The organism is Kitasatospora sp. NPDC051170, assembly GCF_044455705.1.
Lineage (GTDB): Bacteria > Actinomycetota > Actinomycetes > Streptomycetales > Streptomycetaceae > Kitasatospora.
The window spans coordinates 1-57,671 of sequence record NZ_JBITFA010000006.1 but is presented as its reverse complement, the minus strand read 5'-3'; the positions used below and the strand labels follow the sequence as shown (position 1 = coordinate 57,671).

Annotated in this window: 48 protein-coding genes and 1 tRNA gene (1 of these 49 running past the window's edge); 33 read left to right on the top strand and 16 right to left on the bottom strand. The window is 73.4% G+C overall.

Features of this window, described 5'->3' with window-relative positions; genetic code table 11:
* Both ACIBCA_RS15120 and ACIBCA_RS15115 read left to right on the top strand, forming a co-directional pair.
* On the top strand, positions 1-306 hold the 3' portion of the coding sequence (locus ACIBCA_RS15120) for a MarP family serine protease (protein ID WP_396283324.1). The gene continues 879 nt to the left of window position 1, outside the view; only the last 306 of its 1,185 coding nucleotides appear in the window; its start codon lies off the left edge, out of view; the stop codon is at positions 304-306.
* Between the two features lie 200 nt (positions 307-506).
* The gene (locus tag ACIBCA_RS15115) at positions 507-1,208 is read left to right on the top strand and encodes a metal-dependent hydrolase (protein WP_396283323.1); all 702 of its coding nucleotides are present in this window, start codon (positions 507-509) and stop codon (positions 1,206-1,208) included.
* A gap of 86 nt (positions 1,209-1,294) precedes the next feature.
* Here the strand turns inward: ACIBCA_RS15115 and ACIBCA_RS15110 are convergent, their stop codons facing one another.
* From ACIBCA_RS15110 to nhaA, 4 genes are all read right to left on the bottom strand, one after another.
* The gene (locus ACIBCA_RS15110; protein WP_396283322.1) at positions 1,295-1,504 is read right to left on the bottom strand and encodes a hypothetical protein; all 210 of its coding nucleotides are present in this window, start codon (positions 1,502-1,504) and stop codon (positions 1,295-1,297) included.
* Positions 1,505-1,643: 139 nt separating this feature from the next.
* Positions 1,644-2,765 (bottom strand): alpha/beta fold hydrolase, encoded by a 1,122-nt coding sequence (locus ACIBCA_RS15105; protein ID WP_396283321.1) that lies wholly within the window; start codon positions 2,763-2,765, stop codon positions 1,644-1,646.
* A gap of 88 nt (positions 2,766-2,853) precedes the next feature.
* Complete coding sequence (locus tag ACIBCA_RS15100; RefSeq protein ID WP_396283320.1) at positions 2,854-3,330, bottom strand: phage holin family protein; 477 nt, start codon at positions 3,328-3,330, stop codon at positions 2,854-2,856.
* Positions 3,331-3,553: 223 nt separating this feature from the next.
* Positions 3,554-4,969 carry a Na+/H+ antiporter NhaA gene (gene nhaA / locus ACIBCA_RS15095; RefSeq protein WP_396283319.1) on the bottom strand — a complete coding sequence of 472 codons (1,416 nt, stop codon included), beginning with the start codon at positions 4,967-4,969 and terminating at the stop codon, positions 3,554-3,556.
* Positions 4,970-5,274: 305 nt separating this feature from the next.
* On the opposite strand from nhaA, the gene ACIBCA_RS15090 reads away from it, so the two are divergent.
* The gene (locus ACIBCA_RS15090; protein WP_396283318.1) at positions 5,275-6,507 is read left to right on the top strand and encodes a serine hydrolase domain-containing protein; all 1,233 of its coding nucleotides are present in this window, start codon (positions 5,275-5,277) and stop codon (positions 6,505-6,507) included.
* A gap of 127 nt (positions 6,508-6,634) precedes the next feature.
* Here ACIBCA_RS15090 and acs read toward each other — a convergent pair whose 3' ends face one another.
* The 3 genes from acs to ACIBCA_RS15075 form a co-directional block, all read right to left on the bottom strand.
* Positions 6,635-8,590 carry an acetate--CoA ligase gene (gene acs, locus ACIBCA_RS15085; RefSeq protein ID WP_396283317.1) on the bottom strand — a complete coding sequence of 652 codons (1,956 nt, stop codon included), beginning with the start codon at positions 8,588-8,590 and terminating at the stop codon, positions 6,635-6,637.
* Between the two features lie 199 nt (positions 8,591-8,789).
* Positions 8,790-11,162, bottom strand: a complete 2,373-nt coding sequence (locus ACIBCA_RS15080; RefSeq protein ID WP_396283316.1) for a SulP family inorganic anion transporter — start codon at positions 11,160-11,162, stop codon at positions 8,790-8,792.
* Between the two features lie 435 nt (positions 11,163-11,597).
* Positions 11,598-12,605, bottom strand: a complete 1,008-nt coding sequence (locus ACIBCA_RS15075; RefSeq protein ID WP_396283315.1) for an ATP-binding protein — start codon at positions 12,603-12,605, stop codon at positions 11,598-11,600.
* Between the two features lie 220 nt (positions 12,606-12,825).
* Between ACIBCA_RS15075 and ACIBCA_RS15070 the strand changes: the two genes are divergently transcribed.
* Positions 12,826-13,716, top strand: coding sequence for an oxidoreductase (locus tag ACIBCA_RS15070; protein ID WP_396283314.1), 891 nt, complete (start codon positions 12,826-12,828; stop codon positions 13,714-13,716).
* Between the two features lie 391 nt (positions 13,717-14,107).
* Here the strand turns inward: ACIBCA_RS15070 and ACIBCA_RS15065 are convergent, their stop codons facing one another.
* On the bottom strand, positions 14,108-15,007 hold the full coding sequence (locus tag ACIBCA_RS15065) for an HAD family hydrolase (RefSeq protein WP_396283313.1): 900 nt from the start codon (positions 15,005-15,007) through the stop codon (positions 14,108-14,110).
* A 749-nt stretch (positions 15,008-15,756) separates the two neighbouring features.
* On the opposite strand from ACIBCA_RS15065, the gene ssd reads away from it, so the two are divergent.
* The 7 genes from ssd to ACIBCA_RS15030 all read left to right on the top strand — a co-directional run bounded on the left by ssd (position 15,757) and on the right by ACIBCA_RS15030 (position 21,456).
* Positions 15,757-16,881: a septum site-determining protein Ssd gene (gene ssd, locus ACIBCA_RS15060; RefSeq protein WP_396283312.1), complete on the top strand. Its 1,125-nt coding sequence runs from the start codon at positions 15,757-15,759 to the stop codon at positions 16,879-16,881.
* Positions 16,881-18,230: a TadA family conjugal transfer-associated ATPase gene (locus ACIBCA_RS15055; protein ID WP_396283311.1), complete on the top strand. Its 1,350-nt coding sequence runs from the start codon at positions 16,881-16,883 to the stop codon at positions 18,228-18,230. The genes ssd and ACIBCA_RS15055 overlap by 1 nt, the downstream gene beginning before the upstream one ends.
* Before the next feature lie 470 nt (positions 18,231-18,700).
* The gene (locus ACIBCA_RS15050) at positions 18,701-19,513 is read left to right on the top strand and encodes a type II secretion system F family protein (protein ID WP_396283310.1); all 813 of its coding nucleotides are present in this window, start codon (positions 18,701-18,703) and stop codon (positions 19,511-19,513) included.
* A 233-nt stretch (positions 19,514-19,746) separates the two neighbouring features.
* On the top strand, positions 19,747-20,346 hold the full coding sequence (locus ACIBCA_RS15045; protein ID WP_396283309.1) for a type II secretion system F family protein: 600 nt from the start codon (positions 19,747-19,749) through the stop codon (positions 20,344-20,346).
* A 35-nt stretch (positions 20,347-20,381) separates the two neighbouring features.
* Positions 20,382-20,597 carry a DUF4244 domain-containing protein gene (locus ACIBCA_RS15040; RefSeq protein WP_396283308.1) on the top strand — a complete coding sequence of 72 codons (216 nt, stop codon included), beginning with the start codon at positions 20,382-20,384 and terminating at the stop codon, positions 20,595-20,597.
* Positions 20,587-20,964 (top strand): TadE family type IV pilus minor pilin, encoded by a 378-nt coding sequence (locus ACIBCA_RS15035; RefSeq protein WP_396283307.1) that lies wholly within the window; start codon positions 20,587-20,589, stop codon positions 20,962-20,964. The genes ACIBCA_RS15040 and ACIBCA_RS15035 overlap by 11 nt, the downstream gene beginning before the upstream one ends.
* A 27-nt stretch (positions 20,965-20,991) precedes the next feature.
* Complete coding sequence (locus ACIBCA_RS15030; RefSeq protein WP_396283306.1) at positions 20,992-21,456, top strand: Rv3654c family TadE-like protein; 465 nt, start codon at positions 20,992-20,994, stop codon at positions 21,454-21,456.
* Here ACIBCA_RS15030 and ACIBCA_RS15025 read toward each other — a convergent pair.
* The gene (locus ACIBCA_RS15025; protein ID WP_396283305.1) at positions 21,451-23,901 is read right to left on the bottom strand and encodes a DEAD/DEAH box helicase; all 2,451 of its coding nucleotides are present in this window, start codon (positions 23,899-23,901) and stop codon (positions 21,451-21,453) included. The genes ACIBCA_RS15030 and ACIBCA_RS15025 overlap by 6 nt on opposite strands.
* Positions 23,902-24,123: 222 nt before the next feature.
* Here ACIBCA_RS15025 and bldG point away from each other — a divergent pair, with 222 nt between their 5' ends.
* From bldG to ACIBCA_RS14975, 10 genes are all read left to right on the top strand, one after another.
* Positions 24,124-24,465, top strand: a complete 342-nt coding sequence (gene bldG / locus ACIBCA_RS15020; RefSeq protein WP_031076324.1) for an anti-sigma factor antagonist BldG — start codon at positions 24,124-24,126, stop codon at positions 24,463-24,465.
* 162 nt (positions 24,466-24,627) lie between these two features.
* Positions 24,628-25,047 (top strand): ATP-binding protein, encoded by a 420-nt coding sequence (locus ACIBCA_RS15015; RefSeq protein WP_396283304.1) that lies wholly within the window; start codon positions 24,628-24,630, stop codon positions 25,045-25,047.
* A gap of 144 nt (positions 25,048-25,191) precedes the next feature.
* On the top strand, positions 25,192-25,962 hold the full coding sequence (locus ACIBCA_RS15010; RefSeq protein ID WP_396283303.1) for a hypothetical protein: 771 nt from the start codon (positions 25,192-25,194) through the stop codon (positions 25,960-25,962).
* A gap of 412 nt (positions 25,963-26,374) precedes the next feature.
* A complete protein-coding gene (locus ACIBCA_RS15005; protein WP_396283302.1) occupies positions 26,375-27,946 on the top strand; it encodes a methyltransferase in 1,572 nt (523 codons plus the stop codon).
* A gap of 262 nt (positions 27,947-28,208) precedes the next feature.
* Positions 28,209-28,673: a DUF3592 domain-containing protein gene (locus ACIBCA_RS15000; protein WP_396283301.1), complete on the top strand. Its 465-nt coding sequence runs from the start codon at positions 28,209-28,211 to the stop codon at positions 28,671-28,673.
* A gap of 358 nt (positions 28,674-29,031) precedes the next feature.
* Complete coding sequence (gene topA, locus ACIBCA_RS14995; protein WP_396283300.1) at positions 29,032-31,899, top strand: type I DNA topoisomerase; 2,868 nt, start codon at positions 29,032-29,034, stop codon at positions 31,897-31,899.
* A gap of 149 nt (positions 31,900-32,048) precedes the next feature.
* Positions 32,049-35,594, top strand: coding sequence for a dTMP kinase (gene tmk / locus ACIBCA_RS14990; protein ID WP_396283299.1), 3,546 nt, complete (start codon positions 32,049-32,051; stop codon positions 35,592-35,594).
* A 184-nt stretch (positions 35,595-35,778) separates the two neighbouring features.
* The gene (locus ACIBCA_RS14985) at positions 35,779-36,990 is read left to right on the top strand and encodes a DNA polymerase III subunit delta' (protein ID WP_396283298.1); all 1,212 of its coding nucleotides are present in this window, start codon (positions 35,779-35,781) and stop codon (positions 36,988-36,990) included.
* Positions 36,991-37,227: 237 nt separating this feature from the next.
* Entirely contained in the window at positions 37,228-38,370 is a 1,143-nt protein-coding gene (locus ACIBCA_RS14980) for a hypothetical protein (RefSeq protein ID WP_396283297.1), read from the top strand.
* 124 nt (positions 38,371-38,494) lie between these two features.
* Positions 38,495-40,138, top strand: coding sequence for an alpha/beta hydrolase (locus ACIBCA_RS14975; RefSeq protein ID WP_396283296.1), 1,644 nt, complete (start codon positions 38,495-38,497; stop codon positions 40,136-40,138).
* Positions 40,139-40,151: 13 nt separating this feature from the next.
* On the opposite strand, the gene leuE is transcribed toward ACIBCA_RS14975, so the two are convergent.
* Positions 40,152-40,805, bottom strand: a complete 654-nt coding sequence (gene leuE, locus ACIBCA_RS14970; RefSeq protein WP_396283295.1) for a leucine efflux protein LeuE — start codon at positions 40,803-40,805, stop codon at positions 40,152-40,154.
* A 169-nt stretch (positions 40,806-40,974) separates the two neighbouring features.
* Between leuE and ACIBCA_RS14965 the strand changes: the two genes are divergently transcribed.
* Positions 40,975-41,048 (top strand) — tRNA-Thr (locus ACIBCA_RS14965).
* Between the two features lie 130 nt (positions 41,049-41,178).
* On the opposite strand, the gene ACIBCA_RS14960 is transcribed toward ACIBCA_RS14965, so the two are convergent.
* Together ACIBCA_RS14960 and ACIBCA_RS14955 are read right to left on the bottom strand one after the other, a co-directional pair.
* Positions 41,179-42,774, bottom strand: coding sequence for a tyrosine-type recombinase/integrase (locus ACIBCA_RS14960; RefSeq protein ID WP_396283294.1), 1,596 nt, complete (start codon positions 42,772-42,774; stop codon positions 41,179-41,181).
* A complete protein-coding gene (locus ACIBCA_RS14955; RefSeq protein ID WP_396283293.1) occupies positions 42,771-43,439 on the bottom strand; it encodes a helix-turn-helix domain-containing protein in 669 nt (222 codons plus the stop codon). Before ACIBCA_RS14955 ends, ACIBCA_RS14960 begins: the two co-directional genes overlap by 4 nt.
* Before the next feature lie 124 nt (positions 43,440-43,563).
* Between ACIBCA_RS14955 and ACIBCA_RS14950 the strand changes: the two genes are divergently transcribed.
* The 6 genes from ACIBCA_RS14950 to ACIBCA_RS14925 all read left to right on the top strand — a co-directional run bounded on the left by ACIBCA_RS14950 (position 43,564) and on the right by ACIBCA_RS14925 (position 51,172).
* Positions 43,564-43,791 carry a hypothetical protein gene (locus ACIBCA_RS14950; protein ID WP_396283292.1) on the top strand — a complete coding sequence of 76 codons (228 nt, stop codon included), beginning with the start codon at positions 43,564-43,566 and terminating at the stop codon, positions 43,789-43,791.
* Positions 43,792-44,093: 302 nt separating this feature from the next.
* Positions 44,094-45,422: a DUF3631 domain-containing protein gene (locus tag ACIBCA_RS14945; RefSeq protein ID WP_396283291.1), complete on the top strand. Its 1,329-nt coding sequence runs from the start codon at positions 44,094-44,096 to the stop codon at positions 45,420-45,422.
* A 479-nt stretch (positions 45,423-45,901) separates the two neighbouring features.
* The gene (locus ACIBCA_RS14940; RefSeq protein WP_396283290.1) at positions 45,902-46,702 is read left to right on the top strand and encodes a DUF2637 domain-containing protein; all 801 of its coding nucleotides are present in this window, start codon (positions 45,902-45,904) and stop codon (positions 46,700-46,702) included.
* A 247-nt stretch (positions 46,703-46,949) separates the two neighbouring features.
* A complete protein-coding gene (locus tag ACIBCA_RS14935) occupies positions 46,950-47,840 on the top strand; it encodes a hypothetical protein (protein ID WP_396283289.1) in 891 nt (296 codons plus the stop codon).
* Positions 47,830-49,581, top strand: a complete 1,752-nt coding sequence (locus ACIBCA_RS14930; protein WP_396283582.1) for a relaxase/mobilization nuclease domain-containing protein — start codon at positions 47,830-47,832, stop codon at positions 49,579-49,581. The genes ACIBCA_RS14935 and ACIBCA_RS14930 overlap by 11 nt, the downstream gene beginning before the upstream one ends.
* A gap of 643 nt (positions 49,582-50,224) precedes the next feature.
* Positions 50,225-51,172 carry a hypothetical protein gene (locus ACIBCA_RS14925; RefSeq protein WP_396283288.1) on the top strand — a complete coding sequence of 316 codons (948 nt, stop codon included), beginning with the start codon at positions 50,225-50,227 and terminating at the stop codon, positions 51,170-51,172.
* Between the two features lie 256 nt (positions 51,173-51,428).
* Here the strand turns inward: ACIBCA_RS14925 and ACIBCA_RS14920 are convergent, their stop codons facing one another.
* Genes ACIBCA_RS14920 through ACIBCA_RS14905 form a run of 4 tightly spaced genes read right to left on the bottom strand, consistent with a single transcriptional unit; the run spans position 51,429 to position 53,748 of the window.
* A complete protein-coding gene (locus ACIBCA_RS14920; RefSeq protein ID WP_396283287.1) occupies positions 51,429-51,716 on the bottom strand; it encodes a hypothetical protein in 288 nt (95 codons plus the stop codon).
* Positions 51,717-51,719: 3 nt separating this feature from the next.
* Positions 51,720-52,319, bottom strand: a complete 600-nt coding sequence (locus ACIBCA_RS14915; protein ID WP_396283286.1) for a GNAT family N-acetyltransferase — start codon at positions 52,317-52,319, stop codon at positions 51,720-51,722.
* A gap of 23 nt (positions 52,320-52,342) precedes the next feature.
* Positions 52,343-52,738: a hypothetical protein gene (locus ACIBCA_RS14910; RefSeq protein WP_396283285.1), complete on the bottom strand. Its 396-nt coding sequence runs from the start codon at positions 52,736-52,738 to the stop codon at positions 52,343-52,345.
* Positions 52,735-53,748 carry a hypothetical protein gene (locus ACIBCA_RS14905; RefSeq protein WP_396283284.1) on the bottom strand — a complete coding sequence of 338 codons (1,014 nt, stop codon included), beginning with the start codon at positions 53,746-53,748 and terminating at the stop codon, positions 52,735-52,737. Before ACIBCA_RS14905 ends, ACIBCA_RS14910 begins: the two co-directional genes overlap by 4 nt.
* A gap of 306 nt (positions 53,749-54,054) precedes the next feature.
* On the opposite strand from ACIBCA_RS14905, the gene ACIBCA_RS14900 reads away from it, so the two are divergent.
* The 5 genes from ACIBCA_RS14900 to ACIBCA_RS14880 form a co-directional block, all read left to right on the top strand.
* The gene (locus ACIBCA_RS14900) at positions 54,055-54,312 is read left to right on the top strand and encodes a hypothetical protein (protein ID WP_396283283.1); all 258 of its coding nucleotides are present in this window, start codon (positions 54,055-54,057) and stop codon (positions 54,310-54,312) included.
* Positions 54,313-54,395: 83 nt separating this feature from the next.
* Positions 54,396-55,136 (top strand): hypothetical protein, encoded by a 741-nt coding sequence (locus ACIBCA_RS14895; RefSeq protein ID WP_396283282.1) that lies wholly within the window; start codon positions 54,396-54,398, stop codon positions 55,134-55,136.
* 2 nt (positions 55,137-55,138) lie between these two features.
* Entirely contained in the window at positions 55,139-56,446 is a 1,308-nt protein-coding gene (locus ACIBCA_RS14890) for a UDP-N-acetylglucosamine 1-carboxyvinyltransferase (protein ID WP_396283281.1), read from the top strand.
* A gap of 2 nt (positions 56,447-56,448) precedes the next feature.
* On the top strand, positions 56,449-57,492 hold the full coding sequence (locus ACIBCA_RS14885) for a serine hydrolase domain-containing protein (RefSeq protein ID WP_396283280.1): 1,044 nt from the start codon (positions 56,449-56,451) through the stop codon (positions 57,490-57,492).
* 36 nt (positions 57,493-57,528) lie between these two features.
* Positions 57,529-57,671 (top strand): transposase (locus ACIBCA_RS14880; RefSeq protein WP_396283581.1); only part of this gene is annotated, 143 nt, incomplete at its 3' end.

Here is a 57,671-nt window from a genome sequence, read left to right as displayed (position 1 = left end):
CCGGAGAACGGCGCCTTCAACGTCCAGCCCGCCCGCATCCGCGGCCGCATCCAGGCCAACGGCCCGGACATCTACCACCGCGGCCAGGTGGTGCGCGACGTCTACTCGGTGCGCTCGGTGGTCCGTCAGGGCAACAGCGGCGGACCGCTGCTCACCCCGGACGGCCAGGTGTACGGCGTGGTGTTCGCCAAGTCGCTGGACAGCGCCGACACCGGGTACGTGCTGACCTCCGCCGAGGTGCGCGAGGACGCCGTGCTGGGCGGTGAGGCGACCACCAAGGTCGACACCCAGGGCTGCGCGCTCTGAGCTCCGGAGGTTCGGCGGGCGGTTCGGCCGGCGGCGCGAGCGGCGGCGTGAACGGGGCCTGAGCGGCGGCGTGAACGGGGGCCACGGCCGCGCTTCCCGTCGAACCGTCAGTCCGCCCTGGTAGCCTCAGCCGCGCCTCACCCGTTCGGCTCAACCGGGTGCCGTCCCGGAGTGAGCGATCGGGAGGTCGTGGCAGTCCGATGATGGGTCACTCGCACGCGGTGAGCGGGGCGATGCTGTACGCGGCCTCGGCCCCGTTCCTGCCCCCGCTGCTGCTGCACACCACGCTGCAGCCCGCGGACATACTGATGGGCACGGTGCTGTGCGCGGGCGCGGCCCTGCTGCCGGACCTCGACCACCACGACGGGTCGATCGCCAACTTCCTCGGGCCGGTCTCCAAGGCGCTCTGCCGCTTCGTCGCCTGGATCTCCGGCGGGCACCGGCACGCCACCCACTCGCTGCTGTTCGTCGCGCTGATGGGCGCCGGCACCTGGGCGGGCGTCACCTTCGTGGGCCGCTGGTTCACCCTCTCGGTGACCTTCTTCCTGCTGGCCCTGGCGATCAGGGCACTGCGGCTCTGCCCGCCGAGCAACGGACCGGAGGCGTGGATCACCGTCATCGGGCTGGCCGCGCTGGGCACCTTCGGGATGAACACCTGGATGCCCAGCGCACCCGGCTGGCTGCCGTACGCGGTGGCGCTGGGCACGCTGGCGCACCTGCTGGGCGACTGCCTGACGAAGAAGGGCGCGCCGCTGCTGTGGCCGCACAAGGAGCGCTACGAGATCGTGCTGATCAAGCGCAGCGGTAACAGCGTCGAGACCAAGGTGCTGGTGCCGATCATGTCGGTGGCGACCTTCGTCCTGCTCTGGTTCACGGCGCTGTCGCCGACGATCGTGAACTGAGCGACAGGGAATCGAGCAGCGGAACCGAGCAGCGGGGATCCGAGCAGCCGGGATCCGAGCGGTTGTGAAGTGGGCGGCGCGGGGCCTCAGGTCTCGCGCCGCAGCCGCGCGCCCACCCAGCGGGCGCGCCGGCCGAGGATGCTGGAGATGCCGAGCTGGCGCTGCGCGCCGCGCTGGGGGTGTTCGGCTCCGTCGAAGCCGAGCTCGTCCGCCCAGTCGGGGCGGTGGGTGGAGCGCTGGGGGCTGTTGTGGCGTCGGCCGCTCGAGGCGCCGCCGCGATCGGGCATCCAGGTCATACCGGAAGGGATGCCCCTGGGCCGGTCGGGGTAACCGCCCAGGGCGTGTCGAATGTGGCCTATGCGCTTGTCATATGAGCGTCATGTCCCGGCAATATCAGGGGAGTTGGGCCCGACGATCCTTCCGTCCGGCCCGCCCTCACTCCTTGTGCCGGCCCACCCAGTCCAGGAGCTCCGCGGTGAATTCCTCCGGCGCCTCCTCGTGCGGGAAGTGCCCCACCCCCGGCAGCAGCCGCCAGCGGTACGGCGCCGCCACGTACTCGCCGCCGCCGAGCGCGGTGTGCGACAGCAGCACCGGGTCCGCGGCGCCCTGGACGTGCAGGGTCGGCGCGGTGATCGGCTTCTTCATCCGCCGGGCGAACTGGATGCCGTCCGGCCGCGCCAGCGACCGCAGCAGCCAGCGGTACGGCTCGATCGAGCAGTGCGCGGTGCTCGGGATCTGGATCGCCTGCCGGTAGGCGTGCACCGACGCCGCGTCCAGGCCGTCCGGGCCGGTCCACTCCTCGAGGTAGCGGCCGACCAGCGCGGCGTCGTCCGCCACCAGACGGCGTTCCGGTATCCACGGCCGCTGGAAGCCCAGCACGTGCTCGAAGGCCGCGAACTGGCGACGGTCGGTCAGCAGGGCCCGGCGCAGGTCCCGGGGGTGCGCGGCGGACACCACGGTGAGGCTCTGGATGACGGAGGGCCGCATCACCGCGGCCACCCAGGCCAGGGTGCCGCCGGAGGCGTGGCCGACGAGGTGCGCCCGGCGCTCGCCGAGCGAGCGGATCACCCCGGTGATGTCCAGGGCGAGGTTGCCCGGGTCGTACCCGCGCGGGGTGCGGTCGCTGCCGCCGATGCCCCGCAGATCCAGTGCGACGGCCCGGTAGCCGGCCTCGGCCAGGGCCGTCAGCTGGTGGCGCCAGGCCCACCAGTACTCGGGCCAGCCGTGCACCAGCAGCACCAGCGGGCCGGAGCCCAGTTCGGCGATGTGGAAGCGGGCGCCGTTGGCCGCGAGGTCGCGGTGCGTCCACGGGCCGCCCTGCCGGATGCTCCACGCCTCGGCGGCGCCGCCTGCTGCGCGGCCTGCCGGGCCGTTCGCGGAGGCGGCTCCGGAACCGGCCCCCGTTCCCGTCCCCGTCCCCGGGGCGGAGTCGAGGCCCGAGGCGAGATCCGTGTCGAGGCCCGTGTCGAGGCCCGTGTCGTGACCCGGGGCGTGGTCCGTCGTGCGGCCGGAGGCGGCGGACGGGCGCGCGGCTGGGGGCGTCTGGTCGAGCGGCATACCGAGAGCGTGTCACATCCGCGCGTCGCGGACGCGCCCGGCACTCGCCATCGGCGGGTCCGGGCGCGCTGCGGGTACCGTCCGGTGGTTACGGGATGCGGCCCAGGCCCCGGTCGATCTCTTCCTGGGTGGCCGGGCGCGGCCGGGCGTTCTTCAGCACCTCGGCGGTCTTCTGGACACCCTCGATGGTGCGCTCGGGCTTCTGGATGCGCTTGAAGAAGCGCACGGCCACGAACCCGACCACCCCGGCGAGGATCAGGTGCAGGACGGCCGAGAGCAGGAACGACCAGCCGAGCGGCACGCCCATCCAGTGGAAGGCGAAGGCGATCGCGATGCTGATCATCGGGATGGCGGCGAGGGCGAGGACACCGGCGACGGCGATGAAGACCCCGCCGGAGACGCCGCGCTTCACGTCCGCGCGGATCTCGGCCTTGGCCAGCGCGATCTCGTCGTGGACCAGCGCGGACAGGTCGGCGGTGGCCGCGGCGAACAGCTGCCCCACCGAACGCTCGCCCTCGTGGGGCGCCCGGCCGTTGCTGGACGGGTCTGCGGCTCCTGCGGGCATCAGCGGTTCTCCTCTGCGGCTGTGCGGCGTGACGCCGCCGGGTGGTGCGGGGTCCAGGCGCCGGTGGGGGCTCCGGAGGCGTCAGTGGATTGTCGACAGCTCAGAATCATGCCCTTAGCGGTCAGTCGGACACCACTCCGGGGCCCCGCCGGAGTGGTGCGCCGCGGCGGCGGCAAGGCCCCGTGACGGCCCTGGGGCGGCCCTGGGAGGGCCCTGCGGGGTGTCAGCGGGCCGCTGCGGGGCCGTCGGTGGAGCCCTGGGCGCGCTGGGCACTGCTGCGGGCCCGCCAGGCCGGGTCGTCCGCCTGGTAGACGTCCGGGACGCCGTCGCCGTCCGTGTCGCGCTCCTCCTCCGCGCACAGCTCGCGGTAGTGCCGGTTGCGCAGCTTGAGCAGGACGGTGGCGACGGCGGCACAGAGCAGCGAGCCGACCAGGACGGCCGTCTTGGACCGGTCGGCGAGCGCCAGGTCGCCCGGGAAGGCCAGCTCGCTGATCAGCAGCGAGACGGTGAAGCCGATGCCCGCGAGCACCGCGACGGAGAACAGGTCGGCCCACTTGAGCTGCGGGTTCAGCTCGGCCCTGGTGAAGCGGGCGGCCAGCCAGGTGCCGCCGAATATGCCGACCGTCTTGCCGACCAGCAGCCCGATCACGATCCCGAGCGGGGCGGCCTGGGTGAACACCTCGCGCAGCGCCGGGCCGGAGATCGTCACCCCCGCCGCGAACAGCGCGAACACCGGGACGGCGAGGCCGGCCGAGAGCGGGCGCACCAGGTGCTCGATGTGCTCGCCGGGGGAGTGCTCCTCGTCGCCCTCCCGGTGGCAGCGCAGCATCAGGCCCATCGCGACGCCCGCGACCGTGGCGTGGACGCCGCTCTCGTGCATCAGCGCCCAGACCACGACGGCCAGCGGTACGAACAGGTACCAGCCGTGCACCCCGCGCCGGTGCAGGAACCAGAACAGCACCAGGCCGGCGAAGGCCAGGCCGAGCGCCCAGAACCTGATGCCGGAGCTGTAGAAGACGGCGATGATCAGGATCGCGATCAGGTCGTCCACCACGGCGAGGGTCAGCAGGAAGGCGCGCAGCGCGGACGGCAGGTGGCTGCCGACGACGGCCAGCACGCCGAGCGCGAAGGCGATGTCGGTGGCGGTCGGGATGGCCCAGCCGCCCGGGTGGCCGCCGCTGCCGGAGTTGACGAGGGCGAAGAGGATCGCGGGCAGCGCCACCCCGCAGACGGCGGCGATCACGGGCAGCAGCGCGGCGCTGGGGGTGCGCAGCTCGCCCGCGACGAACTCGCGTTTGAGCTCGATGCCGGCGACGAAGAAGAAGATCGTCAGCAGGCCGTCCTTGGCCCAGCCGGCGATGGTGAGGTCGAGGTGGAGCGGGCCGGAGGGGCCGATCCTGAAGTCGAGCACGCTCTCGTAGGCGTTCGGCCAGACGTTGGCCCAGATCAGCGCGATCACGGCGGCGCCGAGCAGCAGCATGCCGCCGACCGTCTCGGTGCGCAGGGCGTCGGTGATGAAGGCGCGCTCGGGGAGGGACAACCGGCCGAGCAGCTGCCGGCGTCGGGTCGTCGGCTCGTGGACGGGCGGCTGGTCGGTCACGCGGGACCTCCTGGGGGCTGGGAGCGGCAACGAACGCATGCGTGATGCGGTTGCCGACCAGACTTCCCGGCGCGCCCTGTGACGCCCGTTTCCCTGCGTGGGGGCCTTGATGCGTCCTTAGCAGTCTACGGGACGTTCGGGTGACGACCGGATCATCCTATTCAAGGATTTAAGCCCTGGAGGCGGGTTCTGCACCCGGGGGGAGCAGAACCGTGGCACCCGAACGGCCCTCGCCGCGTGCAGTCGGGTGAACGCGTTCCTATCGTCGGTCGCAGGCGCCGCCCGGCCCGGGCAGGCGTTCTCCCCACTCACCACGTCCCCCTCTCGTCGCTGGAGGCACGACCATGCCCGGTGGTGGCACCACCACGCCCGAACCGCCGCTGTTATCCGAATGCGGTGACATTCCCGCCGACATCCCCGCCGATCTCGGCAGGGTGCTCCGCCCGCTGTTCCGCGCCTCCGCCCCCGGCGGCGGCGTCGCCGTCGCGGTGATCCGGGGCGACGAACGGGCGGTCGCCTGCCGCGGGCACGCCGACCGCTCCGGCGAGCAGCCCGTCCGGGCCGACACCCGGTTCGAGCTCGGCTCCGTCACCAAGACCTTCACCGGACTGCTGCTCGCCGAGATGGCCGCCCGCGGCGAGGTCCGGTACGACGATCCGATCGACCGCTACCTGCCCGCCGGCGCCGTCCCGGGTTACCCGTACGAGCGGCCGATCACCCTGCTCCACCTGGCCACCCACACCTCGGGGCTGCCCCGGCTCCCGGTCGGCCTGCTGCCGGCCGCCGCCCCGCGCTGGTTCACCCGCCCCTACGCCACCTTCGGCCCGACGCACCTGCTCAGGGCGCTGCCCCGGACCCCGGTCCGCGGCACCCCCGGCACCCAGGTGCGCTACTCCAACCTCGGGTGCGGACTGCTCGGACTGCTGCTCTCCAACGCGGCCGGCCAGCGGTACGACGACCTGCTGGCCGCCCGGGTCTGCGGGCCCCTCGGCCTGATCGACACCTCCTGCGGGCCCGGCCGGGAGGGCACCGCCGGGTACCGGCGCGGCCGGTGGGTGCCCTCCTTCCGGCTGCCCGCGCTGCCGGGAGCGGCGGCGCTGCGCTCGACGGCCGACGACATGCTCCGCTACCTCCAGGCCCACCTGTCGCTGGACGCCGTCCCGCTGCCGGAGCGGGCCGACGCGGCGGCGCTGCGGACGGCGCTCGGCGAGGTCCGCCGCCCCAGGGCCGGGCGGCTCCGGGGCGGCGGGACCCGGATGTGCCTGGGGTGGAAGCAGCGCCCGCTGGCCGCCGAGCCCGATCGGGAGGGGCCGGACGGGCTGAGGTCGGACGGGGTGGGGCCTGACGGGGTGGGGCCTGACGGAGCGGAGAGCGAGGCCGAGTCGGACGGGCTGGTGTTCCACACGGGCTCGACCCGGGGGTTCACCGCCTTCATCGGGTTCAGCCCCCGGGCCCAGGTGGGGCTGGCGGTGCTGGCGGGCGCCCGCTCGCTGCGCGGCCGCGGGGTGGCGCAGAGCGCCTTCGAGACGCTGCGCACCCTCGCCGCCGACCGCCGCCCTGCGGAGGCCGCGGATTGATGGATTGACGGATTGACGGGTCCACCGGCGCGTCTCTCGACGTGCCCGCCCCGGAAGGTGGCCCCGGACGCGACGGTGCCCCGGGCGGAGGTCTCCACCCGGGGCACCGTCAGGTCCTGAGCCCTGCTCAGCCCTCGGTGCCGGCCGGCGGCAGCTGGGCCTGGATCTGGCTCATCACCGTGCTGTCGGCCAGGGTGGTGGTGTCACCGACCTCGCGGCCCTCGGCGATGTCGCGCAGCAGGCGGCGCATGATCTTGCCGGAGCGGGTCTTCGGCAGCTCGCCGACGACCTTGATCTGCTTCGGCTTGGCGATCGGGCCGAGCGTGCGGCCGACGTGGGCGCGCAGCTCGTCGACGAGCTCGGGGGTCTCGGTGACGCCCCCGCGCAGGATCACGAAGGCGACGATGGCCTGGCCGGTGGTGGCGTCGGTGGCGCCGACGACGGCGGACTCGGCCACGGACGGGTGCCCGACCAGCGCCGACTCGACCTCGGTGGTCGAGATGTTGTGGCCCGAGACGAGCATGACGTCGTCGACCCGGCCGAGCAGCCAGATGTCGCCGTCCTCGTCCCTCTTGGCGCCGTCACCGGCGAAGTAGCGGCCCTGGAAGCGCGACCAGTAGGTCTCGATGTAGCGCTGGTCGTCGCCCCAGATGGTGCGCAGCATCGACGGCCACGGCTCGGTGAGCACCAGGTAGCCACCGGAGCCGTTGGGGACCTCGTTGGCCTCGTCGTCGACGACGGTGGCCGCGATGCCCGGCAGGGCGCGCTGGGCGGAGCCCGGCTTGGTCTCGGTGACGCCCGGCAGCGGGCTGATCATGATGGCGCCGGTCTCGGTCTGCCACCAGGTGTCCACGATCGGGGTCTTGCCGGCGCCGATGTGCTCCCGGTACCAGATCCACGCCTCGGGGTTGATCGGCTCGCCGACGCTGCCCAGCACCCGCAGCGAGGACAGGTCGAACTTCGCGGGGATGTCATCGCCCCACTTCATGAAGGTGCGGATCGCCGTCGGCGCGGTGTAGAGGATCGTCACGCCGTACTTCTGGACGATCTCCCAGAACCGGCCCTGGTGCGGGGTGTCCGGGGTGCCCTCGTAGATGACCTGGGTGGCGCCGTTGGAGAGCGGGCCGTAGACGATGTACGAGTGCCCGGTGACCCAGCCGATGTCGGCGGTGCACCAGTAGACGTCCGACTCGGGCTTGAGGTCGAAGACGGCGTGGTGGGTGTAGCTGGCCTGGGTGAGGTAGCCGCCCGAGGTGTGCAGGATGCCCTTGGGCTTCCCGGTGGTGCCCGAGGTGTAGAGGATGAACAGCGGGTGCTCGGCCTCGTGCGCCTCGGGGGTGTGCTCGGTGGACTGGCGGGCGGTGATCTCGTGCCACCACACGTCCCGGCCCTCGGTCCAGGCGATGTCCTGCCCGGTGCGGCGGATCACCAGGACGTGCTCGACGCCGTCGACCTTGGTGAGGGCCTCGTCGATGGCGGGCTTGAGGGCGGAGGGCTTGCCGCGGCGGTAGCCGCCGTCCGCGGTGATGACCAGCTTGGCCTGGGCGTCCTGGATGCGGGAGGCGACGGCGTCGGCGGAGAAGCCGCCGAAGACCACCGAGTGGGTGGCGCCGACGCGGGCGCAGGCGAGCATCGCGACGACCGCCTCGGCGATCATCGGCAGGTAGACGGCGACGCGGTCGCCCTTGCGGACGCCGAGCTCCAGCAGCGCGTTGGCGGCCTGGGAGACCTCGTCCTTGAGCTGGGCGTAGGTGATCGAGCGGCTGTCGCCGGGCTCGCCCTCGAAGTGGACAGCGACGCGGTCGCCGAGGCCGTTCTCGACGTGGCGGTCGACGCAGTTGTACGCCACGTTGAGCTTGCCGTCGGCGAACCACTTGGCGAAGGGCGGGTTGGACCAGTCGAGGGTCTCGGTCGGCTCGACGGCCCAGTCCAGGCGGCGGGCCTGCTCGGCCCAGAAGCCCAGACGGTCCTCGGACGCCTGCGTGTAGGCGGCCGCGGTGACGTTGGCGGCCGCGGCGAGCTCTGCCGGCGGGGCGAAGCGCCGCTCCTCCTTGAGCAGGTTGGCCAGGCTCTCGTTGCTCAACGCGCACTCCTCATCGAGTCATGATCTGGGGCGATCCCGTGCGTGGGGATTGTCCCGTGTGTCCCAGCGCACAGCTCACCAGGCGAACGGGGCAGTTGACAAGAGGCTCCTGGTAATTGGTGTAGACCTTTGACCGAGGATCGAACGGCCGCCCGGGTGGCGCCCCACGTGGGGCGGGATCGTCACCCGGGCGGTTTTCTCACGCGGCCAGCTCGGGGCCCTCCGTTCCGGAGCGGCACTCTTCGGGGACGGGACCGGGCTCGGTCGCCCTCACCCGTTCGGCCGACACCCCTGCGGGGCGGGCCTCGACCGGGCTGAACGTCCCGGCGGCGCGGTCGAGGACGTACGCCTGGGCGGTCGCGAAGTCGAAGTACATCCCGACCAGCCGCAGGCTGCCCTCCTCCACCCGCCGCTCCACCGCCGGATTCGCCATCAGGTGGTCCAGCTGCTGGACGACGTTGGTGAGGCAGAGCTGCTCCGAGAGGTCCACCACCGGCCGGTCGGCGAAGTCGGCGGGCGCCTGGCGCAGCCGTTGCAGCGAGCCCCGGCCGTTGCGCAGCCAGCGGGTCAGCGGGGTGGGCGGACCGGGGCGCTCGTGCACCCCGTCCAGCAGGGCCTTCATCGCGCCGCAGCCGGAGTGGCCGCAGACCGTGATCGAACGGATCTCCAGCGACTCGACGGCGTACTGCACCGCGGCCGCCACGGAGTCGTCGGCGGCCCCCGGTTCGAAGGGCGCGGGCACCAGGTTGCCGACGTTGCGGACGGTGAAGAGGTCCCCGGGGCCGCTGTTGGTGATCATGCTGGTGACCATCCGCGAGTCCGCGCAGGTCAGGAAGAGCTGGGAGGGCGTCTGACCCTCCCGCGCCAGCCGGGCGAGCTCGGGGCGGATCAGCGGGGCGGTGTGCTGCTGGAACACCCGGACGCCGTCCAGCAGCCGGCCGTGCGGGTCCTCCTGCTGTTCGATGCAGTGGTGGCCGACCCAGGGCGTCCAGGCCCGGCAGCGGTGCGGGCCCGGCGAACTGCCCGCGCGCACCGTGCCGTCGGGGTCGAGCACCTCGTCGTCCTGGCGCCGCGTCACCATCGAGACCCGGCCGCCCGTGCCCTGGTGTGCCGTCCGCCAGCCGTGCAGCGTCTCGTACGCGGCGTGGTCCAGGAAGGAGCCGTCGTGGACCACCGTGACCGCGCTGCCGGCGCGGACGCCGGCCAGTGCCCGGCTCAGCCGGGGGACGGCGGCGAAGGTGAGCGGGCCGTGGGTCTGGACGGTGACGGAGCCGTCGGAGCCCGTCTCGACGTCCACGTGGGCGCGGGTCAGCCGGTAGAGCGCGAGCAGTACGGCGGTGCCGGCGCCGAGCGCGACGCCGCCCAGCACGCCGAGGCCCACCACGCCGAGCACGGTGACCAGGTACACCGGGAACTCCCGGTGCCGGTGCACGTTGCGGATGTGCGCGAAGCTCACCATCTGCAGCCCGACGACCAGCACCAGCGCGGCCAGGGCGGACAGCGGGATGAGGCGCAGCCCGCCGGTCAGCGCCAGCGCGGCGACGAGCACCCAGACGCCGTGCAGCACCGAGGACCACCGGCTCTGCCCGCCCGCCCGCACGTTGGCGGTGCTGCGGACGGCGCCGCCGGCGATCGGCAGCCCGCCGACCAGCCCGCTGACGAGGTTGGCCAGGCCCTGTCCGCGCAGTTCGCGGTCGAGGTCGCCGGTGCGGTGGGACATCCGGTCGACGGCGACGGCGGACAGCAGCGACTCCACGCTGGCCACGGCGGTGACGGTGAGGACGGCGGCGAGCACCCCGGCGAGTCGGTCGTGCGGCAGGGCGAGCGCCGGCACGCCCGGCGCCCAGGCGGGCAGTTCGATGTGGGCCACGTGCAGATCGAGGGACAGGGCGAGCGCGGTGGCGGCCGCGACGGCGGCCAGCGGGCCGGGCACCCGGGCCAGTGTGGCGCCCAACCGGCCCGTGCGGCCCGGTAGTCGGTCCAGCCGGGGCCAGGCCAGCAGAACGGTCACCGTCACCGCGCCGATCAGCATCGCGGCCGGGTGCGGGCCGGCCAACTGCCCCGGCAGCGCGAGGAGGTTGGCGACCGCGGAGCTCTGCGGGGAGCCCCCGAGGACGACGTGCAGCTGCGCGATGGCGATGGCGAAGCCGACCCCGGCCAGCATGCCGTGCACGATGGCGGGCGAGACGGCGAGCGCCGTACGGGCCACCCGGCGTGCTCCGAGCAGGAGTTGGAGGAGTCCGGCGGCGGCCGTGATAGCACAGGTGGCCTGCCAGCCGTACCGGGCGATGAGCCCGGCGGTGATCACGGTCAGCGCGGCGGAGGGGCCGCTGACCAGGAGCGGGGTGCCGCCGAACAGCCCGACCACGATTCCGCCGACGGCCGCCGCGGCCAGCCCGGCGGTGAGCGGGGCGCCGGTGGCGAGGGCGATGCCGAGCGAGAACGGTACGGCGATCAGGGCCACCACCAGGGAGGCGGAGGCGTCCCGCGCCCAGCGGGCCCGCCCGCCGCCCGGCGGCGCGTGGTCGGTGGTGTCGGAGGCGTTGGGGGCGATGGAGATGTCGAGGGTCATGGTCTTCCCGTCTGTCCGGTGAACGAACGCAGTCAGGTCCGGTGGTGAGTCCGGGGTGCGGCTCGGGGCGGATCGGCTGTCGTGGGTCGCGACGGTGTGGCGGGATGGCGTGGGCTCGGCGGGGAGTGCGGGTGTTCACCGGCCGGCGTCGACCATCAGGGCCCGCAGGAGCCCGGGCGAGCTGCGGGAAGTCTCGCCGGAAGGGCCGCTGGACGGACCATCAAGACTCGGTAAACCGAGGGTAATGAAAGCTTTGCACAGCGTCATTCGGAGAGGGAAGCGGAAAAGCCGCGATTCACCCCATTGGGTGGTGGTCGAACCGTTGCGGATCTGCTCGCGACGGCGGACGGGCGGGGCGCGCAACGGCGAACGGGCCGCGGCCGGCCCCGGAGGGGGTCGGCCGCGGCCCGTTCGAGCCGGCTGGGGTGCGAGTGATCAGGCCGGGGCGCCCGCTGGGGCGGGGCGCGTGGATCCGGGTGCGAACTCGCCCAGGACGAAGTCCTCGTCGACCTGGGTCGCGAGGTCGATGCCGACCTTGGCGTTGGCCCAGCTCTCGGCGTTGCGCCGGTGGAAGATCACGGCCTGTTCGGTGTAGCGCCGCGCGTCGCGCAGCCCGTACGCCGCCTCGACCTCGGTGCGCAGCTCCTCGAGCACCGCCCGGTTGGCCGGCTCCAGGGACTTGAGGGGCGGCTCGGCGCCCTGCTCCAGTCGGCGCACCCAGTCGGACTGCCCGAAGGTGGTGAGCAGGTCGCCGCCGACCTCGCGGCGCAGGAACGCCAGGTCGTCCGGGCCCTGGACCTTGTTGCCGATCACCCGCAGCTGCACCCCGAAGTCCCGGGCGTAGTCCCGGTACTGGCGGTAGACGGAAACGCCCTTGCGGGTCGGCTCGGCCACCAGGAAGGTCAGGTCGAAGCGGGTGAACAGGCCGGAGGCGAAGGAGTCGGAGCCGGCGGTCATGTCGGTGACCAGGTACTCGTCGGGGCCGTCCAGCAGGTGGTTGAGCAGCAGTTCCACCGCGCCGACCTTGGAGTGGTAGCAGGCCACCCCGAGGTCCTCCTCGGCGAACGCGCCGGTGGCCAGCAGCCGGACGGAGCCCTCGTCCAGTGCGATCGGGCGGGCGCAGGCGGCGTAGACCGGGTTCTCCTCGACGATCCGCAGCACGCGCGAACCGCGGCCGGGCGGCGTGGTCTTGATCATCTCGTCGGCCGAGCGGATCAGCGGGTTGGCGCCGCGCAGGTACTCCTTGATCTCCGGCAGGTGCGCGCCCAGGGCGGGCAGCTCGGCGGCCTGAGCGTCCGTCAGGCCGAGTGCGGGGCCGAGGTGCTGGTTGATGTCGGCGTCGACGGCGATCACCGGGCGGCCCGAGGCGGCCAGGTGGCGGATGAACAGTGCGGACAGGGTGGTCTTGCCACTGCCGCCCTTGCCGACGAAGGCGATCTTCATCTGGGACTCCGGCTCTCGCTCTGGGCCCTCGCTGGGGGCCGCCTGCTCAGGGGTCGCAAGCGGAGGCTGCGCCCCTAATTGGAAATCGTTATCGTCTCCGTTAGGCGTCATGCTATCCGGGGTTTGGGTGCCACCGGGGGAGGGAAGTGAGGATTGCCTCTAACGGGTGATGCGGGGTTGCTGTTCCGGGAGGGGCGACCCGTTCATTACTCTCGGGTAGGTGAGCACTGGAACTGATCCCCTCGCCCCGCTGGCCCAGCTCCCCGGGGTGCCCGACGCCGTGGCCGAGGTGCGCAAGGCCGTCGACCGGCTCTACGGTCACCGGGTGATGCGCCGCCGGGCGGCCGAGGTCACCTCCGAGTCCGCGCTGCGCGGAGCCCGCGCCTCGGCGGCCCTGGCCGGCGCCGACTGGCCGCTGGAGGAGGTCCGGCGCCGCAGCGACTTCAGCGCCGACCCCGAGGCCCGGACGGTCGGCGCCGCCCTGCGGATCGCCGCCGAGGCGGGCCAGCTGCTCAGCATCTGGCGGCACTCGCCGCTCCAGGTGCTGGCCCGGCTCCACCTGCTCGCCGTCGGCGACGGCGACCCGGGCGCCGGCCGCCCGCGCAAGGCGGGGGAGGGGGCCGAGGAGTTGTTCCCGCTGGAGCTCCGGCCCGTCGAGAGCGTCTCCGTGGAGCCCGTCGACGGCCCGCTGCCCGCACTGCCGCCCGCGCCCGGCGCGGAGGAGGTCGCGGCCCGGCTCGACCAGCTCTCCCGGCTGCTGGTGGCCCGCGCCGAGGGCCAGGGCGTCGGCACGCCCGCCCTGGTGGTGGCCTCCGTGGTGCACGGCGAGCTGCTCGCGCTGCGCCCGTTCGGCTCGCACAACGGGGTGATCGCGCGGGCCGCGCAGCGGGTCGTGCTGATCGCCGAGGGCCTCGACCCGAAGTCGATCTGCCCGGCCGAGGTCGGCCTCGCCGAACTCGGCACCGTGGCCTACCGGCGGGCCCTCGCGGGCTACCTGTCCGGCACGGCGGAGGGGATGGCGGCCTGGATCGCCCACTGCGGCGCCGCGCTGCGGCTCGGCGTCCGGGAGTCCACCGCGGTCTGCGAGGCGATGCAGCGCGGCATGGTCTGATCCGGCCGCGCGCGTCGGTCGCGCTCTTCGGCCGCACATGTGAATGCGGCGGCACCTGATCCTGCCGGGTGCCGCCGCTGGTGCAGATGTCGGGTGACCAAGCATGCACCGGAAGTGCCGATCAGACGGGGATCTCATGCCCGTTCGTCTGGTCCGGCGGCCCGACAGCGGGTCGGCTGCATGTGGGTGCTCGGCGATCTACACGCGGTCCGTGGGGCCTTAACTGCGTTGTCGGTTCGACCTCTTCGGTCCTGACCGGGTCTCGCGGGCCGTGCTTCATTTGTATCGCGTTTCGGGCGAAAGGGGAACCCGAAAGATGAACTAAGCGGTGATTGCCCGATTTGTGACCTTTTGGGGGCGCGGGCGCGAGTGCCCGCGCCGGGGGTGCGCCTCAGGCCGCCGGGCGCCGCCGCCGGGCCAGGTACCAGATCACCCCGGCCGTCACCGCGGCCGCCCCGACCGCCACCGCCGTCAGCACCGAACCGCTCGGGGCCGAGAACTCCGGGAGCCTGCGCCGCAGTTGCACCGGCTTGTCGAAGAGCAACACCGGCCACTCCCGGGCCTGCGCCTCCTTCCGCAGCGCGCGGTCCGGGTTCACGGCGGACGGGTGGCCCACCGCCTCCAGTAGCGGCAGGTCGGTCGAGGAGTCGCTGTACGCGTAGGAGGCGGCCAGATCGTAGCCCTCCGAAGCGGCCAACTCCCGGATGGCGGCGGCCTTGTTCTCGGCGTAGGCGTAGTACTCGATCTCGCCGGTGTAGCAGCCGTTCTCGACCTTGAGCCGGGTGGCGATCACGTGGTCCGCGCCGAGCAGCGCGCCGATCGGCTCGACCACCTCGGAGCCGGAACTGCTGACGATCACCACGTCCCGTCCCGCCGCGTGGTGCTGCTCGATCAGCGAGGCGGCCTCGTCGTAGATGATCGGGTCGATCAGGTTGTGCAGGGTCTCGGCGACGATCTCGCGGACCTGCTGGACGTTCCAGCCCCGGGTGAGCGAGGAGAGGTACTCCCGCATCTTCTCCATCTGGTCGTGGTCCGCGCCGCCGACCAGGAAGACGAACTGGGCGTAGGCGCTGCGCAGCACGCCCCGACGGTTGATCAGGCCCCCCTGGTAGAAGGGGCGGCTGAACGCCAGCGCGCTGGACTTGGCGATGATGGTCTTGTCGAGGTCGAAGAAGGCCGCCGTGCGCGGGCCCGCCGGCCTCGGGCGGACGGGCGGGCGGAACTGCTCGGGCCCGGTGGTCTCGCCCGGGGAGTCGTCGGCGCGGTCGTCGGCGTTCTCGGTGGTGTCCACGGGAACCGAGGATAGAGGGAGCCACAAAACAGCCCTCCATTCGGCGTACTCCCGGGCGTGCGGGTTTGTGTTTCTGGCCGCTCGGGTACACCATGGAAGTCACGGATCGTTCGCGACCGTGCTAACCCGGTCCGGCTCCTCCCCCCCGAGTCGGGCTGTGGATAGACGACCCCCGCTCTCCCCCCCGGCGGGGGTCGTCGCACGTCCGGGGCCATTTTCAGGGCCTGAACGGCTTCACGCGGGCGGCTGGGTCCATCGCCGCCGACGGTGTACGGGGGGTGTCGACGCCCTGGTCGGCGTTCCGGTTTTCGTCACTCTGCGTCGTCGATCGATGTGATGTGACGCACGTCGCGCGGCTGGTTCCGATCGGTGCTTTCCCGCCCCCGAAGGGACGTGCCCGGAGCATCCCGATGGTCTTCCGGCGGCGTCCGGAGGGGATGCCCGGTGTCCGGTTAACGGGCCGCGAGGGCCTGCGGTTCATCTCCGTGGTCCTCGATCGTCAATTCCTTCACCGAATAGCCCCCCGCCCGGGTGAACGCTTGGCCATTCGGCACATGGGTTATCCACAGGGAATCGGAACACTGCTGACGGATTCGGCATCTCCCCTCACCTTGGTCATCGGCGGCGGTCGCCGGGCACGGCCCCAACCCCTTGTTCCTCCCCCGGGGCCTGCCTGGCGACCGTCCGCCGAAACCGTCCGACGTGCGCCGTCGGCCCCTCCAGGGGCGGCGGCGCGGAGGGGAGTCACCATGTCGACGCCGATCGCCGACCACGTCACCGCCGGGGGCCCCGGGCCCGTAGGGCCGCTCGTCGTCACCGAGGACGAGGGCCTGGCCGAGCACCTGCTGCGGCTCTGCGCGGCCGCCGGGACGGAGCCCAGGCTGATCCGCGGAGCGCCGCCGACGCGCGAGCACTGGGCCGGCGCCCCGCTGGTCCTGGTCGGGGACGACCAGGCCCCGCGCTGCGCCGGGCTGGAGCGGCGGGCCGGAGTCCTGCTGCTCGGGCTCGACCTCGACGACCCCGGCGTGTGGGTCAGAGCCGTCCAACTCGGCGCCGAGCACGTGCTGTTCCTGCCCGACGCCGAGTCCTGGCTGCTCGACCGGATCGCCGACGCGGCCGAGGGCGTCGGCTCGCCGGCGGTCACCGTGGCCGTCCTCGGCGGCCGGGGTGGCGCCGGGGCCTCCACGCTGGCCTGCGCCCTCGCGGTCACCGCCGCGCGCACGGGCCGCCGGGCGATGCTCATCGACGGCGACCCGCTGGGCGGTGGCCTGGACATCCTGCTCGGCGGCGAGACGGTCCGGGGGCTGCGCTGGCCCGACCTCGCGAGCTCGCGCGGCCGGGTCAGCGGGGCCGAACTGGCCCGGGCGCTGCCCGCGCTCAAACGGCTCTCCACGCTCTCCTGCCTGTCCTGGGACCGCGGGGACACCCTGACGGTGCCGCCGCAGGCCATGCGCAGCGTGCTCGCCGCCTCCAGGCGGCGCGGCGGGCTGGTCGTGGTCGACGTGCCCCGCCATCTCGACGAGGCCGCCGGGCAGGCGTTGGAGCAGTCCGACCTGGCGCTGCTGGTGGTGCCGGCCGAACTGCGGGCGGTCGCGGCCGCCGACCGGGTCGCCGCGGCGGCCCGGATGCGGCTCGGGGACGTCCGGGCCGTGGTCCGCCCCGTGCACGCCTCGGGGCTCCCCGCGCGCCGGATCGCCCGGGGGCTGCGGCTGGAGCTCGCGGGGGAGCTGGAACCGGAGCCCGGCCTCGCCGGGGACGTCGACAAGGGCGTCCCGCCGGGCAGCCGGGACGCGGGGCCGCTGGCGCGCTTCTGCGCGACCTTCCTGAACGAAGTGCTGCCGCCGGTGCCGGCGGTGGGAGGAGGTGTGTACTGATGGTCCGTCTGAGGAGGACACCCGTACGGGTCGGGGCGCCCGCCGGAGGCGACGGTGCGCGGGAGCACCGTCCGCTCAGGAGCGTGCCGCTGCCCGGTGTGCCGCTCGGTGTGGCGTCCGAGATCGAGCACGGGCCCTGCCCGTACGGCCGGACGGCGAGTGAGGAGCGGACGGCGGAGCTGGTGGACGCGGTGCGGCTGCGGCTGGCCGAGTCCGGGGCCGCGCCGACGGCGGGATCGGTCGCGGCCGTGCTGAGGGCCGACAGGCCCTCGCTCGGCGGGGACGAACTGCTGGACACCGTGCGCTCGCTGCGCGCCGAACTGGTGGGTGCGGGCCCGCTGGAGCGGCTGCTGGCGGCGCCCGACGTCACCGACGTGCTGGTGAACGGTCCGGACGAGGTGTGGGTCGACCGTGGCGGCGGTCTGCACCGGGCCACCGGAGTCCGCTTCACCGACGCCGAGGCGGTGCGCCGGCTCGCCCACCGGCTGGCCACCGCCGCCGGGCGGCGGCTGGACGACGCCCGGCCCTGGGTGGACGCCCGGTTGCCGGACGGCACCAGGCTGCACGCCGTGCTGCCACCCATCGCGGCGGACTGCACGCACATCTCGCTGCGGGTGTGCAGACCGAGGCCCTTCACGCTCGACGAACTGGTGGCGGGCGGCGCCCTGCCACCGGAGGGGGCCGACCTGCTGGCCGGCATCGTGCGGTCACGGCTGTCGCTGCTGGTCAGCGGAGGTACCGGCTCGGGGAAGACGACGCTCCTGGCGGCGTTGCTGGGCCTGGTCGGGCCCGGGGAACGGATCGTCGTGGTCGAGGACTCCGCCGAACTGCGACCGGCCCACCCGCACGTGGTCCGGCTCCAGAGCAGGCCCCCGAACCAGGAGGGGCTGGGTGAGCTCACCCTGCGGGACCTCGTCCGGCAGGCACTGCGGATGCGCCCGGACCGGCTGGTGATCGGCGAGGTGCGCGGGGCCGAGGTCTCGGACCTGCTGGCGGCCCTGAACACGGGACACGAAGGAGGCACGGGCACGGTCCACGCCAACACGGCGGCGGACGTCCCGGTCCGGTTGGAGGCCCTCGGCTCGCTGGCGGGACTCGACCGCCCCGCCCTGCACAGCCAACTGCGGGCCGCGCTCGACGTGGTGGTGCACGTGGCCCGGGAGCCGGGCTCGGGGCGGCGCCGGGTGGCGGAGATCCACACGCTGTCGGGCGACGGCGCCGGGCTGGCCGTCACCACCGAGGCGGTCGCCTTCCCGGTGACGGGCGGCATGCTCCCCGGGCCGGGCTGGGAGCGGTTGGTGGGGCTGCTGGCGGCGCGCGGGGTGCAGCTGGGCAAGGGGCCGCCGTGACGGCCACGGTGACGGCCGCTGTGGCCGGGCCGGCGGGCGTGGAGACGCGGGCGGCGGAGCTCGCCTTCGTCCTGCTGCTGATCGGGTGCGCGGTGGGGGCGATGGCCCTGCTCAGGCCCGGGGCGGGAGAAAGCGGTGAGGTACGTGACTGGGAGTCAGATGGCCATTGAGCGGTGGTCGGTGTCGAGTTCGAGGCGAAGAGGTGGGTGTTTCTGGTGGAAGCGGAGGTGGGAGGGATGACGCAGAGTCAGATGGCTCTCTGGTGGTCCGCGGGGCTGTGCGTGGTCGCCGTGGCCGGGTGGTGTGCGGTTCAGAGGCAGCTGCCGGGAGGCAGGCGCTTTCGGCTGGTGGTCGGCGGTAGTGGGCCGCCAGGCGCCGACGCTTGGGCGGTTCGGCGGGTCAGGTTGCGGCCGCCGCGTGGCTCCCTGACCTCCCTGACCTCCCTGATCTCTCTGACCTCCCTGATCTCTTTGGCTTCTTCGGCCTCCCTGGCGCCTGAACTGCTGCTCCTGCCGGTCGGTTCGGTCGGCTGGTGGGCGACCGCCTCCCCGGTGCCCGTGGTGGCTGCGGCGCTGGCCGTGCTGCCGCTGCGCAGGTGGCGGCAGCGGCGGCGCCTGGCGGTGGAGGCCGGGCGGCGTGCGGCGGCCGTGGTGGAGCTGTGCGCGGGGCTGGCCGGGGAGTTGCGGGGCGGGGCGACACCCGAGCAGGCGTTGCACCTGGTCACCGTGCGCCTCGCGGCCGATCCGCAGGGGGTGCGGCGGCTCGGCGAGGAGCCGGTGGCGCGGCTGGCGGCCGGCCGGTACGGCGGGGACGTGCCCGCGGCGTTCCAGTTGCTCGCCGAACTCCCGGGTGGGAGTGGGGCGTCGGCGATCGCGGCCTGCTGGCGGGTGGCCTCGGACGGTGGGTCGGGGCTGGCCGCCGCGCTGGACCGGGTCGCGGAGGCGCTGCGCGGCGAGCGGGCGCTGGCGGAGGAGATCGCCGGGGAGTTGGCCGGCCCCAGGGCCACCATCGCCGTGCTGGCGGCCCTGCCCGGCGCGGGGCTGCTCCTGGGCGCGGCACTCGGGGCTCGCCCGCTGGAAGTCCTGCTGCACACGCCCGCCGGGCTGGGCTGCCTCGCGGCGGGGGCGGTGCTGGAGGGGCTGGGTGTGCTGTGGACGGGCCGGATCGTTCGGGCGGCCGCCAGGGGCGGGCTGGAGGCCCCTGCGCGCTCGGGCGGTGCGGGAGGTGAGGGCTGTGGGCTCTCACGGGTGCGGGCGCCCGGGGCGGCGGTGAGGTCGGGGTGATGCGGGGTGTGGGTTGGGCGGCCCTCGGCTGCCTGACGGTGGTCGCGGCGTGGGTCTCGGCCTCGTTGCGGGGGCGGGCGGGGGTGAGACGGCGGCGGGTGCTCGGTGGGCAGCCGGAACGGAAGGAGGTGCGGGAAGGGGCTTGGCTGCGCGGTCCAGGCGGTCCAGGCGGTCCAGGCGGTCCGGGCGGTCCGGCTGGTTTGGGCGGGGCGCGCGGTGAGCGTGGCCGACGCGTGGGGCTCGCGGTCGTGGCGGGGCTCGGTGCGGCCCTGCTGCTCGGAGGCGGGGCCGGAGCGGGAGCCGGGTTGCTGGTGGCGGTGGGTGTGCACCGCTGGTCGGCCCGGGCGCGCTCGCCGACCGATCGGTGGGCGGCTCGGGAGGAGGAGCTGCTGATCCGGCAACTTCCCCTGGGTGCCGAGCTGTTGGCGGCCTGCCTGGGCTCGGCGGACTCGCCCTCCACGGCCGTCTCGGCGGTCGGGAGGAGCGTGGAGGCCCCGTTGGGGCCCCGGCTGGTGGCGATCGGGGCGGAGCTGGCCCTGGGCGCACCGCCGGAGCTGTGCTGGACCCGGCTGGGTGAGCAGCACCCCGCCCTGGAGCCACTGGCCCGCTGCCTGGTCCGTACGAGCCTCAGCGGAGCCCCGGCGGCCGGGGCGCTGATCGGCCTGGCCCAGGGGCAGCGGGCGGCGGCGGCCCGTGCGGCCCACATCCGGGTCCGTCGGGCGGGGGTTCTGGCCACCGCGCCGTTGGGGCTCTGCTTCCTGCCGGCCTTCGTCCTGATCGGGGTCGTGCCGGTGGTGGTGGGTCTCACCAGCCGTTTCGCGGAAGCGATGTGACGTGGTGTTCGTCAATCGGAGAGAAGGAGGAGTTCATGACCGAGGTGATGGTGGCGAGGATCGGTGCCGGGTGGTTGCGGCAGGCGGCCCGGCGGCGGTCGAGGTCGGACGCCGGAATGACCACCGCGGAATATGCGGTGGGGACCTTGGGGGCGTGTGCCCTGGCGGCCGGGCTCTACAAGGTGGTGACCAGTGCGGCGGTGATGGGTGCGCTGACCGAGACCCTGGAACGGGCGCTCCATGCGACCTAGCCGAGTGGTGCGGGCGCGGCGGGGCGATGCGGGCTTCGTCACCGCGGAGACGGCGGTGGCCCTGCCCGCGCTCGTCCTGCTCGCCGCGATGCTGGTCTGGGGCGTGCTCGCGGCGGCCGCGCAGATCCGCTGCGTGGACGCGGCCCGGGTCGGTGCCAGGGCGGCGGCGCGGGGCGAGGCGAACGCCGCCGAACTCGCCGCCGCGGCCGGGCCTCCGGGGGCACGGGTACAGGTGGCGACGGCCGCCGACACCGTACGGGTCGAGGTGGAGGCGTCCTGCGGTGCGCCGGGGCGGCTCGGCGGTCTGCTCGCCGTCCGGGTGGGCGCGTCCGCCGTGGCCGCGAGGGAGGACGTGTTGACCGGGTGAGGTGACGGGAACGGGAGGAGGTGGGCGGTGGTGATCCGGCGGTGGGCGCGAGCCCGTACGTCCCGGGCCGCCGCGGCGGGCGGGTGCGGGGCGGACGCCGGGTCCGCGACGGTCTGGCTGCTCGCGCTGGCGATGCTGGGCACGGCGGTGTTCGCGGGGACCCTCGCGGTCGGTGCGGTGGTCACCGCCCGGCACCGGGCCGAGTCGGCCGCCGATCTGGCGGCCCTCGCGGCGGCGGACCGGCTGCTGCTGGACGCGGACGGCGGCTGCGGGCGGGCCGCGGTGATCGCCGGGGCCCAGGGCGCCGCGCTGGTCTCCTGCGCGGTGGACCGGCCGGCGGACGCGGTCGAGGTGGTGACCGAGGTGCGGGTCCGCCGGCTGCCGCTGCGCCTGCCGGTCGGGCCGGCCAGGGCGAGGGCCAGGGCTGGCCCGCTGCGGGCCCCGGTCACCGCCGCCGAGGACGGCCTCGGCGGGGCGGCGGCGGGTTCATGAACCGGCTGGTGCCTCGGGCGTCTCTGGCGTCTCGGGGGCCTCGGGGGTTTGGGGCTCCACGGGCTCCACGGGCTCGGCGGACGCCTCCGACGCCTCCGACGCCTCGGACGCCTCGGACGCCTCGGACGCCTTGGGTGCTCCCGCGAGGAGGAGGTCCAGCAGGAGGATCGCCGCCGCCTTGTCCAGCGGGTCGTTCCCGTTGCCGCACTTGGGCGACTGGACGCAGGACGGGCAGCCGCGTTCGCACTCGCAGGAGGCGATGGCCCGGCGGGTGGCGGTCAGCCACTCGACGGCCCGGCGGAAGCCGCGTTCGGCGAAGCCGGCCCCGCCGGGGTGGCCGTCGTAGACGAACACCGTCGGCAGCCCGGTGTCGGGGTGCAGGGGCACGGAGACGCCGCCGATGTCCCACCGGTCGCAGGTGGCGAACAGCGGCAGCAGGCCGATCGAGGCGTGCTCGGCGGCGTGGGCGGCGCCGGGCAGCTGGTCGAGCGGGAGGTTCGCGTCGAGCAGCTGGTCCTCGGTGACGGACCACCAGACCGCCCGGGTGCGCAGGGTGCGGGGCGGCAGGTCGAGCTTGCTCTCGCCCATGATCTCCCCGGTGGAGATCCGTTTCCGGAGGTAGCCGACCACCTGGTTGACCACCTCCACGGAGCCGAAGCTGAGCAGGGCTTCGCCCCAGGGGACGGTGGTGTCGGTGTCGAGGACGGAGATGGAGGTGATGTCCCGGGCGGCCGTGGTGTACGGCGGGTCGGCCGGTTCGACGAGGGCGACGGAGTTCTCCAGGTCGAGATCCCGGACGAGGTAGGTCCGGCCCTGGTGGAGGTGGACGGCCCCGGTGTGGACGGTGGTGTGGGAGGCCGCCGCGTCCACCGTGCCGAGCAGTCGGCCGGTGTCGGCCTCGACGATCTGCACCGGGCTGCCGCCGCTGCCGCGCAGGTCCACGGCGTCGGCCGCGCGCTCCCGGCGCGTCCAGTACCAGGAGCCGTCGCCTCGCCTGCGGAGCAGGCCCCGCCGTTCCAGAACGGGCAGCAGCGGCGCGGTCGAGGGCCCGAACAGCTCCAGGTCGGCGTCCGTGAGCGGGAGTTCGGCGGCGGCCGCGCACAGGTGCGGGGCGAGCACGTGCGGGTTGTCGGGGTCGAGCACGGTGGCCTCGACGGGCGTCGCGAAGAGCGCCTCCGGGTGGTGCACCAGGTAGGTGTCCAGCGGGTCGTCGCGGGCGATCAGGACGGCGAGGGCGCCCTGGGCCTCGCGCCCGGCCCGGCCCGCCTGCTGCCACAGCGAGGCCCGGGTGCCGGGGTAACCGGCCATCAGGACGGCGTCGAGGCCGGAGACGTCGACGCCCAGTTCGAGAGCGGAGGTGGAGGCGAGGCCGAGCAGTCGGCCGGAGTGCAGATCGCGCTCCAGGGCCCGGCGTTCGTCGGCGAGGTAGCCGCCGCGGTAGGCGGCGACCCGTTCGGCGAGCGGTCGGCCGAGCTGGTCCTGGGCCTGTAGGGCGACGAGTTCGGCGGCGCGGCGGGACCGGACGAACACGACGGTGCGGGTCTGCCGTTCGACCAGGTCGGTCAGCAGGTGCGCGGCCTCGGCGGTGGCCGTGCGGCGCACCGGGGCGCCGTGCTCGCCGACGTTCTCGGTCAGCGGCGGCTCCCAGAGGCCGAACACCATCGGCCCGCGCGGAGAGGCGTCCTCGGTGACCGCGTGCGCCGGCAGGCCCGTCAGGCGGCGGGCGGTGACGGCCGGGTCGGCGGTGGTGGCGGAGGCGAGCAGGAAGGTGGGTGACGAACCGTAGCGGGCGCAGATGCGGCGCAGCCGCCGCAGCACCTGGGCGACGTGTGAGCCGAACACGCCCCGGTAGCTGTGGCACTCGTCGACGACCACGTAGCGCAGGACCTTCAGGAAGGAGGCCCAACGGGCGTGCGCCGGGAGGATGCCCCGGTGGAGCATGTCCGGATTGGTGAGCACGTAGGACGCGTACTGGCGGACCCACTCGCGCTCCTCGAACGGGGTGTCGCCGTCGTACAGGGCGGCGCGGACCCTGGGCGGGGCGAGTTCGGCGGCGCGGCGGCGCTGGTCGGCGGCGAGCGCCTTGGTCGGGGCCAGGTAGAGCGCGGTGGCGCCGCGGCCGTTGGCGGCCTCGGTGCCGTCCAGCAGATCGCTGAGCACCGGTGCCAGGTAGCCCAGCGACTTGCCCGAGGCGGTGCCTGTGGCGATCACCACAGTCTGGCCGGTTTTGGCCAGGTTCATCGCCTCCGCCTGGTGTGCCCAGGGCTGTTCCACGCCCACGGCGTGCGCGGCTTCGACGATCTCCGGTCGGATCGAGTCGGGCCATGGCGCATAACGTGCAGGTCGGGCGGGAAGGTGCTCCGTATGGGTGAGCCGGTCGGACCGCCCCCGGCTGGTGGACAGGGTCGTGAGCAGTGCCTCGGGCAGGCTGTGTCGGGGCGGCATGGGGACCCAGTGTGTCACCGGCGTGACGGAGAATCGTCGTAAGCCATCGTGCGGGCATGGTCGCAGGTGGTTGAATGTGGCCGTGACGGCCGTATGGCCGTGGGTCGCAGCGCTGAGGCTTGTCACGCGATGGCTGGGCGCGCCCGGGCTCGCGACCATGCGGTGGCGGCCGTCCGGCCGAGGATCGCACATGACGTAGCAAGGCAAGGTGCTGGAGGTTCCGTGGACCTGTCCCTGTCGACCCGCGCAGTCGGCGATCGTACGGTCGTCGAGGTTGGCGGCGAGATCGATGTGTACACCGCCCCGAAGCTGCGCGAGCAGCTGGTCGAGCTCGTCAACGACGGCAAGTACCACCTCGTCGTCGACATGGAGGGTGTGGACTTCCTCGACTCGACCGGCCTCGGCGTGCTGGTGGGCGGTCTGAAGCGAGTGCGTGCCCACGAGGGCTCGCTGCGCCTGGTGTGCAACCAGGAGCGCATCCTGAAGATCTTCCGCATCACCGGCCTGACCAAGGTCTTCCCCATCCACACCTCGGTGGACGACGCGGTCAACGCGACCGACTGACGCGGACGGGCCGGCCCTCGTGGCCGGCCCTTTCCGTTCCACGCGTCCGGGGAGCCGGGGCCCCTGCGGCTCCGGCCTTCCCGGTCGCCCCGGGGCCGGTTCGGCCGGCCCTCCGGGGCCGCACCCGCCCGGCCCCAGGCCGGAGCACCCCGAGGGGGAGAGATGGCAACCGTCGAACTTCGATTCAGCGCGCTTCCCGAGCACGTGCGGACGGCCCGGTTGGTCGCCGCGGCCGTCGCCAGACGGGCCGGGGTCGACGAGTCGGTGCTCGACGAGGTGCGCCTCGCGGTCGGCGAGGCGTGCTCGCGGGCGGTCGGCCTGCACCAGCGCGGTGGGATCACCGGCGCGGTACGGGTCGCTCTGACCGATCAGGAGAAGCGTTTCCTCATCGAGGTCGAGGACGAGGCGGGCCCCGTCGCCGTCCCGGCCCCCGACGCCGCCCAGGGCGGTGACCCGGACGAGGACGCCCTGGGGCTCGCCGTGATCACGGGCCTGGTGGAGGACCTGGAGGTGACCAACGGCGCGGTCGGCGGGCTGATCCGGATGAGCTGGCCGGTTTCGGTCGCCTCCGTGGTGGTCTGAGGGCGGCCCTGGCGGGAAGCAGCCGGGAAGCACCGGAAGTACGCCGGACGTACGGGAGACAGGCGTAGTCGCCGCGAACCGGGGCGGTGACGGCGGCCGTGTAGGTTCGACGACCGACACGACCGAACCGAAAGGCTTCTCCCGGTGAACAAGCGACTGCTGACCGTACCCGCGCTCGGCGTGCTGCTCGCGTTCGGCGCCGTCGCCTGCGGCGACGACAACAGCAAGCAGCTGGAGTCCTGGGCGGCGAACGTCTGCGGTGCGGCCAAGGACCCGATCGCCCAGGCACAGACCGCGCTCGCGGACACGGCCCAGGTGAAGACCGGCGAGGCCCCCGCCGACCTGAAGAAGCGGCTCTCGACGGACATCGGGCGGCTCGCCAAGACCAACCAGGACCTCGCAGCTGCCATCGAGGCCGCCGGGGCCCCCAAGGTGAGCGACGGCGCCACGCTGCAGAAGGACACCGTCGACGAGCTGAAGAAGGCGGGGGACGGCTACCTGGACGTCCAGAAGAAGCTGGACGGGCTGCCCACCAACGACCAGTCCAAGTTCGCCGACGGGCTGAAGAGCGTCGGCGACCAGGTGCAGGGGCTGGCCAACCTGTCCACCCAGGCGCAGAGCAAGCTGCGCAGCGGCGACCTGGGCGCGGCGATGGCCAAGCAGGAGGGCTGCAAGGCCACCCCGCCCGGCGCCGCCACCTCGGCCGCCACCTCCACCGCCTCGCCGAGCGGCGGCACCGGCGGCGCCCCCGCGACGCAGGGCGCCACCCCGAGCGCCGGAGCGACCGGCGCACCCGCCGGCACGCCGGCGCCCGCCGCTGCCCCCACGCCGGGCGCGACGGACGGCGCGACCCCGCCGGCCACGCCCGCCCCGGGCGCCACGCCCCCGGCGACCCCGGCCCCCAGCGCGAGCTGAGCCGACCCACCTGGCAGACGACGGCCGGGCCCGCCCCGAGGAGGAGCGGGCCCGGCCGCCTGCGTGGGGCGTGGGAGGGGAAAACGCGGGGGTGGCGGCGGGCGACGCGGTGGCCGGGCCAGGGAGGACGGCGTGGCCCGGGTGTCCGGCCTGCGTGTGGCCCGGCACGTCGGTCGGCGGTTCGGGGGTCGGGCCGCCGTTCGTGCTGCGCCTGGTGGCTGAGGTCGTGGGGCGGGGGTGCGGTTGGGCGGCTGTCGGCCTGGGTGGTCGCCTGTGCTGCGCCTGGTGGCTGAGGTCGTGGGGCGGGGGTGCGGTTGGGCGGCTGTCGGCCTGGGTGGTCGCCTGTGCTGCGCCTGGTGGCTGAGGTCGCGGGGCGGGGTGTGGCTCGGCGGCCGTCGGCCCGGGTGGGCGGATGGGAGCGGGTGGGGGTGGGGCGGGGGAGAATGGCGGGGTGATCAGTAGCCCCGTTCTCGACCCGACCCGCCTCGCGAAGCTGCGTGAGGCGCTGCTCGCCGCCTCCTTCACCGCGGACGGCTGCCTGGACCTGCTCGGGCCCACCGGCTACGCGGCGTTGGCCCGTAGCGAGGCCGTGCCGGCGTTGCGGGCCACCCGTGGGGGGAGCCCGCTGGAGACGCTGGTGCGGCTGTTCCTGTTGCAGCAGGCGGTGCCGTACCAGGCGGCGGCCGCCGCGCTGCCGGTGGAGGACTGCCTGGCGGACGGCTGGCTGCGGGCGGACGGCGAGTCGGTGCGGGCCACCGTGGACGTGCGGCCGTACGCCAACGAGGTCGCCGGGCTGCCGAGTTCGGACGCCTGGGTGGTCGCCGACCTGGGCTGCGCGGTCGGCGGCGCCGGCGGCATCGGTTCGGGCGAGACCGCGCACGGTGTGGCCCGCAAGGACCTGGTGCTGGGCGTGGGCGGGGCGTCCACGACCCTGGCGAACATCACCGTGCGCCGCCCCGTGCGGGCCGCGCTGGACCTCGGTTCGGGCTCCGGCGTGCAGGCGCTGCACGCGGCCCGGCACGCGCAGCAGGTCACCGCCACCGACCTCAACCCGCGCGCCCTGCGGTTCACCGAACTGACGCTGGCACTCTCCGGGTTCGACCACGTGGAGGTGCTGTCCGGCAGCCTCTTCGAGCCGGTCGGGGAGCGCAGGTTCGACCTGATCGTCTCCAACCCGCCGTTCGTGATCTCGCCGGCCGGCCGGTTCACCTACCGCGACGGCGGCATGGCCGGGGACGACCTGTGCCGCAGCCTGGTCCGCCGGGCGGCCGGGCACCTGGAGCCGGGCGGCTACTGCCAGTTGCTCGCCAACTGGCAGCACGTGAAGGGCGAGGACTGGCACGAGCGGCTGGCCGGGTGGGTGGCGGGCACCGGGCTGGACGCCTGGATCGTGCAGCGCGAGGTCCAGGACGTCGCCCAGTACGCCGAGTTGTGGCTGCGCGACGGCGGCGACCACCGGGGCCCGGGCGGCGACTACCTGGCCCGGTACGGCGAGTGGCTGGACGCCTTCGAGGCGGGCCGGGTCGAGGGCATCGGCATGGGCTGGATCACCCTGCGGGCGAGCGGCGCCGAGCGTCCGACCGTCCGGGTGGAGGAGTGGCCGCACCCGGTGGAGCAGCCGCTCGGCCCGCACATCGAGGAGTGGTTCGACCGGCAGGACTTCCTGCGCTCGCACGACGACGCGGGCCTGCTCGCGGCCCGGTACCTGCTGGCGGACGAGGTGGTGCAGGAGCAGGTGGGCGCGCCGGGCGCGGAGGACCCGGAGCACGTGATCCTGCGTCACAACCGGGGCATGCGCCGGGCCACCAAGGTGGACACCGTGGGCGCCGGGTTCGTGGGGGTCTGTGACGGGACGCTGTCGGCGGGCGAGATCGTGGACGCGATCGCGCAGCTGCTGGGCGAGGACCGGGTGGTGCTGCGGGACCGGGTGCCGGAGTCGCTGCGGACGCTGACCGAGCAGGGGTTCATCCACCCGGTGCGCTGACCTGCCGGTGCGCTGGCCTGCCGGTGCGTTGGCCTGCCGGTGCGTTGGCCTGCCGGTGCGCTGGCCTGCTGGTGCGCTGACCTGCCGGTGCGCTGACCTGCCGGTCCGTGGCCGTTGAACCCCCTGGCGCGGCCGGGGGGTTCACCTTTCCGTACCCCCTGGTTCGTCCGGCGGTCGCCTGGTGGCCGCCCCTCGTTGGCGGGGTGCTGTGAGGCTCGCTGTCCACAGGCTGTGGACAGAGTCGGGGAGCCGGGGGGCAGGGGTGGACACGACGACGGCGACGGTGGGCGGGGCGGTGCTCGCCCTCTTCGGTGGCGTGCTGTTGCTGTGGTGCGCCGCCGAAGTGCGCCTTCGCCACCGTGTGCGCCGCCGGGGGGTGGAGGCGGTGGCCACGGTGGTCGCCGAGGACGACGACCACGGGCAGCTGGACAGCTCGCCGCTGCTCTCCTTCCCGGTGCGTCCGTCGGCGAAGGAATCGAACACAAGTTCGGGAAGACTGGCGGAGCTGGTGCTCACCCGCCCCCGCGGCCACACCCCGTTGCGGCGCCCGGGCCGCTTCGCCCCCGGGGCCTCGGTGCGGATCTGCTACGACCCCCGGCGCCCGAGCCGCGCCGTGCTGGCGGCGGGCGAGGTCGGCCGGGCCGCGGTCACCGACCTGCTGTGGAGCGCCCTCGGGGTGGCCTGCCTGCTGGCGGGCGCCGCGCTGCTGGCGGCGGCCCTGCGCTGAGAGCGCCGGCGCCGAGAACCCACTGCCGGAGCCCGGTGGTCGCCCGCTCAGCGGTCGGGTGCGTCGAATATTCGTTGACAGATCTTGAAATCCGTCATTCCATCCTCCCGAACCCGCCGAAGCCCCCCTCCACGGGGCGCGAACCCGTCTCATCGGGTTACCGTTCGAGTGGCGTCGGTGAGCCCGGCAAGCGAAACAGCGGTATCCGTCCGTTTGACAAGGGTGGCCGGGGTACGGTCACACTCCGCTGGTGGGTCGTCGTACGGCGGCGGCCCTCGGACGGTCGAGGGGTCGGGCGGAGCGCAGCCCGTGCTGCCGCCACCGCCCAGCCAATAACGACCGGGAGAGAAGAGCGAAGGTGTCCCCGAGCAGCGAGACCGCGCACGGACAGCGACTCGTCATTGTCGAGTCGCCGGCCAAGGCGAAGACGATCAAGGGCTACCTCGGCCCCGGCTACATCGTCGAGGCGAGCGTCGGGCACATCCGCGACCTCCCCAGCACCGCCGCCGAGGTGCCGGACAAGTACACCGGTGAGGTGCGCCGCCTCGGGGTGGACGTCGATCACGACTTCGCGCCGATCTACGTGGTCAACGCGGACAAGAAGTCCCAGGTCAGCAAGTTGAAGTCGCTGCTCGCGGAGTCCGACGAGCTCTTCCTCGCCACCGATGAGGACCGCGAGGGCGAGGCCATCGCGTGGCACCTCCAGCAGGTGCTCAAGCCCAAGGTGCCGGTGCACCGGATGGTGTTCCACGAGATCACCAAGTCGGCGATCCAGGAGGCGGTGGCCAACCCCCGCGAGCTGAACCAGCGCCTGGTCGACGCCCAGGAGACCCGCCGCATCCTCGACCGCCTCTACGGCTTCGAGGTCTCGCCGGTGCTGTGGAAGAAGGTCATGCCGAAGCTGTCGGCGGGCCGCGTGCAGTCCGTCGCGACCCGGCTGGTGGTCGAGCGCGAGCGCGAGCGGATGGCCTTCCGCACCGCCTCGTACTGGGACCTGGTGGGCACCTTCGGCACCGGCCGCACCCCGGCCGACTCCGCCAACCCGGAGACCTTCGGCGCCCGCCTCGCGAGCGTCGACGGCAAGCGGATCGCCACCGGCCGCGACTTCGGCTCGGACGGCCTGCTGAAGGCCGGCAGCACCAACACCCTGCACCTGGACGAGCAGGCGGCCCGTCAGCTGGCCGCAGCCCTGGAGCAGACGGCGTTCAGCGTCCGCAGCGTCGAGTCCAAGCCCTACCGCCGCTCGCCGTACGCGCCGTTCCGCACCACCACGCTCCAGCAGGAGGCCAGCCGCAAGCTGGGCTTCGGCGCCAAGCGGACCATGCAGGTGGCCCAGAAGCTGTACGAGAACGGCTTCATCACCTATATGCGTACGGACTCCACCACCCTGTCGGAGACGGCGGTCTCCGCCGCCCGCGCGCAGGTCACCCAGCTCTACGGCGCCGACTACCTGCCGGACGCCCCGCGCACCTACGCCAGCAAGGTCAAGAACGCGCAGGAGGCGCACGAGGCCGTCCGCCCGTCCGGCGACCGCTTCCGCACCCCCGCCGAGACCGGCCTGAGCGGCGACGACTTCAAGCTGTACGAGCTGATCTGGATGCGGACCGTCGCCTCCCAGATGAAGGACGCGGTCGGCCAGTCCGTCACCGTGCGGGTCGGCGGCGCCTCGGCCGACGGCCGGGACGTCGAGTTCTCCGCCTCCGGCAAGATCATCACCTTCCACGGCTTCCTCAAGGCGTACGTCGAGGGCGCCGACGACCCGAACGCCGAGCTCGACGACCGCGAGCGCCGGCTGCCGCAGGTCTCCCAGGGCGACCCGCTGGCCGCCGAGCGGATCACCCCCGAGGGCCACGCCACCAAGCCGCCGGCGCGCTACACCGAAGCCTCGCTGGTCAAGGAGCTGGAGGACCGCGAGATCGGTCGCCCCTCCACCTACGCCTCGATCATCGACACGATCATCCAGCGCCGGTACGTGTTCAAGAAGGGGACGGCGCTCGTCCCCTCCTTCCTCTCCTTCGCCGTGGTCAACCTGCTGGAGAAGCACTTCGGCCGGCTGGTCGACTACGACTTCACCGCCAGGATGGAGGACGACCTCGACCGGATCGCCGCCGGTGAGGCGCAGTCCGTGCCGTGGCTCAAGCGCTTCTACTTCGGTGAGGGCGAGGGCGGCGGAGCGGCCGGCGGCGCCGCCGAGGCCGGCAACGGCGACGGCGACCACCTGGGCGGCCTCAAGGAGCTCGTCACCGACCTCGGCGCCATCGACGCCCGGGAGATCAGCTCCTTCCGCATCAGCGACGACCTCACCCTGCGGGTCGGCCGCTACGGCCCGTACGTGGAGCGCGCCTCCGAGGTCGAGGGCGAGCCCGGCCTGCGCGCCGACATCCCCGAGGACCTGCCGCCGGACGAGCTGACCGTCGAGCTGGCCGAGGAGCTGCTGGCCAAGCCCAGCGGCGACTTCGAGCTCGGCCCGGACCCGGTCAGCGGCAACATGCTCGTCGCCAAGGACGGCCGCTACGGCCCGTACGTGACCGAGATCCTGCCCGAGGGCACGCCCAAGACCGGCAAGAACGCCGTCAAGCCGCGCACCGCCTCGCTCTTCAAGAGCATGGCGCTGGACAGCGTCACCCTGGAGGACGCGCTGCGGCTGCTCTCGCTGCCGCGCGTGGTCGGCACCGACGCCGAGGGCGTGGAGATCACCGCGCAGAACGGCCGCTACGGCCCGTACCTCAAGCGCGGCACCGACTCGCGCTCGCTCACCAGCGAAGACCAGCTCTTCACCGTCACCCTCGACGAGGCGCTGGCGATCTACGCCCAGCCCAAGGCGCGCGGCCGGGCCGCCGCCGCCCCGCCGCTCAAGGAGCTGGGCACCGACCCGGTCAGTGAGCGGCCGGTGGTGGTCAAGGACGGCCGGTTCGGGCCGTACGTGACCGACGGCGAGACCAACGCCACGCTGCGCAAGGACGACGAGGTCGAGACCATCACGCCCGAGCGCGGCTACGAGCTGCTCGCCGAGAAGCGGGCGCGCGGGCCGGTGAAGAAGGCGGCCAAGAAGGCTCCGGCGAAGAAGGCCACCGCCAAGACGACGGCCGCGAAGAAGACGACGGCGACCAAGACGGCCGCCAAGAAGACCGCCGCGAAGAAGACCACGACGGCCAAGACCGCCGCCAAGAAGACGGCGGCGAAGAAGACGGCCGCGAGCAAGGCCACGGCCGCCGACGAGGGCTGATCCTCCGACAGCCGCACCGGGCCCGTGTCCCCCGCCGAGGGGGGCGCGGGCCCGAGGTCTGTGCGGGGATCGTCACAAGGCGGTGATGAGCCGGGACCGGAACCCCGTTCGTCTCTTTCCGGCCAACCCCCGACCGCTACGCTGACCGTATGACGAGCGAGGAGCAGCCCACCCCCAGCGCCGCACCGGCCGCGCCGGCCGCCGGAGCCGCCGGGCCCGACCTGCCCGAGGTCGCGCCCGCCGGGACTGCGGCCGACCGGGCCCGGGCCCTGCTGAGGAACCGCCCCTACCGGCGGCTGTGGACCACCCAGCTGATCGGCGGCACCGCCGACCGGCTCGGCCTGCTGGTGCTGCTCGCGCTGACCGTGATCGCCGCCGCCCAGGGCGGTCAGTTCGGCTCGCTGCCGCGCAGCCTCGCGGTCGCCCTGGCGGCCGTCCTGGCCGTACGGGTGCTCGCCTCCGGGCTGGTCGGCGTCGCGCTGCTCGGGCCGGTGCACCACCTGGTCACGGGCCGGCTGGACCGGCGCTGGACGCTGTTCGGCGCCGACGCGCTGCGCGCCCTGCTGATCGGCCTCGCCCCCTGGTGGACGGTCTGGCTGGGCTCCGGGCCCAAGCCCTCCGGCGGCGCCACCTACGTGCTGCTCGCCACCGTCTTCGTCACCGCGGCCGCCGAGGCCGTCCGGGACGTCACCCGGGCCTCCGTCGTGCCGGGCCTGCTGCCGCCGTCCAACCCCTACGCCCCGCTCGCCGAGCAGCGCCCGGCCGCCGCCAACCTGGAGACCGCGCGCGGTCTCGACCGGTTCACCGGCTGGGCCACCGTGCCGCTGGCCGCCCTCGGCCTGATCGGCTTCACGCTCCTCAACAACATCGGCGCGGCCCTCGGCTCGGACTGGCTCCGCGCCCACCAGCTGACCTTCGCGGCGCTCGGCGCGGCCGGCCTCTTCGCCGCCGCTGCCGCCCGCACCTACGTCCAGCCGCTGCCCGGCGGCCGGGCGGCCGTGGCCCCGCACTCGCCGCTGACGGGCCTGCGCGCCCCGACCGACTCCGCCCACCCGTCGCCCACCACCACCCTTGCCGGAGACGCTTCGCGTCGCCCCTCTCGATTCCCCGCGCTGAGCAAGGGCCGCACCGGCAGCGCCCCGTACTTCACCTTCGCCGTCGCCGCCGGCTTCGCCTCGATGGCGGGCGTCTGCTCGCTCGCGCTGCTGACCGCCGCCGAGCACCGTGCCGGGCCCATCGGCTACGGCCTGCTGGTGCTCGCCGCCGCCGGAGCGCCCGCGCTCGGCGCCCGGCTCACCCGGGCCACCCTGCCCTCGCTCTCGCGCCGCCGGCTGCTCGCCCTGGCGCTGATCGCCGAGGGCGTGGCGCTGATCCTCGCCGGGCTCGTGCTGGACTTCGTCCTCGTCCTGCTGCTGACCGTGCTGGCCGGTCTGGCCGCCGGGATCGTGGTCTCCGCCGGGCGCACCCTGCTCGCCCAGGAGGTCGAGGAGGCCCGGCTGCCGAAGGTCACCGAGCACCTGAACGCGGTGCTCACCGTGGTCGTCGGCGCCGCCCTGATCGCCGTGCCGCTGATCGGCGCCGCCTACGGGGACGTCGAGTACGGCACCGTCCAGCCCGGCTCGTTCACCTTCATCCACGGCGGCGCGGCCCTGGCCGTCTCCACCTCGGGGCTGCTCACCCTGGTGCTCGCCGCCGTCGTGCTGCTGCGCACCGACGACCGGCGCGGCACCGCGCCGTTCGGCCGGGACCTCGTCGACGCGCTGCGCGGCGCGGGCGGCCCGGCGCCGCACCGGGGCGCGGGCACCGGCTTCTTCATCGCCCTCGAGGGCGGCGACGGCGCCGGCAAGTCCACCCAGGCGCAGGCGCTCGCCGAGTGGATCCGCGGCAAGGGGCACGAGGTCGTGCTCACCCGCGAGCCCGGCGGCAGCCCCGTCGGGCAGCGGTTGCGGGGACTCGTCCTGGACGTCGGCAACACCGGGCTCTCCCACCGGGCCGAGGCACTGATCTACGCCGCCGACCGGGCCGAGCACGTCGAGAACGTCATCCGGCCCGCCCTCGCCCGGGGCGCCGTGGTGATCACCGACCGGTACATGGACTCCTCGATCGCCTACCAGGGCGCCGGGCGCGACCTGGCCGCCACCGAGGTCGCCCGGATCTCCCGCTGGGCCACCGGCGGGCTGCTGCCCGACCTGACCGTCGTCCTCGACGTCGACCCGACCAAGGCCCGGGAGCGCTTCACCGAGGCGCTGGACCGGCTGGAGTCCGAGCCCACCGAGTTCCACCAGAGGGTCCGCTCCGGCTTCCTCGCCCTCGCCGCCGCCGACCCGGCGCGCTACCTCGTCGTCGACGGCAGCCAGGAGCCCGGCTTCGTCACCACCGCCGTCCGCCACCGGCTCGACCGCGAGCTCCCGCTCTCCGAGCAGGAGAAGGCCGCCCGCGCCGAGCAGGAGCGGCTCGCCCGCGAGGAGGCCGAGCGGCGCGCCGCCGAGGAGGCCCGTCGCCGGGCCGAGGAGGAGGCCGCCGAGCGCAAGCGCCAGGAGGTGCTGGCGCAGCTGCGGGCCGAGCAGGAGGAGAAGGAGCGGCAGGCCAAGGAGGCGGCCGAGAAGGCCGCCGCCGAGGCGCGGCGCAAGGCCGAGGAGGAGGCGCGCCGCCGGGCCGAGGAGGAGGCCGCGCGGCGGGCCGCGGAAGAGGCGAAGCGCAAGGCCGAGGAGGACGCCCGGCTCGCGGCCGAGGCCGCCGAGCGGCAGCGGCTCGCCGAGGAGGCGGCCGCCCGGGCGGAGCTCCAGCGGCAGCGGGAGCTGGCGCGGGAGGAGCAGCGTCGCCGGGCGGAGGAGGCGCTGCAGCGGGCCGAGCAGGCGCGGCTGGCGCAGGCTGCCGCGCTGGCGGCGGCCGCGGAGGCTGCTGCGGCGGCGGAGAGTGCTGCTGCCGGGTCCGCTGGTGCTTCGGGTGCCGCTGGTGCGGGTGCCGGGGGCGGGGAAGCGGTGACGACGGAGCTGCGGGCGGTCCGGGACGTTCCCCAGGACGGCGGGGCGCGTGCTGCGGGTGCTGCTGCAGGTGCTTCGGGCGGGCTCGGGGACGAGACGACGCGGGAGCTGTCGCTGCGCGACCGGCAGGCGGCCGTACGGGCGGCGGCCGACGAGACGGCCGTGCTGCCGAAGGTGCCGGCGGCCGACGAGACCGCGGTGCTGCCGAAGGTGCCGGCGGTGGACGAGACCGCGGTGCTGCCGAAGGTGCCGGCGGTGGACGAGACGGCGGTGCTGCCCAAGGTCGGGCAGGAGCGCGCCGAGGACGGGGTGCCTCCGGGGCTGTGGCGCGGGGAGAAGCCGGCGGAGCGTACGCGGGAGCTGCCGGTGGTGGGGGCGGAGGGTGCGCCTGCCGCTGCGGCTGCCCCGGCTGCCCCGGCTGCCCCGGCTGCCTCGAAGGCCCCGGCCCCGGCTCAGGCCGCCGAGCCGCAGCCGGTCGTCGAGCGGCCCCGGCCGGAGTGGGCCGAGGAGACGCCGATGGACGACCTGCCGAGCCTGACGGACACCCTGCTGGGCTCGCGGGACGAGTGGGCGCGCTGGGAGCACACCGACGACGGTGAGGACGGCCCGCGCGGCGGTCAGCCGAGTCGGCCCGACCAGCCCGGTGAGCCCGGCGAGGGTGGGGACGGGGACGGCAAGGGCAAGGGCCGCCGTTGGGGCCGTAAGGGCTGAGCCCGGACGCGAGCGGACGGACGGCGGGCGGCGTCGTCGGGGCGGTGGTCCCGGCGGCGCCGCCCGCCGCTTCGTACGGTGGGTCACGCGTCGCCGGACGGAGCAGTGGCTGTCGGAGCGGACACGTATGCTCGACGGCGGGTAAGGCGCCGGGTGCGCAGCCGTACGGAGCTTGGGAGCAGCAGTGGCCGTCTGGGACGACCTGGTGGGCCAGGAGCGGGTGGTCGAGCAGCTGACCGCCGCGGCCCGCGCGGCCGGGGCGGCGGTCGAGGCCGGTCGGGGGGCCGCGCCGGTCGAGGGTACGAACGCCTCCCTGATGACGCACGCCTGGCTGTTCACCGGCCCGCCCGGCGCCGGGCAGGTCACCGCCGCGCGGGCCTTCGCCGCCGCGCTCCAGTGCACCAGCCCCGACCTCGCGCTCGGCGGCACCCCCGGCTGCGGGTTCTGCGACGGCTGCCACACCGTGCTGGCCGGCAGCCACGCGGACGTCAAGTACGTGCGGACGGACGGTCTGTCGATCGGCGTCGGCGACATGCGCGACCTGGTCCTGCGCGCCTCCAGCTACCCGACCGGCGGCCGCTGGTCGGTGATCCTCGTCGACGCCGCCCACCGGCTCACCGAGGCCGCCGCCAACGCGCTGCTCAAGGGCGTGGAGGAGCCCTCCCCGCGCACCGTCTGGCTGCTGTGCGCCCCCTCCGTCCAGGACGTGCTGCCGACCATCCGCTCGCGCTGCCGCCTGCTGGTGCTGCGCACGCCCGCCTCCGAGGCCGTCGCCGACATGCTGGTCCGGCGCGACGGCGTCGAACCGGAGGCGGCGCGGCTCGCCGCGCTCGCCGGGCAGGGGGACGTGGAGCGCTCGCGCCGCCTCGCCGTCGACGAGCAGGCCCGCACCCGGCGGGCGGAGGTGCTGCGGATCCCGCTGGAGGTCGGCGACGTCGGGGGCTGCCTGGCCGCCGCGCAGCGCCTGGTGGACACAGCGAAGGCCGACGCCGAGACCCTCGCCGAGACCCAGGACGCCAAGGAGACCGACGACCTCAGGGCCGTCTACGGCGCGGCCGAGGGCAGCAAGGCGCCGCGCGGCATGGCCGGGGCCGTCAAGGAGCTGGAGAAGCGGCAGAAGAGCCGCGCCACCCGCACCCGCCGCGAGACCCTCGGGGTCGCCCTGCTCGATCTGCTCGGCTTCTACCGGGACGTGCTCGCGCTCCAGCTCGGCTCCACCGGCGCGCTCGCCAACGAGGACCAGCGGCAGGCCCTGAACCGGGTCGCCCAGGCGGGCCCGGCGGAGGGCACGCTGCGGCGGATCGAGGCGGTGCTGGCCTGCCGGCGGGCGCTGGACCGCAACGTCGACCCGCTGCTGGCCGTCGAGGCGATGACGATGGCGCTGCGGGCGGGCTGAGGTACCGCCGGGGTCTTCGTGGCCGTCGCGCCTTCCGGGGCCGCTCGGTAGGCCCTCCGGAGCCGGGGTTTCGTCCCACCTTCGAGTGAACGGGCGGTACGCGCCGGGCACACCCGCGTGTGACCGCGCGCCGGTTGTGCACGCTGGGGGCCGACTGCGCCCGGAGACCGGGGCGGTCGCCCCGTACGACGCCGGGTCCCGTCCGGCGTCGGCCCTGCTCCCGAGGTGGTGCGTGCCGTGGTTCGTCCGCTCCTCGTCATCTTCCTGCTGGCGGCCGCCGTCGGCGGGATCTGGCTGGCGCGCGGTGCGCTCCAGCGCTGGCGCGACCTGAGGGCCGCCGAAACGTACGAACTGGCCGGGGACCGGTGGCCGATGCTGGCGCGGGCGGGCGGGGCGATGGTCTGCGGGGTGTGCGTCACCGCGTTGACGCTGCTCACCACGCTCGGGGCCTTCGGCGGGCTCGGGCGGCAGGGGGAGCCCGCTTCGGATTCCGCGGGAGGCCCTGCGGCCGGTGCGCCGGCGGCCGGCGCTCCCGCCGCTGTACGGCAGCAGGCGGCGCCGCCGGAGGCCACCGCCGCGCCGGCCGCGCCGGCCGTGGCGAGTTCGGCGCCCGCGATGGTCAGCCGGTTCGACAGTGTCGGGCACCCGGGCGGCGGCGAGCTGCTGCAGTCCGCCGTCCTCGGCCCGGACGGCAAGCCGCGCAACGTCCGGGTGTGGCTGCCGCCGCAGTACGCCAAGGAACCGAACGCCCGCTTCCCCGTCGTCGTGATGCACGCGGCGACGCCCGGGAAGACCGCCGACGCGGAGGTCCCCGACGTCTTCGAGGGCATCGGCTCCGCGCTGCAGACCGGCCGCGCCCGCCCGTTCGTCCTCGTCGCCCCCGAGGCCCCCAGCGGCACCGCGCACCCCTGCGAACTGGTCGCCGCCGCGCCCGCCGCCCTCTCCGACGACGCGACGCTGCGCACCACCATCGCCGGGGCCTTCCGCACCCTGCCGCCCGGCCCCGCCTCCTGGGGCACCCTCGGCGTCGAGGGCGGCGCCCCCTGCGCGGCCGCCGCCGGGCTGGCCCGCCCCGACCTGTACGGGGTCGCCGCCGCCGTCTCCGGCCGGTACGACGCGGCCGCGCTCACCCAGACGGGCGCGGAGGCCCCGGCCGGCAGCTCGGCCAGGCTGCTGCTGGCCGCCGCCAAGGCCGACTCGGCCGGGCTCGACGCGGCGCGCAAGCTGCAGTCGGCGCTCAAGGCGGGCGCCGGGCCCGCGGCCAAGGCGGAGGTGCGGATCTCGGACAACGTGCAGGACTTCAGCCCGGACCGCGAGCGGCTGCGGCTCGTCCGGCAGGCGGCGCAGTACCTGGCGGAGACGCTGGCGAAGGCGTCCTGACGGGGAGTCGTACGGGGTTACGCTGCCCGGTGCCCGGGGTGGGTGCCGGGCAGCGGTGCGTTCTTGGGTGGCGTGGGTGGAGTGGGTGGCGTGCGGATCGGTTGGATCGGGTGATGGGAGCCGGATGAGGGGCAACGGGCGGGTCGTGGGGCTGGCCGGGGTGCTCGTGGTGGCGCTGGTGGCGGGCGTGTCCGCCGGGTGCACCTCGGGGCCGACCGGGGCGGACGGGGTGCGGGCCTCGGGCGGGGCGGGCGCGGGTGTGGGGGCGGGGGCGGGGGCGCCCTCCTCCGACTCGGCCGCTTCGTCCTTCTCCTCGGCCACGCCGCTGGAGCCGCTGCCCGCCGCCGTACCCGCCGCGCTCGCGCCGTACTACGCGCAGCGGCTCTCCTGGCAGCCGTGCGACGGCGGGTACGAGTGCACCACCTTCCGGGTGCCGACGGACTACGACCGCCCGGGCGACGGTGACCTGACCCTGGCGGCGGCGAGGGCGCCCTCCGTACCGGCGGGGGCCGCCGCGGGGGCCCGGCTCGGCTCGCTGCTGCTGAACCCCGGCGGGCCCGGCGGCTCCGCCGTCGAGTACCTGGAGACCGCCGCCCGCACCTACGACGCCGGGGTGCGTGCCCGCTACGACCTGGTCGGCCTGGACCCGCGCGGCGTGGGCCGCAGCAGTCCGATCAGCTGCCTGTCCGGTGACCGGATGGACGCCTACACCTCCGTCGGCCTCACTCCCGCCGACCAGAACGGGATCGACGCGCTCGTCGCCGCCGACAAGGAGTTCGCCGAAGGCTGCCGCCGGCACGCCGGCGCCGCCCTCGGCCACCTCAGCACCGTCGAGGCCGCCCGCGACATGGACGTGCTGCGCGCCCTGCTCGGCGACGAGCGGCTCACCTTCGTCGGCAAGTCCTACGGCACCTTCCTCGGCGCCACCTACGCCGGGCTCTTCCCCGGCCGCGTCGGCCGCCTGGTGCTCGACGGCGCCATGGACCCGTCCCTGGACTCCGTCAGCGGCAACCGCACCCAGGCCGGCGGCTTCGAGACCGCCTGGGCCGCCTTCGCCACGGACTGCGCCAAACGCGAGGACTGCCCGCTCGGCCGCGCCGAACAGCAGATCGGCGAACAGCTCACCGCCCTGCTCACCGGCGTCCAGGACCACCCGCTGCCCACCACCGACAGCGGCCGCCGCCTCACCGGCTCACAGGCCACCACCGGCGTGATCCAGGCGCTCTACGCCGACTTCCTCTGGCCCAAGCTGCGCTCCGCGCTCACCGACGCCCGCGCCGGGGACGGCACCGGGCTGCTGAAGCTCTCCGACTCCTACTACGGGCGCGAGGCGGACGGCTCGTACCCCAACCTGATGTTCGCCAACACCGCCGTCAACTGCCTCGACCTGCCCGCCCCCTTCGGCTCGCCCGAGGACGTCCAGCGGGCGGTGCCCGAGTTCGAACGGGCCTCGCCGCACTTCGGCCGGGGCATGGCCTGGATGGCGCTCGCCTGCGCCTACTGGCCCGTCCGCGCCACCGGCGCCGCCCACACCATCCGGGCCGCCGGGGCCGCCCCGATCGTCGTCGTCGGCACCACCAGGGACCCGGCCACCCCCTACGCCTGGGCCCAGTCCCTCGCCGGACAGCTCGAGTCCGGGCGCCTGCTCACCTACGAAGGCGACGGCCACACCGCGTACGGGCGGCGCAGCGGCTGCGTGGACGGCGCGGTCAACCGCTACCTGCTGACGGGGGAGGCGCCGGAGCAGGGCAAGCGCTGCGCGCGGTGATCGGGCGCCGGGCTCACGCGGACGAGACGGCGAGCTTCGCGGCGAACCCCGCGAACATCACGGCCACCCCGCTGGTCAGCGTCGCGGACAGCCGCTTGCGGCGGCGGAAGGCGCTGGAGAGGGTCGTGCCCGCGAAGATCAGCACCGACAGGTACAGCACGCTGAACGTCTGCAGGACGCCGCCCAGCAGGGCGAAGGAGAGCGCGGGCTGACCGTAGGACGGGTCCACGAACTGGGTGAAGAAGGAGAGCAGGAACAGGATCGCCTTCGGGTTCAGCAGGCTGATCACCAGCGCCCGCCGGAACGGCCGCTCCGCCGTCTCACCCTCGGCCTCCTCCACCGCGCCCCCGGCCTCGGCCCGCCGCTCCCGCCACAGCTGCCGGGCCGCCCGGAGCATCCCGAACCCGATCCACAGCAGGTACGCGGCCCCGCCGAACTTCACCACCGCGAACACCGCCGGATTCGCCTCCAGCAGCGAGGCCGCCCCCAACGACGTGAGGCTGATCAGCGTCAGGTCCCCGACGAACACCCCCGCCGCGGCCCGGTACCCCGTCCGCACCCCCTTCCGGGCGGCGACGGACAGCACGTACAGCGAGTTGGGGCCGGGCAGCAGGACGATGACGAGGGCGCCGAGCACATACGTCGCCATGTCGTTCACACCGAACACGGTGCACTCCCAGGGTGGGGCGGGTCGAGGGGGCGCTCATCGTAACGTCACACCACTGATCGATTGAAGCGACAACCACTCCCACCCCACCCCCCTCACCCACCCCGGCTGCGGACCACCCGCCAACCTGTGTAGACTGGCCCGCGTTGCCACCGCACGTGGCCACGGTGCCGCCTTAGCTCAGCTGGCCAGAGCAACGCACTCGTAATGCGTAGGTCGCGGGTTCGAATCCCGCAGGCGGCTCAGACAAGGCCCAGGTCATCTAGCCCATGACCTGGGCCTTTTGCCATTCCGTGACGTGTGAGCAGGCGTCAGCGCCGCGCTACAAGATCGCTTGCGTGAGCGATGCGTGAGCGCCGGTGTTGATCTTGGGTTAGCCCTTGGCCTTCTTGGCCTTCGGCTTCGCCTTCTTCGCGGCCTTCCGCTTGGCCTTCTCCGCTTCGGCGGCAGCCTTGGCGAGAGCTTCGGCTTCGGTCTTCCGCTGGAGGGGGACGAGCTTCGCGGCAGCCTCGGCGGCGTCCTTGGCGATCTCGGGCAGGACGCTGGTGTAGATGTCCGAGGTGATCTTGATGGAGGAGTGGCCGAGCATCTCGGACACCACCTTCATGTCGACCCCGCCCGCGAGCGCGAGGGTGGCCGCGCCATGGCGGAGGTCGTGCAGGCGGATCGGCGGCAGGCCGGAGGCGGTCACGAGTCGCTCGAACATCTCGGTGACCTTGCCGGGGTGGAGCCAGGAACCGTCCTCGTTGGTGAAGACCCGGCCAGTGTCCTTCCAAGCCGGCCCCCAGTCGCCCCGCTCCTTCTGCTGGCGCTCGCGGTGGCGCCGCAGGACGGCCACCGTGTCGTCGTCCAAGGCTACGGTCCGGAAGCTCCCGTCGGTCTTGGGGTCGGACTCCTCGACCTCCCAGCCGTCCTGCACGAGCTGGGCCGTCACGGTCAGCGAGCTGTTGTCGAGGTTGGTCTCGGACCACAGCTGGCCGCACGCCTCGCCCCGGCGAAGCCCGCGGAAGGCGATCACGTGCCACGTGGCGTACAGGCGGTCGGGAGCCACGTAGTCGAGGAACGCGCCCGTCTGCTGCGGCGTCCAGACCATCACGGGGGAGGGCTTCACGCCGGTCGCCTGCCACTGGGCGACCCGCTCCGGCGTCCAGACCAGAGCCTTCGGCTTGGCGGCCGGGTCGAGCTTGACGTGGGCGGCCGGGTTGAGGGTGATCAGGCCCTCGGGGATCGCGTCGTTCAGGGCGGTCCGGAGCGTGGCCCGGATGCGCTGGCGAGTGGCCGCGCCGGTCGTTCGCCGGAAGGGCGGCATCTCGGCGAGCTCGGCGCGCAGAGCCTTGCGGCGGGCGCGGTTCTCCACGCCCTTGATCGGCACCGTGGCGAGCTCGGCCTTCAGTGCGTGCCGCAGGGCGTTGTTCTCCAGGATCTCCTCGTTGGCGTCGGCGATGGCCGTGAACATCTCGGCGAGCGTGCTCACCCGCAGCCGGTCGACGCGGATGTGCCCGATGCGGGGCTTGAGGTGAACCCGCACGTCACACTCGTAGCGGGTGATCCCGGACTTGCGGATCTTCTTGCCGGCCAGCCAGGTATCGAGCCACTCGCCCACGGTGACCCGGCTGGACAGATCCTGACCGGCCTTCAGGCGGTTGCGGGTCTCCTCGATGTCGGGCAGCTGGGCCTTCTCGTCGGCGACCTTCACCAGCAACTCGCTGATCAGGGCCAGGTCGTCGGGGTCCTCCTTGCCGAGGGCGAGCAGACCGCGGACGTGATCGAGGTCGGCCTGCGCCTCCTTGAGCGTCTCGTAGCCGGCGCGGTTGAACGAACGGCGGGTGCCGTCTTCGGCGTTGGGCAGCTCCTGGCGTATGGAGTAGGAGCCGTGCTTACGGGTGCCGGCCCTCGGGCACGCCTTGCCGAGCGGCTTTCCGGTCTCGGCGTCGCGGCAGTAGCAGCGGTGGTAGGTGGAACCCTTCATTCGTCCTCCAGATCGGTATCGGTGTTCAGTGGGGGAAGCTCGGCGTCGAGAAAGTCGAGACTCGGTGCGAGTTGCGGGACTTCCAGGCCGATCTCGCGTAGGTGTGCCCTGACGGGTTGAAGCCGCTCGCGGATGGCTGCGACGAAAGCGTCGAGTTTGTCCTGTGAGCCGGGAGGCCATTCCTCCCGGAACAATTTGAATTCCATCTGGAACGCGTCGTGATGTTCCTCCTGGAGCGCTTGCCAGATCCGTTCGTGCTCCCGGTAGAGGCGGAGCCGGTACATCCCGAGCGAGTGGCGGGCCTCTCCTGTGAAGTGGGTGAGCGCCGACCAGCGGTCGCTGGGCATCTCTGGCAGGTAGTCGAACGGGCCGCCGAGGGCCGGGGAGAAGAGCAGCTCGACGGGAGCGATGTCCAGGGCCTCGGCCACGACGATCAGCTCGGGAATTGTGATCGTCTTGCGCCTGCCGGACTCCCAGTTGGCGATGACGTTCCGGGGGACTTCGTAGCCCAAGTCCCCTGTTTCGTCGGCCACATCCTGCGCGGACAGTCCAAGGTCTTGCCTCCTTCGGGTGATTGCTCGGATCACGTCCTTGGTGATCCGTTCGGGCCAGTCGGGTGCGTCTTCGTCGTCGGTGGACCAGTGTTCCTCGCGGCGTTGTGTCATATCGACACAGTAGCCACTGGAAAGCTCTTCTCCGTTGCGGCACTCCGCCGCAGCCCCCGTCCGGGGGAAGCTCAGATTTGTAGTTCATGTGCGAACTGGTGACATATCGGCGACGGCGCAGGGGATGGGTCGGGCCGAACTTCTCAGGCTGCCGGCGGCCATCGACCTCGACACCGCCAACCGGGCCATCGGCCTCGGGCGGAGCAAGGGCTACGAGCTGGCCAGCCTCGGCGCGTACCCCTGCCGGGTCCTGCGGCTGGGCAAGAAGTACCGCGTGATCACAGCGGACCTTCTGCGCCTGCTCGGCATTGAGGCGGCGATCGGCGAAGGTCCGGCGGCTGATGCAGCTTGACGTGGTGAGAGCCCGATCGACAAGCCTGTCTGCCGTGGGCGTACTTGCCCGATTGGAGTGGATCTACCCGGCATGTGTGCGTAGGTTCGTGGTCCCCCGGCGGCCTCGGCCGTCGAGGGACCACTGCCAACGTGTAGGCAGGTCCTCCGAGTTGGGTGGACTCAACCTCCCGAGCTCACCCGCCCTGGACGCACGAAGGCCCCCGGTGCTGGAACACCGAGGGCCAGGCGAAGTCCCTATCCGCGACCTTCATCGGTGGCGCGCGACGGATCAGGTCCCGCGCCCCAGTCTGGAGCTTCACCATGGAGTTTACGGGCCACACGCCCGATGTGGCAGCCCCCGCTACGAGTTGGCCTCCGGTCGCCAAGCCGGGCGGGCCCGGCACCTACCTGCCCGCCCAGCAGGCCCCCCTGTCCACAGCCTGTGGACACGGCGCCGAGGCGGCGCCTGTCGAGCCCACCGTCCCGGACGGGACCGACCTGATGCCCGACACCGAGGCGACCGAGGGCGCTGACCTGCTCGCGCAGTTGAGGGCCCAAATCGCGAAGTTCGTGATCCTTCCCTCCGAGCAGGCCCTGGACGCCGCCACGCTTTGGGTCGCCGCGACCCACCTGCAGGGTTCATGGCAGCACGCCCCGCGCTTGGCCGTGGTCGGCCCGGCCAAGCGCTGCGGCAAGTCCCGCCTGCTCGACGTCCTCACCGAGACGGTGCACAACCCCGTGGCGACGGTGAACTCGTCTCCGTCCGCGATCTTCCGCTCCATCACCGAGGAGCCGCCCACCCTGCTGGTGGACGAGGCGGACACGATCTTCGGCAGCCCGAAGATGGCCGAGAAGAACGAGGAGATGCGCGGCCTGCTCAACGCCGGGCACCAGCGCGACCGCTACGTCCTGCGGGTCGTCGGCAAGGAGCACGCCCCGGGCAGGTTCCACACCTTCGCCATGGCGGCCATCGCCGGCATCGGCGACCTCCCCGACACGATCATGGACCGCTCGATCGTGATCCGCATGCGCCGCCGTGCCGAGGGCGAGCGCGTCTCCCCGTACCGCACCAAGCGCGACCGCCCCGCCCTGCACGCGATCCGCGACAAGATCGCCCGCTGGACGGCACCGCTCGCCGACCAGGCCCTGTGCCTGGAGCCCGCTATGCCGGTCGAGGACCGCGCGGCCGACACCTGGGAGCCCCTGGTGATCATCGCCGACCTCGCCGGAGGCTCCTGGCCCCGCCGTGCCCGCCAGGCGTGCAAGCGCATGGTCGACGCCGAGGTCCAGACGGAGGAGGACAACCCCGGCGGCGCGCGGATCCTCGCCGACATCCGCCGGATCTTCCACGCCGCCAGCGAGCCGGAGCCGGACAGCATGACCACCGGCCAGCTGCTGTTCGCGCTCAACGGCAACGAGGAGGCGCCGTGGGCGGAGTCGGCCCGAGGCGGGCTGACCCCGCGCGCACTCGGCGCGATGCTCCGCGAGTTCGGCATCACCTCCGGCAACGTGCGCCTCGGCGACGGAACCCAGCGCAAGGGCTACACGCGCCACAAGTTCCTCGACGCCTGGCGCCGCTACTGCCCCGCCGTCCACCCCATCACCTCCACGGCCATGGACGAGAGCGCGGGCACGGGCAGCAGAGCCTGACCAGGCTTCCCGAACTGCCGTCCCTGCCGCCCCTGCCGTAACAGCGCAGGTCACAGCACCTGTCGCCGGGACGGAACGGCCTCCCAAGACGGAACACTCCCGCACCGGGGACGGCAGCACCCCGCCTGCAAGACGGCGCGCGGGACGGCAACCGTCCCAACCCGCCACCGGCCCCGCCGCCGCCCCGACCACGGCGCGAGCGGCGGGCCCACCCGGGACGGGAAACACATCCGTCTTGTGCCGTCCCAGCCGTCCCTGCCGTAAAACCGCAGGTCACAGGCTATGTCGCCGGGACGGATACGGGCCCCAAGACGGATACCGCACCGTCCCGAACCCGAACACCGCTGCGTCCAAGGCACCACCCGGGCAGCCGAACCCGCCCCAGCCCAGAGCCAGTCCCGCAGCCCCAAGACGGCGAGACGGCAAAGACGGCAATCCCACAAACCACCACCGCCCGACCCGCGAGGACCACCTTCCGCATGACCGCCACCACCCCACCGCGTCTGCCCCGCCCGGACGCTGTCCTCGTACAGGCCGCCATCGCAGGCGCCCTGTCCTTCGCCCACCTCCACGACATCGCCGAAGCCGCCGGACAACACGGCTGGAAAGCCTGGGCCTACCCCGTCTCGGTCGACCTGCTGCTCGTCGCCGCCTGGCACCGCATGCGGACCCTGCGCACCACCGGACGCCCGGCCGGCACCGCCTGGACGTGGTTCGCCATCGCCCTGACCGCCTCCCTCGGCGCCAACGTCGCCACCGCCGGACTCCTCGACCTCGCCCACGTCCCCGCCTGGCTGCGGATCCTGGTCGCCGGATGGCCCGCCCTCGCCTTCTTCGGCGGCACCCTCCTCGCCCACAACACCAGCGCGACCGCGACCGCCACCGACCCGAAGCCCGCCAAGGACGAACTCCCGCTCCGCGAAAACCCTGAGCCTGCACCGGCTACCGAGTCCGCACCGGTGACGGACGCGGAGCAGTACGACCTACCCGCCGACGAACCGGTGCTCGAGCCCGACGACGACGTCCGGCCCGACAGCCGGGAACCGGTGGTGGGCGCCAAGCGCACCGGCCGTAAGCCCGCCGCCTCGATGGACGAGCTGGCTGAGATCGTCCGGCCCGCCGTCCAGGAGCATGGCCCCACCCAGGCCGTGATCAGGACAGTCCTGCGCGAAGCCGGCATACCCATCGCCAGCGACCGCCTCGGCAAGCTGACCCAGCGCTTCAAGGACGAACAGGCCAGCCAGCAGGCCGACGCGCAAGCCAGCGCCTCGGCGGCCTGACGCCCCGCCGCTCGCCCGAGCACCGGCCTGCTTCCGGACCGGGCGAGCGGCGCCTCACCGACGCTGACCGACGCTCACCGGAACTCCCCCAGTGCCCATCCGGGGACCCCAGAAGTCCTGAACCGGCGACGTCTACACCGGAACTCCGGCACCGCCAAACCCCTCTTCCGCCGGATCATCACCCCGCATCCGGCGAACACCCCACCAACGACAACCACTGCCCCGACAGAAGAACCGGAAGATCCCCGTGCCCGACCAGCAGCACCACCTCGACCCTGCATTCGCCTCGCCCGAGCAGGACGCCCAGCAACGCGGAGCCGGTAGCGGCAAGCCCGGCCGTGGCGGCATACTCGCCCGAGTCAAGCAGGCCCTGCCCTGGACCAGCCACGGTCACGACAACGACGGAGCAAGCTGGGGCAAAGTCCACAACGCCGTTGGCGCCGCGGACTTTGCGCTTGCCCCCGCCCCAGGGGTGGCGGGGCAGGACCGGCGCGAGGGCGCGCCGGACCAGGAGGTCGCGACCGAGGGCGGCCAAGACCAGGACCAGCTTCCCGAGCATGATGCCGAGCCGCGCAGCGACATCGACGCCGAGCGTGCCGACGCCGCCGACCGCGTCGTGCGTGAAGCGCCGACCGTCACCGTCGCCGAGTTCATCCACGAGCGCATTCCGGTGCTCGACCGCTTCGTACTTCCGGTGGACGACACCTCGCTTCCGCTGGCGGTGCGGATGTACCGGCCGCGTTCCGGAACCACGCGCGATGACCAGGTGACCTGCTCGGTGGAACCGGCCGAGAAGGAGCTGCTCGACTTCGTCGCCAAGAAGCTCAAGCGCTCGCGCTCCTCCTTCCTGGCGGATTCCGCCATGAGCGTGGCCCTGGCCTACCTGAGGACCGGCCGCCGCGACGCCTTCGTCCCCATGCCCGACTACGAGGCCGTCACCCTCCTCACCGAAGCGGTCGGTACCCACCAGCGGGCGATCGACCGGGCCGGCAACAACCTCAACCAGCTCATGGTCGAGATCTACCGGGGCGAGATCCCGGAGCGCGCCATGGAGACCCTGGACGCCCTTCACGCCTGCGCGATCGAGGCCCGTCATGCCTACCAGCGCGTCCTGCCGGGAGGCCGCCGTGGTGCCTGACGTCTCCACCGGCTCGCGCACCCGCGGCCTGCTCTCCTACCTCTTCGGCCCCGGTCGGCGCGACGAGCACACAGACCCGCACATCGTCGCCGCGTTCGCCATGCCCGGCCTGCCCGACCCCGGCCGAGCGCCCCTCGACCAGCACCACGCCCTCCTCGACGAGCTCGCCGACTACCTCGACCAACCCGTGCGCGCACGCGAGAGGCGCGTCGGCACGAAGGTGCCGCAGCACGTGTGGCACTGCCCCGTCCGCACCGCGCCCGGCGACCGCTACCTCACCGACGCCGAGTGGGCCGAGGTCGCCCGCCGCATCGTCCACGCCACTGGCATCGCGCCCGATGGCGACGACAAGGGCTGCCGGTGGATCGCCGTACGTCACGCCGACGACCACATCCACATCATGGCCACCACCGTCCGCGAGGACGGCCGCCGTCCCCGCAACAAGCGCGACGGCCAACGCGCCCAAGCCGAGTGCCGCAAGATCGGGAAGGAACTCGGCCTGCGCCAGCTCAACTCCGGCGACCACACCGCCGCCCCGATGCCCACCAGCGCCGAGCAGGCCAAGGCCCAGCGCACCGGCCACCAGCAGACCGCCAAGGAGTGGCTGCAGGAACAGGCCCAAGCCGTCGCCGCCGCCGTCCGCGACGAGCAGGAGTACTTCTCCACCCTCACCGCCCTCGGTATCGAGGTCCGCTACCGCATCGGACCCGGGAGCGGCGACGTCATCGGCTACAGCCTCGCCCGCCCTGGCGACGTCAACGCCCAAGGCGAACCCGTGCACTTCGGCGGCTCCAAGCTCTCCCCCGACCTGTCCATCAACCGCCTGCGCGAACGCCTCGCCGCCCAGCAGCCCACCACGCCCGCACGGGGTACGGTCGAACCGGACCGCTGGCGACAGGCCGAGACCACCCTGCGGGAGACCGCCCGCTTCGCCTACCAGGACCAAAACCACCCCGACGTGCCCGACGTCGACGCGTTCGACACCGTCGTCCAGGCCCAGGCCGCCGCCTTCGGCGAACTCCTCCACACCGCCGCCCTCACCGCACCCGCCCAAACCCGCGCCGAACTACGAGCCGCCGCAACCGCGTTCAACCGCGCCACCCGATCCAAGGTCCGTGCCGAACACCAGCAGGCCGCAGCCCTCCGCACCGCCGCCAAGCAACTCCTGCACACCGTCGGCTCCGGCGAGGACGGCGCCACCGCCGCCGCCCTGCTGTCCACCGCCGTCTTCGTCGTGATCGCCATTGCCCGCTGGCACCAGACCCGAGGCCACCAGCAGCAAGCCCACGCCGCCCAGCAGTCCCTCGTCCACCTGCGAACCGCCTACCGGCAAACCGCCGAGCCGGTCATAGCCGACCTCACCCGCCGCACCCCCACCCCCAAGACCACCGACCGCCTCGCCGCCCAGGTCCACGCCGCCGTCCCCGACCACGCCCAGCGCATCCTCGCCGACCCGTCCTGGCCCGCCCTGGCCACCGCGCTCGCCCAGGCCGAATCCTCCGGCCAACCACCCCGCCGAGCCCTCACCGAGGCCGCCCAGCAACGGGAGCTCACCACCGCCGACCGACCCGCCGAAGTCCTCCTCTGGCGCCTGCGCAACGCCACCAGCGACCGCATCGACCAGCGCACCCAGGCCGCACGCGCCCGCACCGGCAGCCGCACCACCCCGACACCCGCACCCACAACACCCGCCGTGCCGACCGGCGCCAAGGCCCCCAACGACCCCACCCGCCGACGCTGACCCCGACCGGAAACACCCGATGCCCCGAGCCCCGCCCACCCAGCCACACGGACGCCCGTACGCACAGATGTCGCTTCGATGTCTTCTCCGGCGGCCGGGAACCATCCCGGCCGCCGTGCGTCTTGTGTGCTTGCCAACCGTCACCCGACACCGAAGGGCACCACTTGACCAACCCCAGCACCGAGCACGACGGCCACCACAGAGCCGTCATCCGCGCCGTCCCCACCCCGGCGAACTCGACGCCCGCGGCATCCCCATCATCTGCCCCACCTGCCGGCCCGTCGCGAGTGGCTGCTCCTCAACGTCCGCCACCAGGTCTTCGTCCGCTGCCGCTGCGCGACCGAATGGCACGAGCCCGGCCTCACCCGCGCCCACTGCGACCTGCACTTCACCGACCCCGAACACGAGTGAGACGACTACGACACCGCCATGCGGGCACTCGCCTTCGACAGCATGCTCGCTGGCACCACCTGGGACTGACGTCGGCGTTCATTTGTGAGTGCACCAACCGGTACCCGCGAACGTGCACACGGCGCCGTACTCCAGAGCGTTGGCAGCAGCGGTTCTGCTTCTCGACCGAACGTGAACTGTCAGCGGCGGAGGGGAGCATGGCGGGGACTTGTCCCCTCATGAAGGGCTCGCCGTGCCGTCGATATCCCCCGAGCAAGCCCGAGCCGACATGATCCGGTACGGCAACTGCACGCCCCGGATCCCCTACCCGGGCAAAGCCCGGGCGCCATGGGAGTGCGAGTGCAACGCGTGCAAGGAGATCATCTACCCGAACCGGAACAACGTCATGAACGGCCAGGGGGCCTGCAAGTACTGCGCGCCGAACGCCCCTGTTGATCCGGTCAAGGCGGTGGCCCTGATGCGCGACCACGGGTTCCGCACGCTGGTCGATTTCCCCGGCGCCAACAACGCCTGGCTTTCGGAGTGCATCGCGGCTGGCCACCTGGTAGCGCCACGGTACGGAAACGTCAGGCTCCGCCATGACGGCTGCCAGTTCTGCAAACGGTGCGGCTTGGTCTCCCAGGCGGTGGCTGCGGCCGGACTGGAGCTGCGCATGGTCGAGGCACTGGCCGACATGGAGTCGGCCGGGTTCAAGCCCGTGGAGCCGTTCAAGGATGCTGCCTCGCCGTGGCTCTCCCTCCACAACGAATGCGGCCAGCTCGTTAGCCCCAACCTCAACAATGTCCGCACCCGGGGTGGGTGCTGCGAGTTCTGTGCGAAGTACGGCCTTGACCCTGAGGCCCCCGCCTGGCTGTACCTCCTCGACCACACACTCTACGGGGCGTCGAAGATCGGCATCACCAGCCAGTACACCCAGGAAGACCGCGTGGCCCGCTTCGAGAACGTCGGCTGGAAGGTCATCGCCAAACTGCCGTTCGCCAGCGGCAAGGGGGCCCGCGAGGTCGAGCAGGCCGTGATCAAAGCGCTTCGCCCGGAAGGCCGACGCAAGAAGGAGGGTTTCCTGACGCCCGCCCAGATGCCCGCCGGAGGCTGGACCGAGACCTTTGACGCCACCGCAGTCCCGGCCTCTCTGCTGCTGTCAATGTCCCAGAGCCATGGCGATTCCTCGATCGCTGTGTGATGCCCGGTGACGGCGGTCCGCGTTGCATTGCACCGATCGGTGCACATACGGGTGTACGCCAACAACTGATCCTGGGACACCTCCGGGGCCAACACCGGACGACGGTGCTGGCCCCGAAGGAATGGGTGCAGCCATGCGCAGGCAGTGCACCGGAGGTTCGAATCTGCCAGACCCGCAAGGGTGATGGACCTACCGGCGAGATAGCAGCCAGCCGGCGCGGCGGTGGCGGCCGACCCGTCGTCCAGTCGCTTCACGGTCACGCCCGCGCGGGAGTGGGCTCGTCGTTGAGCAGGATCGAGCGCCAGACCCGTTCCTGGAGTTCATGGATGCAGGGATCACAGGCGTACATGGGTGCCTGCGCTCCGGCGACGGTGGCGGGGCCGATCCACAGCACCCGGGTCCGCTGGTGACCGCAGTACAGCCAGCAGAAGCCATCGACCCAGGCGTTGCCGTCATCGGTCGTGGGCGGGTCAGGCACGCCACCACGAGCGAACTCTGCGATGCCGGGTATCACCATGTGCGACACGGCCAGTTCGGGCAGCACGGGTCACCCTCCCGGCCCGCGTCCACCGCCGAGCTCGATGCCCCCGCTGGACTCCAGCCCGTCGATGGGCGCCCACTCGTGTTCCAGGACCGAGTAGGTGATCGAGTCGCGCCAAGCACCACGAACGAAGACGTGGTCGCGAATGCGACCGTCCTCGGTCATGCCGGCGCGCAGGAGCGTCCGTGCGGATGCCTCGTTGAGCGGGGAGCGAGCGGCCCAGATGCGGTGCAGACCAAGGACGTTGAATCCGAGGGCGCACAACAGGTGGACGGTCTCGGTGCCGAGTCCCTTGCCCCACTCGGCGGTGTGGAGGGCGAAGCCGATGGTGGCGGCCTCCTGCGGTTCGGTGGCCAGGCGGGCGTACCCGGTCAGCTGGTGCTCGCCGAGGCGGGTGATGGCCAGGCAGTACTCGGTCCTGGGGGTGGCGTTCGCGGCGGCGATGGAGCGGTCCGTGATCGCCTGGACCTGCTCCCGGGTGCGGGGTTCGAAGCTGAGGTGCCGGGTGGCCTCGGGGTCGCCGTAGACGGCCAGGAGGTCGTCGGTGTCCTCGGGTTCGACTTCGCGCATCGCCAGGCGGGGGCCGGCCAGGTGAACTGGGGTCATGGCCGCGGAGCCTACCTGCGCGTTCACCGGATGAGGACGGACGTCGGGCTGGCGGTGAACGCCTCGATCTCCTCGCGCAGGTCGGCCGCCCCACCGATAGCACCTCGACCTCCGGAGGGGAGCGCGGCGTGGACGCGCTGGGCACTGCTGGTGATGCCGAAGTTCCGCTGCTCGACGGGGAGGTCGAGCACGGGTCGGACGGCCTCGGCGGCGCCCTCGATCTCGCCCCGGGCGAGGCGGGCGAGCGCGAGGTCGGTTTGGGCGCCCGCCTCGTCGCCGAAGGCCCACTCCTCCTCGGAGGCGGTGCGGTAGGCGGCGACGGCGGCCTCGGACTGGCTCTCGCCGAGCGCAGGGTCCTCGCCGAGGTGCACGGTGGCCTCGGCGACGTAGTAGAGCTGGCGGGGCTCCGGGAAGGTCATGATGCCGCCGAAGCCGTCCAGGTCGTCGAGCTGAACGACGGCCCGAGCGTCCTCGGCGCGCTGGATGGCGGTGCGGGTGGCCTCCCCGTCACCGAGGAGCGCGTGGGCCCGGGCGGAGAGACAGGCCAGCCACACGCTGGTGGTGCCCCGGACACTGCTGGCGGCAGCCTGCCCGAGGTCGGCGTAGTCGGCGGCTCGGCCGGGCGGCCGGCCCAGTAGGAGATGAGCGACTGGAGCGAGCGGACCCAGGCACGCATGGCGTGGTGGTCCGCGTTGTCGGCGCAGACGAAGGCGGTACGGGCCTGCATCATCGCGGCGCTCGGGTTGCCCAGGTCGTGGCTGGCCTTGGCGAGCATGCCGGAGGTGATCCCGGCGAGCAGGTACAACTCACGGGCCTGCAGCGGCTTGACCCGGCCGTGCTCCAGCAGCCGGAAGGTGAGGTCCTGGACCTCGACCAGGTCGCCGAGCAGGGTCGGCAGGGCGAGCTTGGGGTACGCGGCGGTGAGCCGTCGTACCTCGTCCTGGATCTGACCCAGGGTTTCCGGGCCGATGCTGCTTCCTTCTGCCATCGCGGTGAACCGAAGTGCACGACGAGCTGCCATCGTGACCTGCCTTTCCAATTCCGTGGTGCCCGCGTCGAAGCGGGTCTCGTTGTTGGACGGACCACCGGCAGGCAGTACCGCTGCCTGCTCGGAGGAGAGGAGGACAGGGACCGGCCGTGGCGGCGGGACGACGAACGAGGCGGCGGGTGCGGGCGCAGGCAGCGAAGCGGCCGGTGCGGGCGCGAGGAGTTGCACGACGCTGACGCCGAACATGGCCTCCAGCACTCGGCACTGGTCCGGGTAGGGGCGGGTCTTCACCGCGCCGCCGTACCAGCACTCGAACTGCCGCTTGGAGACCGACATGCCTCGGAGCCGAGGGTCGTTCTCCTGCTCGGCGGCCGAGTTCGCGGTCGCCTCGAACCGGAGGCGGAAGGTCTCGTAGACCTGCCAGTGCCGCTGCAGCGTCAAGACCCTTAAGAGTGTGGGAGTTTCGACCACTGCGGATCCTCTCCGTCCCCGTTCGTCTGCTTCTGACGATAGCCATGGTCAGGCGACAGGAAACACGTTCGAGGGCCGCACGGGCCAGATGACGGCAGCCATGACGGCGGTCATGACGCACGACGTCGTCTGCCGCGCGAACCAGGTCCGGCGACGACGCTGCCATGACGGCGGCGATGTCGTATCCATGCCCAACCGCCCGCCGCCATGCTGAACAGCCTTCGCAATCCGCGCACAACCGACAGCGAAGCGTGAGATCGAGGTGGGAGGGATCCGATGGACAACGCCACGACCGGACACACCGCCGACGCGCGGCCCCTGGCGGATACCGAGACGAACGGAACCGCCGAAGAGGGCCGAGCCACTCGCGCCCGGCATCGCCCGGGGCTGACCATCCGCACGTTCAGCGTCGCCCAGGACGGTACGCGCTACGACGACTCCGGCGTGACCAGCGCCGCCCCGGGCCCCGACGAGTACGTCGCCCGGATCGAGGTCTGGCCCGCCTGCGCCTGCCCGCAGCATCGCGCCGGCTGATCTGCGCGAGTCGCATCCCCCACCCCGGGGCCCGACAACGCCCCAACCCTTTTCCACTCGCTCGCCCGAGAGGAGAACCAGCCATGCACCGGCTGACCGACGCGCCCGCGCTGCACACCGGACTTGAGCGCATCGACTACCGCACCACCCCCGAGTACTACTTCGACACCGAGCAGATCACCGACCCGGTGGTGCTGCACCTGCTGAGCCGCTGCCCGACCGTGTTCGGCATCAAGAAGGCGATCACCGACCTGCTCGCCGGCAACCTGGACATCCCGCTGCCGGAGGCGACCGGGATCATCGAGCCCGGCGCCACCGTTCGGGGCCACGTGATCGTGGCGCCCGGGGCCGTCGTCGCCGAAGGCGCGTTCGTCACCGGACCGGTGCTGGTCTGCCCCGGCGCGGTGATCGAGGCCGGCGCCCGGGTACGCGACAACACCGTCGTCGGCCCCGGCTGCCGCATCGGTTTCGGAGCCGAGGTCACCCGCTCCCTGCTGACCGGCGGGGTGTTCATGAAGCACACCAGCTTCGTCGGCGACTCCGTGCTCGGACTCGGCGTCAACATCGGCGCTTTCGTCTCCACCACCGGCCTGCGGGTCACCTCCGGGCCGGTCACCGAGCCGGCCACCGAAGAGGTCTGCGCCCACCTCGACGGCCGGCGCATCGCCACCGGCCAGACGAAGTTCGGCGCGGTGGTCGGCGACGGCGTGATCGTTCCCGCCGGCACCGTCCTCCAGCCCGCCACCCTGATCGGCGCGCACACCCTGCTCTACCCGAAGACCCAGGTCGGGGGTTTCTTCCCGGCCGGAAGCCAGGGAAGGTGACCATGCCCACCACCGCCACCACCACCACGACGACCGACGAGCGGGCCGTGCGGATCACCGGCGGCCGCCGCCTGGCCGGCACCGCCACCGTCCAGGGCAGCAAGAACATCGCCCTGCACCTGTACGCCGCCGCGATCCTCGCCGACGACCCGCTCACCCTGGCCGGTGCACCCGAGATCCTGGACACCCTGGTCGTCGCCGACATCCTGCACCGCACCGGCACCCGCGCCACCGTGACCGGCGACGAGTTCGCCACCCGACCGGCCGACTCCTACGTCCCCGTCATCCCGGACGACCTCGGACGGCGCATCCGCACCACCGCGGTGATGGGCGCAGCCCTGCTGGCCCGCGCCGGCAAGGTCACCTTCCCCACCCCTGGCGGGGACGCCTTCTGCGCCCGCTACATCGACCGGCACCTGGCCGCGATGGAAGCCGCCGGGGCCGAGGTCGAGGTGAACCGGGGCCGGGTGCGGGCCCGCCTCACCGGCAAACGGCTGCCGTTCATCACCGACGCCGAGACCCGCTCGTGGGGGCCGAGCCTGGGCGCGACGGTCACCGCGATGCTGCTGGCCGCCCGCACCCCGGGCACCTCCGCGATCCTCAACCCCAGCGTGGAACCCGAGGTCACCCACACCGCCGCCCTGCTCTCGCAGGCCGGCGTCGGCATCGAGTGGCGCGGCAGGAAGGCCCTGAACGTCACCGGCACCGACCGCATCCGGGGCGGGGTGTTCACCGTGCCGCCGGACCGGCTGGAGGCCGCCACGCTCGCGCTGGCCGCCGCCATCACCGGCGGCACCGTCCACCTGGACGGTTTCCCGCCGGCCGCGTTCCCGGACGGGCTGGTGTCGGTGTTCGCCGACGCCGGAATCCAGCTCCACCCGCTGGGCGGCGGAACGACGGTCAGCACCCCGGCCGGGCCCCGGCCGGTACAGATGGCCACCGGCCCGCACCCCGGCTTTCCGACCGACGTGCAGCCGCAGCTGACCGCCTTCCTCACCCAGGCCCAGGGCACCTCCCGCATCGACGAGCGGATCTACACCCGGCGCGACACCCACCTGCCGGCCCTGGCCGCGTTCGGCGCCGCCGTCAACGCGACCGGCTCGGTGATCACCGTCCGAGGCCGGTCCGCCCTCACCGCCACCGACGTGGCCGGGGAGGACATCCGGGCGGTGACCGCTCTCGTGATCGCCGCCCTGGCCGCCGAGGGCACCTCTACGATCCGAGGGATGTACCACCTGCGGCGCGGATACGGCAGCCTGCTGCCGAAGTTGGCCGCGCTCGGTGCCCACCTGACGATCGACCAGGAGTAGCCGTGACCAACACCGTGCCGTGGACCCCGAACGCGCTCGCCGACCTGCGCGACTGCCTGGACCTGATGACCGCTGACGGCACCGTGCCCGGAGGGGTCATCGCCCACGGCACCTTCGACACCGAGCCCGGCTACCTGGCCTCCGGCGTCGTCGCCCCCGAGTGCGGCGACGCCCGGCCGGGGCCGGACACGGTGTACGACGTGGCGTCGCTGACGAAGGTGCTGGCCACCTGGTTGCTGGCCGGCTGCTCCCTGCTGGACGGCTTCACCCTGGACACCCCGATGTGCGACCTGCTGCCCGGCATCCCGGCCGAGGCACCCGGCGGCCGGGTGACGGTCGGCCAGATCCTGTCGCACACCTCCGGTCTGCGGGCCGACACCCGCCTCGACCGGTACCGAGGCCGCCCCGAGCCGCTGGCCGAGCTGATCTGCGCCGAGGACCTGATCGCCGAACCCGGAGCCGCACACCGCTACATCAATCGCGGCTTCATCCTCCTGGGCCTGGCCCTGGCCCACTACCGCGGCCGGCGCCTGGACGAGCTGGCGGCCGAGCTCTGGCAGGACCTCGGCATGACGAGCACGACCTACGGACCGGTGCCCCGCTCCGCTCAGGTCGCCCCGACCGAGCAGCGGCTGCCCGGCGGTCCCCGACTGTGGGGGATGCCGCACGACGACAACGCGGCCCTGCTCGGCTCAGTCGCCGGCCACGCCGGGGTGTTCACCACCCCGGCCGACCTCGCCGTCTTCGCCGCCCACCTGCTGTCCTCGCACGCCACCGATGGGCCCTTGGGCCGCTGGCTCGCCCACAGCATGCGGCCGCAGGCCGAGATCGAGCCCGGCCTCGACCGTGGCCTGGCGTGGATCCTCGCCGACGAAGGCCGCGTCGCCTACCACCACGGCTTCACCGGCACCAGCCTCTACCTCTCCCCGGCCACCGGCCGCTACCTGGCCATCTGCACCAACGCCGTCTACCACCACCAGGACAACCGCACCCGCCTCGCCCCGCTGCGGGCCCTCGCCCTGAAGGCGATCACCGACGAACCCTAGGGGTCGTCTTCAAAGCTGATCAAGTGATGAGGGATCATGTCCGCCATGGTGCGTCGTCATGAGCTTTCGGATGCCGAGTGGGCTGTGCTGTCGCGGTTTCTGCCGGCTTCGGGGGTGGCCGGTCGTCCGCGGTCGGACGACCGGCTGGTGCTGAACGGGATCGTGTGGAAGCTGCGGAC

Bases quoted from the DNA above. Each gene is read 5' to 3' on its own strand.
- ACIBCA_RS15015 (WP_396283304.1), top strand. From the start codon at position 24,628: ATGGCAACCGTCGAACTTCGATTCAGCGCGCTTCCCGAGCACGTGCGG.
- ACIBCA_RS14955 (WP_396283293.1), bottom strand. From the start codon at position 43,439: ATGACACAACGCCGCGAGGAACACTGGTCCACCGACGACGAAGACGCA.
- ACIBCA_RS15115 (WP_396283323.1), top strand. From the start codon at position 507: ATGATGGGTCACTCGCACGCGGTGAGCGGGGCGATGCTGTACGCGGCC.
- ACIBCA_RS14960 (WP_396283294.1), bottom strand. From the start codon at position 42,774: ATGAAGGGTTCCACCTACCACCGCTGCTACTGCCGCGACGCCGAGACC.
- ACIBCA_RS15105 (WP_396283321.1), bottom strand. From the start codon at position 2,765: ATGCCGCTCGACCAGACGCCCCCAGCCGCGCGCCCGTCCGCCGCCTCC.
- ssd (WP_396283312.1), top strand. From the start codon at position 15,757: ATGTCGACGCCGATCGCCGACCACGTCACCGCCGGGGGCCCCGGGCCC.
- ACIBCA_RS15040 (WP_396283308.1), top strand. From the start codon at position 20,382: ATGACCGAGGTGATGGTGGCGAGGATCGGTGCCGGGTGGTTGCGGCAG.
- ACIBCA_RS14910 (WP_396283285.1), bottom strand. From the start codon at position 52,738: ATGACCTTCCCGGAGCCCCGCCAGCTCTACTACGTCGCCGAGGCCACC.
- nhaA (WP_396283319.1), bottom strand. From the start codon at position 4,969: ATGCGTTCGTTGCCGCTCCCAGCCCCCAGGAGGTCCCGCGTGACCGAC.
- ACIBCA_RS15025 (WP_396283305.1), bottom strand. From the start codon at position 23,901: ATGCCGCCCCGACACAGCCTGCCCGAGGCACTGCTCACGACCCTGTCC.
- ACIBCA_RS14895 (WP_396283282.1), top strand. From the start codon at position 54,396: ATGCACCGGCTGACCGACGCGCCCGCGCTGCACACCGGACTTGAGCGC.
- ACIBCA_RS15055 (WP_396283311.1), top strand. From the start codon at position 16,881: ATGGTCCGTCTGAGGAGGACACCCGTACGGGTCGGGGCGCCCGCCGGA.
- ACIBCA_RS15110 (WP_396283322.1), bottom strand. From the start codon at position 1,504: ATGACCTGGATGCCCGATCGCGGCGGCGCCTCGAGCGGCCGACGCCAC.
- ACIBCA_RS14975 (WP_396283296.1), top strand. From the start codon at position 38,495: ATGAGGGGCAACGGGCGGGTCGTGGGGCTGGCCGGGGTGCTCGTGGTG.
- ACIBCA_RS14890 (WP_396283281.1), top strand. From the start codon at position 55,139: ATGCCCACCACCGCCACCACCACCACGACGACCGACGAGCGGGCCGTG.
- ACIBCA_RS14940 (WP_396283290.1), top strand. From the start codon at position 45,902: ATGACCGCCACCACCCCACCGCGTCTGCCCCGCCCGGACGCTGTCCTC.
- ACIBCA_RS15075 (WP_396283315.1), bottom strand. From the start codon at position 12,605: ATGAAGATCGCCTTCGTCGGCAAGGGCGGCAGTGGCAAGACCACCCTG.
- ACIBCA_RS14950 (WP_396283292.1), top strand. From the start codon at position 43,564: ATGGGTCGGGCCGAACTTCTCAGGCTGCCGGCGGCCATCGACCTCGAC.
- ACIBCA_RS15005 (WP_396283302.1), top strand. From the start codon at position 26,375: ATGGGAGCGGGTGGGGGTGGGGCGGGGGAGAATGGCGGGGTGATCAGT.
- ACIBCA_RS15100 (WP_396283320.1), bottom strand. From the start codon at position 3,330: ATGCCCGCAGGAGCCGCAGACCCGTCCAGCAACGGCCGGGCGCCCCAC.
- ACIBCA_RS15090 (WP_396283318.1), top strand. From the start codon at position 5,275: ATGCCCGGTGGTGGCACCACCACGCCCGAACCGCCGCTGTTATCCGAA.
- ACIBCA_RS14915 (WP_396283286.1), bottom strand. From the start codon at position 52,319: ATGACCCCAGTTCACCTGGCCGGCCCCCGCCTGGCGATGCGCGAAGTC.
- ACIBCA_RS15080 (WP_396283316.1), bottom strand. From the start codon at position 11,162: ATGACCCTCGACATCTCCATCGCCCCCAACGCCTCCGACACCACCGAC.
- ACIBCA_RS14900 (WP_396283283.1), top strand. From the start codon at position 54,055: ATGGACAACGCCACGACCGGACACACCGCCGACGCGCGGCCCCTGGCG.
- ACIBCA_RS14945 (WP_396283291.1), top strand. From the start codon at position 44,094: ATGGAGTTTACGGGCCACACGCCCGATGTGGCAGCCCCCGCTACGAGT.
- ACIBCA_RS15035 (WP_396283307.1), top strand. From the start codon at position 20,587: ATGCGACCTAGCCGAGTGGTGCGGGCGCGGCGGGGCGATGCGGGCTTC.
- tmk (WP_396283299.1), top strand. From the start codon at position 32,049: ATGACGAGCGAGGAGCAGCCCACCCCCAGCGCCGCACCGGCCGCGCCG.